The organism is Bradyrhizobium sp. Ken51, assembly GCF_055807435.1.
Genome location: NZ_JBVVPB010000009.1, coordinates 106286 through 160141, shown reverse-complemented (window position 1 = coordinate 160141; position 53856 = coordinate 106286). Strand labels below are relative to the sequence as shown.

The window sequence follows — 53856 nt, the reverse complement described above, 5'->3', positions numbered from 1 at the left end:
CGGCATCGAATGCCGCGCGCTTGGCCGCCGCGGCCGCGGTGACTTCGGCAAGCTGGCTGCGCAGCCCGTCGATTTGCTTGACCATGGCGTCGGACGCCATCTCACCGGCCTCGCGCAATTCGCTGTTGCGCGTGTTCTCTTCGTGCTCCCGGTGATAGAGGCGTTCCGCCGACATCGCCCGCTGCGCCAGCGACTCGATCAGCGCGGCCGCGCGCAGCAGCATCTCGCCGTTCCGCCCCGACACCATGCTGGCCATGCGCCGCAGGAAGTCGATGGTTTCGGACGATGGGTTCGGCGGCAGTGGAGCGACCGTCGCGGACATGGGGTGATGCTTGCAGCCGGAAATGATGACCGCCGCCGTACCGACTGAGCTCACGCAACATTCGGCGCCTGATCGCAAGCCTGGAGCAAGCCTGAATCGGCAGGCTCGGTCAACCGGGCCGAGCCAGATTTGCAACTGCGTCAGCGGTCCTTCTGCCGGCCGATCCGGCCGAGATGGGTGAAGCCGAACCCGGCCGAATATTTCAGGCCATAGCCCAGCGCCCGGTCGATGCCGATATGGGCGAGCCAGATCAAGGCGATGGACAGGGTGAGCGGCGAGGCGAGGCCGAAGCCGAGCGTCAGCAGCGCGACCGGCGCCATGTAGCTGTGGGCGGCGTTGTAGACCAGCGCGCCGAATTTGGCGTCCGACAGATATGCCAGGAAGCTCAGGTCCGGGACGAAGAACAGCAGGGCGAACACGAGCCATGAGCCGTCCCAGGCCCAGTAGAGCATCACCATGCCCACGAAGAGGGTCAGTCCCTCCAGCCGCAGCAGGATGTTGACGCCGCCCGTCGCCGCGCCGGCCTCGGCCGTTCCTTCGGTCATGCTCGTCTCCCAGGCAAAACTTTGAATTCCTTGCGCTTTCCCGCTGCGGCAAGGCAGCCCTGCGAGGTCGAAAGGCGCTTTCCGGCTCGCAAAATGCCGTGTTAGAACCCCGCATCACTTAAGAACTGGCGGGAGCAAATGAAACACATCCTGGACGCCCTTGAAGACCGTCGCGCCGGCGCAAAGCTCGGCGGCGGTGAGAAGCGCATCGAGGCGCAGCACGCCCGCGGCAAGCTGACCGCACGTGAGCGCATCGAGCTCTTGCTCGACAAGGGATCGTTCGAGGAATTCGACATGTTCGTCGAGCACCGCTCCACCGAATTCGGCATGGAGAAGAACAAGGTGCCCGGCGACGGCGTCGTCACCGGCTGGGGCACCGTCAACGGCCGCAAGACGTTTGTCTTTGCCAAGGACTTCACCGTGTTCGGCGGGTCGCTCTCGGAAACGCACGCGCTGAAAATCACGAAACTCCAGGACATGGCGATGAAGGCGAGGGCGCCCATCATCGGCCTGTATGACGCGGGCGGCGCCCGCATCCAGGAGGGCGTCGCAGCGCTCGCCGGCTATTCCTACGTGTTCCGCCGCAACGTGCTCGCCTCCGGCGTGATCCCGCAGATCTCCGTCATCATGGGCCCCTGCGCCGGCGGCGACGTCTATTCGCCCGCGATGACCGACTTCATCTTCATGGTGAAGAACACCAGCTACATGTTCGTCACCGGCCCCGACGTGGTGAAGACCGTCACCAACGAGGTCGTCACGGCTGAAGAGCTCGGCGGCGCCTCGGTGCATGCGACGCGCTCCTCGATCGCCGACGGCGCCTTCGAGAACGACGTCGAGACGCTGTTGCAGATGCGGCGCCTGATCGACTTCCTGCCGTCCAACAACACCGACGGCGTGCCGGAATGGCCGAGCTTCGACGACATCGGCCGCGTCGACATGTCCTTGGACACGCTGATCCCCGACAATCCGAACAAGCCCTACGACATGAAGGAGTTGATCCTGAAGGTCGTGGACGAGGGCGACTTCTTCGAGATCGCGGACGCTTTTGCCAAGAACATCGTCACCGGCTTCGGCCGCATCGCCGGCCGCACGGTGGGCTTCGTCGCCAACCAGCCGATGGTGCTAGCCGGCGTGCTCGACAGCGATGCCTCGCGCAAGGCGGCGCGCTTTGTTCGTTTTTGTGACGCCTTCAACATCCCGATCGTCACCTTCGTCGACGTGCCGGGCTTCCTGCCCGGCACCGCGCAGGAATATGGCGGCCTGATCAAGCACGGCGCCAAGCTGCTTTTTGCGTACTCGCAGTGCACCGTGCCGCTGGTCACCATCATCACCCGCAAGGCCTATGGCGGCGCCTTCGACGTCATGGCCTCCAAGGAGATCGGCGCCGACATGAACTACGCCTGGCCGACCGCCCAGATCGCGGTGATGGGCGCCAAGGGCGCGGTCGAGATCATCTTCCGCGCCGACATCGGCGACCCCGACAAGATCGCTGCGCGTACCAAGGAATACGAAGACCGCTTCCTGTCCCCCTTCATCGCCGCCGAGCGCGGCTACATCGACGATGTCATCATGCCGCATTCGACGCGGAAGCGCATCGCGCGGGCGTTGTCGATGCTGAAGGACAAGAAGGTGGAAACGCCGGCGAAGAAGCACGACAATTTGCCGTTGTGAGGGGACTTGTAGCCCGGATGAGCGTAGCGACATCCGGGTTTTCTATCTCAGTCCCGCATGTCGCTTCGCTCATGCGGGCTACTGATCTTGTTTCTGATTTGGCATCCTCGATCCGAATCCAATGACCGAAGACGATCCGACCGACGAGATTTCAGACATTGAAGACCGGATTGCGGCGCTGGCCGAGACTGCCGAGCGATGCCGGAAGTATATTTTGGCATCCAAGATCGCCATCGGTGGCGGGGCTGCACTGTTGCTGATCACGATCCTCGGTCTGCTCGGGACGGGGCAGACCGCCGCCCTCGGCTCAGTAGCTCTCGTGCTCGGCGGGATCGTCTCGCTCGGCTCGAACGTCAGTACACTGCGGCAGACTGACGAGGCCATCGGTGCGGCGGAGGCGCGCCGCTCAGCGTTGATTGGGAGCTTCGACCTTCGCGTGGTCGCCGATACGCCGATGAAGCTCGTGTAACCGAGCAGCCTTACGCCGCAGCCCTGCGCGTCAGCACGGACAACTCCTCGCGGCATTCGGCTGCGAACGCCTGAAGCTGTTCCGCGGTTTGCCGGTCGAGGATCGCCTTTGCCAGCCGTTCGGCGCGGGCAAGCTGGTCTCTGAGATATGCGATGCGGGCCATGTGTCACCTTCCGCAGGGATGATTTGATGGCTGTGAGCCTATGGCGAACACCGGGCCAGTTATGTGAGGCACGTCACATCTGACGCGGGCGCGGCGTCAGCGGGTCGCATCCGCCGCAGCGAAATGTGCCATCTGGTCGGCGTGGGCCTTGGCGAAGGCCGGGCGGGCCGTGGCGCGTGCAACATAGGCGCGGCAGGCGGGACTGTCTGCGAGCCCATCGAACTGATCGACGACGCGCAGCACGTCGGACATCAGGATGTCGGCGACGGAGAACGTGCCTGCCAGCCATTCGCGGTTGGCCAGCACCGCCTCCATGTGCTTGAGGCGGAGTTTGAGGAAGTCGTCCACGAATTTCCATGCTGCCGTATCGGTCGGATGTCCCATGAACTTCGACATCCCCCAGGGCAGGCTTGCCATCTCCACCGAATTGAGTGCGGCGAACAGCCATTCCGTGGCTTCGTTGCGGCCGCGCGGATCTGATGGCATCAGCTTTGCGCTGAGGCCGCCGAGATGCAGCAGGATCGCGCCGCTCTCGAAGATCGAGAGGTCGCCATCGGTCAGCCACGGCACCTGGCCGAACGGCTGGTGCGCGAGATGTTGGGCGCCGCGCCCGTTGAAGGGCGCGCTCGCGACGCGATAGGGCAACGCGGCCTCTTCGAGTGCCCAGCGCACCCGGAGGTCGCGGACGAAACCGCGCGGGGGCGGGGGAACCCAGTCGAAGGTGGTCAGGGTGAGGTCGGCCATAGCTCGTCTCCGTGCTGTCTTGCGCATAGGACGGACGAGGGGCGCACGGTCCGACACCGTTGCCAACTCTTTTTGTCGTCGCCGACGTAACCGGCTAGTCTCACCCCAAACAACAGGAGGAAATCCGATGCCGTCAGCCTTCTTCGTCGTCCGCGCCGTCGTCACCGATGCCGGCAAGCGCGCCGCCTTCGACAGATGGTACGAGACGGAACATCTGCCCGACGCGGCGAAGGCGTTCGGTGTGGCTAAGGCCTGGCGGTTCTGGAGCCTCGACGATCCGTCACTGCATCAGGCGATGTATCAGTTCGAGAGCGAGGCTGCGCTGCACGCCATGCTGAAGGGCGATGCGCTGACGCAGCTGGTGGCTGATTTCAAGCGCGATTGGCCCGACGTGACGCGCACGCGCGAGTTGCTGGTGCTGGCGCGGGAGTTTGGCGAGTAGCGCCTGGGGCGGCGTGCCGTCACTGTCAGAGTCGCAACGAACCTGAACGCGCGATTCAGCTTCGGTTCATGTCGTCGCCGCGACACTCGCCTCTGCATCACTGGCACGACCATCCAAGAGGAAAGAAATTATGGAGCGCCGGAACTTTCTGAAATTTGCAATCGGTGTCGCGGCCGGAGCTGCCGCGTTCACGACCGCCGCGAAGGCTGCGCCGCTGGCGCCGCAGCCGCTCGGTGATCCCAGCATGCCGCAAGGCAATCCCGACGCTCATCCCGCAGTCACCAGCAGCGATGAGGCGGCGCAGTTGAAGCCGGAGCAGGTGCACTGGCACGGCCACCACCGTCATTGGGGTTGGCGCCGCCGTCACTGGGGCTGGCATCGCCGGCGATGGCACCGCCGCCATTGGTAAGCTTCGCGCAAGCCAGGCTCGAACGGGGACCGCGATCGCGGTCCCCGTTTTGATTCGAAACATCCCGGTGCGACGTCAGGTGCCCCAAAAAAAAGGCCGCGCAGGCTTTCGCCGCGCGGCCATTTAGCTATGCAAAAAACGAGATCAGAACGGGCGGCAGCGGCCGGCGTACCAGCGGAAACCGTAGGGGCACACGCGCGCGCGCGGCACGACGACGACAGGGGCCGGCGCAACCACGATCGGACCCGGGCGGACAACGACCGGACCGCGCATCGGGCGGCAGCCGCCATAGGCGCCGCGATACCAGCCGGGGCCGCAACCGCCGGCGGCGCTGGCCGCCTCGCTGAAACCAACGACCGCGCTGGCAAGCATCACGGCGGCAAACAGGTATTTCATTTGATCTTCCTTCTCGTCTTTGGGGGCAAGTTCTAGGAGGGCTTGGCGTTTTCGGCGCACCATGAATCAAAAGACACGATTCGACACGTTAAAATCGCAACATGCCGACACGACGCGAGCCAAATCTGCCAATCATGACCTGAATGCGGCATGAACATTCCCCGCATGCGGCTCCGGACGACAGCAATGTCGTTAGCGGCCGAGAAAGCCCAGGACCAGCTCCTTGTACTTCTCAGGCGCCTCCAGGAAGACGAGATGGCCGGTGTCCGGGATCACCTCGGCCCGCGCATTCGGCATCTTCGCCGCGAGTGCTTTTGCCAGCTCGGCGTTCTGCCCCATTTTCGCGCGCAGCGCCTCCGGCGCGCTCAGTCGGCCCGGTGCGTTGTGGTCGTCGGCGCCCATGATGAACAGCGTCGGCTCGGTGATCAGTGCGATCTCATGCGCCACCGGTTCGCGATAGATCATCTGGCCGGAACTGACGAAGGCGCGCAGCCAGCGCGGATAGTCCGGGCTGCCCTTGATATTGAAGCGGGCATCAATGAACGGCGTGATCGCCTCCGCCGGCAGCTTGATCGCATAATTGGTCTGAAGCTGCTTGCGATAGCCATCGGCCGTGAGCTTGTCCTCGGTCTCGATGATCTTCTCGGTCGGCGTCGGCGGCACATAGAGGCGATAGTCTTCCAGCCCGATCGGGGCCGTCAGAACAAGATGAGCGACGCGGTCGGGATAGGCGCGGGCGATGCGGACGCCCAGCATGCCGCCGAGCGAATGGGCGACGATCTCGGCCTTGTCGATCTTGAGGTGATCGAGCAGCGCGATGGTGTTGCGCGCCAGCGTGTCGAAGTGCAGCTCGCCCGCCGGTTTGGAGGATTTGCCGAAGCCGATCTGGTCCGGCACCACGACGCGATAACCTGCTTCGCCCAGCATCTTGATGACGGGCGCCCAGTAGCTCGACGGGAAATTGCGCCCGTGCAGCAGCACGACGGTGCGGCCGTTCGGCTGCGCAGGCGGCACATCCATATAGGCCATGCTGAGCTGCTCGCTGTCATTGACAACAGGCAGCAGGTGCACGGGGTAAGGATAGGCAAAGCCTTCGAGCGCGATGCCGTAGGGCTCGCGCGGGGCGGTGTCGGCGGCTTGGGATGTAAGAGGAGCGGCGAGAAGAGCCGTGCAAAGCACGGTCGAGAGGAGGCGGATCATTGAGGTCTCTGGTTGGGACTGAGGTGCTCGACACAATCTCCGTCATGCCCGGGCTTGTCCGGGCATCCACGTGGCAGCCGCAGTAAAGACGTGGATGGCCGGGTCAAGCCCGGCCATGACGAGATCCTCAGTTCACACGGAGTTGTGTTTAGTCCCGCCCGTCACCGAACAACACGGCAAACTGCTTCTCGCCGGTGCGCGTAAAATTCACCACGCGGCTGCCGGGCGTGGCGTCGCGGGCGGCCCATTTCAGCTCGGCAAAACGCTGCATCATGGCGGCGCCGAGCGTGCCGGCGAGATGATGGCGCCGCTCGCTCCAGTCGAGACAGGCCTTGCAGACCGGCCGGCGCGGATGGGCGAGCATGTCGGGCGAGATCTGCAAATGCTTCGCCAGGAAGCGCTCGCCCTCGGCCGTCAGCTCGATCTCCTGCTTCTTCTGCCTGACCAGGTTTTTCGCACGCAGGGTGTCGAGCATCTGCACGCCGAGATCGCCGGCGAGATGGTCGTAGCAGATCCGCGCACGCCGCAGCGCCGGATCCTTCGGCCCGGTACGCACGCGCATATGGCCGGTCCGCGCGGCGAGGCCCGCAAGGCCCTCCAGCACACCGGCGACATCGTCGTCGGTGAGGCGGTAGTAGCGATGGCGGCCCTGCTTCTCCGGCTCGATCAGGCCACCGGCCTCGAGCTTGGATAGATGCGAGCTCGCGGTCTGCGGCGTGATGCCGGCCTCCTGCGCCAGCTCGCTCGCGGTGAGCGCGCGGCCGTTCATCAGCGCCGTGAGCATGTTGGCGCGTGCGGGATCGCCGACGAGCGAGGCGATCATGGCGATGTCTGGACCTGATTTCATGCTTCGATGGTAGCCGAAGCATTGCGGTGGGGCAAGCGCGTAGCGTGGTGTTGCTCGTCATTGCGAGGAGCCCGTGACAAAATTGCGAAGCAATTTTGCACTGGCGACGAAGCAATCCAGGCTGCCTCCGCAGAGGGATTCCTGGATTGCTTCGCTGCGCTCGCAATGACGGTGTGGAACCAGAGGAGCCCATCATGTCCATCACCGTCTTCATCCGCTATCAGCTCGATCCCTTCAAGCGCGCGCAGTTCGAGGAATATTCAAAGCGCTGGCTCACGATCATCCCGAAATGCGGCGGCGACCTGATCGGCTATTTCATGCCGCACGAGGGCACCAACAATATCGCGTTCGCGCTGATCACCTTCGAGAGTCTGGCTGCGTACGAGGCCTATCGCGCTCGGTTGCGTCAGGATACGGAAGGCATGGCGAACTTCCACTTCGCCGAGGAGCACAAATTCATCCTCGCGGAAGAGCGCACGTTTCTGCGCCAAGTGGTTTTGTAAGTGGTATTGTAGGCCATCAACGACAGGAGAGACGCCCATGATCGCCGTGATCTTTGAGGTCTGGCCGAAGCCGGAACACCGCCAGGATTATTTCGACCTCGCGGCCGACCTCAAGCCGATCCTGCAAACCATCGACGGCTTCATCTCGGTCGAGCGTTTCGAGAGCCTGACCGACAAGGGCAAGATTTTGTCGGTGTCTTTCTGGCGGGACGAGGCGGCCGTGCAAGCCTGGCGCAACACGATGGAGCACCGCCGCACCCAGGCGAACGGCCGCGCGAAGATCTTCGCCGACTATCATTTGCGTATCGCCAGCGTCGTCCGTGACTACAGCATGAATGATCGCGAGCAGGCGCCGAAGGACAGCCGCGCGGTGCACGACGCGCACTAGCGCGCGCGGCGGCACGTCCCCATGTCTGCGCGGCCAACAAGGGAGAGAAACATGCATGTGACAACTGCTGACAAGCGCGCGACCTTCAGGAAGATGCACGAGAGCGGCTGCTTCATCCTGCCCAATCCGGTCGACGTCGGCAGCGCGAAAGCGTTGCAGCATCTCGGTTTCAAGGCACTCGCGTCGTCGAGTGCGGGCTTTGCCTGGACCATCGGCAAGGCCGACAACCACGTCTCCGTCGAGGACGTCTGTCAGCATCTGGCGGCATTGAGCACGTCCGTCGATATCCCCGTAAACGCGGATTTCGAGGGCGGCTTTGCGGTCGAGCCGGACAAGGTCGTCGACAATGTCGAGCGCTGTGTGCGCACCGGCGTTGCCGGCCTGTCGATCGAGGATTCCACCGGCGACAAGGACAAGCCGATCTACGAGCGCGCGCTCGCAGTCGAGCGCATCAAGGCGTCACGCAAGGCGATCGGCGACAGCGGCGTGCTCTTGGTCGGCCGCTGCGAGGCGTATCTGTGGGGCGTGACCGACCTCAAGCTCGTCATCGACCGGCTCACCGCTTACGCCGATGCCGGCGCCGATTGCCTTTACGCTCCGGGCTTGAAGAGCCGCGAGGACATCGCCGCGGTGGTGAAGGCTGTCGCACCCAAACCATTCAACCTGCTGATCGGCGGCTCCGGGCTGTCATTGCAGGAAGCTGCCGATCTTGGCGTGCGCCGGATCAGCGTCGGCGGTTCGCTCGCTCGCGCCGCCTGGGGCGGCTTTATGCGGGCCGCGAAAGAAATGGCGGAGAAGGGCACCTTCGCGGAACTCGCGGGCGGCTATCCCGGCGGCGAGCTCAACAGGATGTTCAGCTAGAGACAAACGAAAGCGGCGGGATGAGAATCCCGCCGCTGTCGCATATTGTTGCAAATCGTTACTTCGCGCCCTCAGTGGGGGCCGGCGTATCCGGGGCCGGCTTGCTCGGCGCGGCGCCCGTGGTCACGCCCGGTCCGGTGTTGGTGCGCGGCGTCACGTCACGCATGCCGGGAGGTGCGGCCGGATTGGTAGCCGGCGCCTGCTGGGCGGTCTGCGTTGCCGGCGTGGTGCTCGCCTGGTTGCCGGTGTTCGTGTTGTTCAGGCCGTAGAACACGGCACCCAGCACCAAGGCAATTGCCACTGCGAACAGGGCTACCTTACCGCTGGAGGCGGGGCCTTCGCCAAGCTCAGGGTCGACCTGAAGCTGGGCATCCCGTCGCGCCGCATTGCGATACTCATCATCGGCGAGATTCGGGCGGTACGGATCGTTCGTAAAACGGTCGTCAGCCATCGATTGGTTCTCCTCGATTATTGCGGCGGGACAACCCGTGGATGCGAGATTCTGTTCCGCCCTCCTTAATGCTTTCGTCGCATGTTGCGCGCGCCGCCGGAATCGGGAACCTGTTCGCCGGGGAACCCAAAGCGTAAGCTCCGCTGACGGAAGGGGACAAAACGATGTGGAGCTTGCCGCCGAGCGATAGCGTGCTGCATCTGTTGTCGCTGGTTGCGGTCGCAGCGCAAGGCATGACCGCCGCGCTCGCTGCCGGCCGCCGCAGCATGGACTGGCTCGGCGTCTGCTTCCTCGGCTGCATCACGGCGCTCGGCGGCGGCACCTTGCGCGATCTTTTTCTCGGTCATTATCCGCTGGCCTGGGTGCAAAATCCCATCTACCTCGCATTGGCCGGCGGCGCCGCCTTCCTCACCATTCTGATGGCGCGGCTGGTGCACCGGCTGAAACTGGCCTTCATCGTGCTCGATGCCATCGGCCTCGTCGTCTTCACCATGACCGGCTGCGACATCGCCTGGCAGATGGATGCCACGCTGCCGATCGTCATCGTCTCCGGCATGGTGACCGGTTGCGCCGGCGGCGTGTTGCGGGACGTGCTCTGCAACGACGTGCCGCTGCTGTTTCGCTCCGAGCTCTATGCCAGCGTTTCGGTGGTGACGGGGCTGTTCTATGCCACCGCGTTCGGTCTCAAGCTGAACGCCGAGCTCTGGACCATTTTGACGTTCGCCATCGGCATCAGCTTCCGCCTGCTGGCAGTGCGCTACAAATGGGAGATGCCGAAATTCGTGTTCACGGAAGAGGAGGAGCGGGAGCCTTGAGTTACGGCTCCTGCTTCCGCGCCCTCGCCACCTGCGCCGGCGTCACCAGTGGCGCGGCGTTGCCCCAGGAATTGCGTATGTAGTTCGTCACTGCCGCGATCTCTGCATCGGACAGCTGGTTGGAATAGGCCGGCATCTCCCCGGTGTTGGGCGCGCGCGGCGTCATCACGGTGTGGGCGCCGTCAAGGATGATGCGCAAGGTCGAGGATGGATTGACCGATTGCAGCAGCGCGTTGGCAGGCAGCGGCGGATAGATCCGCGGTGCGCCGGATCCGTCGGCCTCATGGCAGGCGATGCAGAGCTTGGCGTAGATGGCCTTGCCGGCCTTCATCTCGGCATCGTCAGGCGGCGTCACGATCGTCTCACGCCGTGCCGGCGGCAGGTTCTTCAGGTAAACCGCGATCGCGCGCACGTCGGCGTCGCTCATCTTCGAGGTCGAGTTGACGACCACCTCCGCCATCAGCCCGCTGGCATGGCTCCTGGCGTTGCGCCCACTCTGCAGATATTCCGTGACGTCCTCGACGCTCCACGATTTCAGCCCGGTGCGGGCGGCGCCATCGAGCCGTGGCGCGTACCAGCCGCCGACCTCGTTGCCCGCGAGTGACTGCGCCTGCTTGTCCGCGCCAAAATAGTTCTTCGGCGTGTGGCAGGCGCCGCAATGACCGAGCCCGGTGACGAGATAGCCGCCCCGATTCCACGCCGCGCTCTGGCTCTGGTCCGGCTCGAACAGGCCGGGTTTGAAATAGACCATGTTCCAGATCCGCATCAGGCCGCGATAGCCAAACGGCCAGCGCAGTTCCGGCGGCTTGTTGCGGCTCGTGACGGCCGCGAGCGTTCCGAGATAGGCCCGGATCGCCAGCGTGTCGTCCTTCGTCATCCGCGTGAAATAGGGGTACGGGAACGCCGGGTAATAGTTGGAGCCGTCGGGCGCGACGCCGGTGCGCACGGCGCGGGTGAAATCGGCGTCGGTCCAGGCGCCGATCCCGGTGTCGCGGTCCGGCGTCAGGTTCGGGGCATAGATCGCGCCGAAGGGAGTGGCGATGCGCTTTCCACCCGCGAACGGTTTGGCGGGATCGGCGGTGTGGCAGCCAGCGCAGTCGCCGGCCTCCACCAGCGCCTTGCCGTAGGCGATCAGCTCCGGTGACGGCTCGGCAGCGACGGCCGCGCTCGCAACCGCACTGCACAACGCCAGACCCACGAGAGTCAGGCCAGCCAGAATCGTCCGCATCGAAAGCCTCTCCTGCGACCCATCGACGCCGTCCCGGACGACCGGGCGTCAATTCGTTGCGCGACGGCGGGGGTATGGTGACACAAAATGAAAATCGCGGATGCCAATGCAGCCACGAAATTGCGATTTTTACCCGGCGCTGCCTTTGGTCCAGAATTGTGATGCGGAGCGTGAAATATCCGACATAGAGTGGCGGAAATGGTCGGCGCGACCTAGCTAAAAACAACGGGCAGGCAACGGCTTAAGCAGCCAAGCGCTCAAAAGGGCGGAAGAGGACATAATGGGCATCAACCAGGGTCCGATCAGTCTCGATCAGAAATACACCCAGGACACCGGACATATTTTCACAACCGGCATTCAAGCCCTGGTCCGCCTGCCGATGGCCCAGATCCGGCGCGACCGTGCCGCGGGGCTGAACACCGCGGGCTTCATCTCCGGCTATCGCGGCTCGCCGCTCGGCGGCTATGACCAGCAGCTCTTCGCGGCGCGCAAGCATCTCGAGCAATACAACATCAAGTTTCAGCCCGGCGTGAACGAGGATCTGGCCGCCACCGCGGTCTGGGGCTCGCAGCAGCTCAACCTCTCGCCCGGCGCCAAGTACGACGGCGTGGTCGGCATCTGGTACGGCAAGGGCCCCGGCGTCGATCGCTGCGGCGACGTCTTCCGCCACGGCAATGCCGCGGGCTCCGCCAAGAACGGCGGCGTCTTGTGTCTCGCCGGCGACGACCACGGCGCAAAATCCTCGACCGTCCCGCATCAGTCCGACCACGCCTTCATGTCGGCGCTGATGCCCTATCTCTACCCGTCGAGCGTCCACGAGATGATCGAGATGGGCCTTCTCGGGATCGCCATGTCGCGCTACTCGGGGTGCTGGGTCGGCATGAAGGTGATCACGGAGACGGTGGAGACCACCGCCGAGATCGACCTCACCGACGAGATGACGCCGTTCGTGATCCCGACCGATTTCGAGATGCCCGAAGGTGGTCTCAATCTGCGCTGGCCCGACGACCGCTTCGCCCAGGACCGCCGCCTGCAGGACTACAAGGGCTTTGCCGCGATCGCCTTTGCGCGCGCCAACAAGGTCAATCGTGTCACGATGGATTCGCCGAACGCCCGCTACGGCATCATGGCGTCCGGCAAGAGCTACGAGGATATCCGGCAGGCGCTGCGCGAGCTCGGCATCACGCCCGAGGTCGCCGCCAAGATCGGGCTTCGATTGTACAAGATCGGCATGCCCTGGCCTCTGGAGCCGGAAGGCGTCAGGCAATTCGCCGTGGGCCTCGAGGAAATCTTCATCATCGAAGAGCGCCGCGAGATCGTCGAAAATCAAGTGAAACAGGAGCTGTTCAACTGGCGCGACGATGTCCGTCCCCGCATCATCGGCAAGATGGACGATCACGACAAGCGCTTCCTGCCCTTTGCCGAAGAACTCAGCGTCGCCTCACTGGCGAGCTCGCTGACCGAGCGCCTGCTTCGACTTGATCTCAATCCCGAAATTGCAACGATGCTGCGCGCCAAGGCCGATTGGTTCAACGGCCGCCAGGCGTCGCAAATGCAGGCGACCGCGCCTGTCGCCCGCACCCCGTATTTCTGCTCCGGCTGCCCGCACAACACATCGACCAAGGTGCCCGAAGGCAGTCGCGCCTTTGCCGGCATCGGTTGCCACTTCATGGCACTGTGGATGGATCGCTCCACCGAGACCTTCACGCACATGGGCGGCGAGGGTGTGCCGTGGGTCGGCGTTGCCCCCTTCACCAAGGAAGAGCACGTGTTCGCCAATCTCGGCGACGGCACGTATTTCCACTCCGGCAGCCTCGCGATCCGCCAGGCGATCGCCTCCGGCGCCAACATCACCTACAAGATCCTCTATAACGACGCGACCGCGATGACCGGCGGCCAGCATGTCGACGGTGAATTGTCGCCGCAGCAGATCACCTTCCAGCTTCACAGCGAAGGCATCCGCGAGATCTATCTCGTCTCGGAAAATCCCGACGCCTATCCGGCGAACGAGATCGCGCCCGGCGTCAAGACCGCGCATCGTGACGAGCTCGATGCGGTCCAGAAAACGCTGCGCAAGGTCAAGGGCGCGTCCGCCATCGTCTTCGTGCAGACTTGCGCCGCCGAGAAGCGCCGCCGCCGCAAGCGCGGCACGATGGAGGATCCGGCGCGCCGTGTGCTCATCAATCCGGCGGTGTGTGAAGGCTGCGGCGATTGTTCGGTGCAATCCAACTGCATTTCGGTCGAGCCGCTGGAGACCGAGTTCGGTCGCAAGCGCGCCATCAACCAGTCGACCTGCAACAAGGATTATTCCTGCGTCAAAGGCTTTTGCCCGTCCTTCGTCACGGTCGACGGCGGCAAGATGCGCAAGCGCGCGCCTGCGGGCGTCGGCGATATCGGCGATCTGCCTGAGCCGGCATCGCGCCCCAACCTGGACAAGCCCTACAACATCGCGGTCGGCGGCGTCGGTGGGACCGGCGTGCTGACGATCGGCGCGCTGCTCGGCATGGCCGCCCATATCGAGGGCAAGGCCTCGATGATCCTCGATATGTCGGGCCTGGCGCAAAAGGGTGGGGCGGTGCTGAGCCACGTCCGCCTATCCGATCATCCGGCCGAGGTGACCTGCTCGCGCATCGTCACCGGCACGGCCGATGTCGTGCTCGCCGCCGATGAGGTGGTCGCGGTTGCCAAGGACACCATCTCGCTCTGCGATAGCAGCCGCACCCGCGGCATCATCAACAGCCACGTCATTCCCACCGCCGACTTCGTTCTCAACCGCGACTTCAACTTCCAGACCCGCAAGCTGAACGGATTGCTGGAGACCGCGCTACATGAGGACTCGGTGTTTTTCGACTTCACCAAGCCGGCCGAGCAGCTGCTCGGCGACAGCATCGCCACCAACATGATGATGATGGGCTACGCCTATCAGAAGGGCCTCTTGCCGCTGTCGGCGGAGTCGATCGAGCAGGCGATCGAGGTCAATGGCGTCTCGATCAAGATGAACAAGGAAGCCTTCCGCCTCGGCCGCCTCGCGGTCGCCGATCCCCAGCGCCTCGCCGGCATGCTGAAGGGGACTGACGAAGTCGTCGCACCGAAGACGCTGGACGCCATGACGCTCGACGAACTCGTCGAGCACCGCGCAAAACACCTCACCGCCTATCAGAACGGCCGCTTGGCCAAGCGCTACCGCAAGCTGGTGGACCAGGTCAGCGACGCCGCCAGACAGGGCGGCTATGACGAGGCGCTGACGCGCGCCGTTGCGGTCAATTACGCAAAACTGCTGGCCTACAAGGACGAATACGAGGTTGCGCGCCTCTACACCGACGGCGCGTTCGAAAAGCAGCTCCGAGACCAGTTCGAAGGCGACTTCAAGTTCAATTTCAACCTGGCCCCGCCTATTCTCAGCAGGGGCGTCGATGCGCTCGGCCGCCCGAAGAAGCGCGCCTTCGGCCCGTGGATGCTTCCGGTGTTTCGTATGCTGGCAAAATTCAAGTTCCTGCGCGGCACGCCGCTCGACATCTTCGGTCGCAGTGCGGACCGCAAGCTCGAACGCGATCTCATCGCCGGCTACGAGAAGGACGTCGCCACCGTGCTCGGCTTGCTGTCGCCGCTCACGATCGACACCGCGGTGGAGCTGCTGTCGTTGCCCGACCGCATTCGCGGCTACGGCCCGGTCAAGGAGAAGGCCGTCGCAGACGCCAAGGCCCGCTACGCCCAGCTCGCCGCCGATTTGGCCAACCCGCCGCCGGCACCAAGGCAGATCGCAGCGGAGTAGAATTTGTGGGGTGGGCTCGCTAATCCACCCCACAAATTCCTGTATGAAATCAACCACCATTCTACTGTGCATGGGGTTGTTTTCGCGGAAAAGGGTTTTTCGATAAAACGAAACCGCTTGTGCCGTCGGGCAAAACACCTTTAGGGTTCTGCCCGTCGTTCCCGTCATTGCGAGCGCAGCGAAGCAATCCAGAAAGCGTCCGCGGAAAGATTCTTGGATTGCTTCGCTGCGCTCGCAAGGACGATCCGGCAGCAGAGGCCCTCCCACCGCACCTCGGCGATTTGCGCCAACGCGCTGCCCTCTCGCCCGGCGGAATATTTCCGCGCTTGCCAACAGGGCAGCAGCGGTTCAGAAAAAACCGGAAGTGAGAAACGCCAGCGGAGACCTTATTTGACCATCAAGGGCAAGGCCTACATTGCCGGGATCTACGAACACCCGACCCGGCATGCGCCGGACAAATCCACCGCGCAGCTCCATGCCGAAGTCGCCAAGGGCGCGATCGAGGATGCCGGGCTCAGCAAGGACGATGTCGACGGCTATTTCTGCGCGGGCGATGCCCCGGGCGGCGCCTGGCCGATGGTCGATTATCTCGGGCTGAACACCAAAAAGCTCCGTCATGTCGATTCCACCGAGACCGGCGGCTGTTCTTACATCATCCATCTCGGCCACGCCGCTGAAGCCATCGCCGCGGGCAAGTGCTCGATCGCGCTGATCACGCTGGCCGGCAAGCCGCGCACCGGCGCGATGCCGCCGCGCGCGGCCGGCGCGGAAGCCGATTTCGAGACGGCTTACGGCGCGACTACGCACAATGCCTACGGCATGTGTGCCATGCGCCACATGCACGACTATGGCACCACCAGCGAGCAGCTCGCCTGGATCAAGGTCGCGGCCTCGCACCACGCGCAATACAATCCGCACGCGATGCTCAAGGACGTCGTCACCGTCGAGGACGTTCTGAACTCCCCGATGATCTCCGATCCCTTGCATCGCATGGATTGCTGCGTCGTCTCCGACGGCGGCGGCGCGCTGATCGTGACGACGCCCGAGATCGCAAAAAGCCTGAAGAAGCCGCTGGTCAAACTGATCGGACATGGCGAGGCGATGAAGGGGCCACGCGGCGGCAAGGATCTCGACCTCACGTACTCCGCCGGCATCTGGTCGGGCCCGCGTGCGTTCGAGGAGGCCGGCATCACGCCGAAGGACATCAAATACGCCTCGATCTACGACAGCTTCACCATCACCGTCCTGATGCAGCTCGAAGACCTCGGCTTCTGCAAGAAGGGCGAGGGCGGCAAGTTCGTCGCCGACGGCAATTTGATCTCGGGCGTCGGCAAGCTGCCGTTCAACACCGATGGCGGTGGCCTCTGCAGCAACCATCCCGTCAACCGCGGCGGCATGACCAAGATTCTCGAGGCCGTGCGGCAACTGCGCGGCGAGGCGCATCCGAAGGTGCAGGTCAAGAATTGCGATCTCGCCATCGCCCACGGCACCGGCGGCCTGCTCGGCGTCCGCCACGCCGCCTCAACGGCCATTCTGGAGCGCGTGTGATGAGCGAAGCCAAGAAATATCCGGCGCCCGTGACCAACCCCGAGACCGCCGCGTTCTGGGACGCGGCCAAGCAGGGCAAGTTCATGATCAAGCGCTGCACCGCCTGCGGCGAAGCGCATTACTTCCCGCGCTCGATCTGCCCGTTCTGCTACTCCGACAAGACGGTGTGGGAGGAGTCTTCGGGCGAGGGCACGATCTACACTTACAGCCTGATGCGAAAGTCGCCGACCGGCCCCTACGCGATCGGCTACGTCACGCTGAAGGAGGGGCCGTCGCTCCAGACCAATTTCGTCGACTGCGATCTGACGACGTTGAAGATCGGCCAGAAGGTGAAGGTGGTGTTCAAGCCGACCGACGGCGCGCCGCTGCCGTTCTTCACGCCGGCGTAGTAGGCGCGGTGAGTTCTTCCCTTCCCCCCTTGTGGGGGAAGGTGGCGCGAAGCGCCGGATGAGGGGTATCTCTCCACAGAGAGATTGTTCGATGAGGAGCGAACCCCTCACCCAAACGAGTTTGTTGCGGGCACCTTGTAGCCCTCTCCCATAAGGGGAGAGGGCGCAACAATAGGCGCCGCTCAGCTGAAGCTGCCGGGAGGAAACAACAAAAATGTCCGCCAGATACGACGAACTCAAAGGCCTCAAGAACCTCGGCCAGAAATATGCCTACACCGATCGCGAAGTGATGCTCTATGCCTATGGCATCGGGCTCGGCGCCGATCCGATGGACGAGAACGAGCTCGCTTTCGTCAACGAGGGCACGCTGACGCCGCGGCCGCTCAAGGTGGTGCCGACTTTTGCATCCGTCGCGGCGTGGGGCGCGGGTCCCGGCGAGATGAACCTCAACCGTGTGATGGTGGTCGACGGCGAGCGCGACATCACCTTCCACCAGCCGCTGCCGGTGGCCGCGCAGATCACCGCCGATTCCTCCGTGGTCGAAGTCTACGACAAGGGCAAGGACAAGGGCGTCGTCATCAGCCACCAGACCGTGCTCAAGAACGAGAAGGGCGAGAAGCTGGCTACTTTGGTCGCCTCGCGCTTCGCCCGCGGCGACGGCGGCTTTGGCGGGCCGAACCTGACCCAGCCGGATCCGCACAAGATCCCGTCGCGCGCACCCGACACGACCATCGACATCGTGACGCGCCCGGACCAGGCGCTTGTCTATCGTCTCTGCGGCGACCGTAACCCGCTGCACTCCGATCCCGAATTCGCGAAGAAGGCCGGCTTCCCGCGCCCGATCCTGCACGGCATGTGCACCTACGGCATCACCTGCCGCGGCGTACTCCAGACCTATGCCGACTACGACGCCTCCGCCTTCCGCCAGCACGTCGCGCGCTTCTCCTCGCCGGTCTATCCCGGCGAGACCGTGACCATGGATCTCTGGAAGGACGGCAGCACGATCTCGTTCGAAGCCAAGGTGAAGTCTCGCGGCGTCACCGTGATCAAGAACGGCAAGACGGTGCTGGGTTGATGATGCCGCTCGACGCGCTCTGAGTTATCTCGTCATGCCCGGGCTTGTCCCGGGCATCCACGTTCTTCCGCGCGGTTGGCGACCAAGTTCGTGGATGGCCGGGACAAGCCCGGCCATGACGGAGCAAAACAACAAAGGGAGACGCCACCATGGGACTACTCGACGGCAAGGTTGCGCTGATCACCGGCGCGGGCGGGGGGCTCGGTGAGGCCTACGCAAAGCTGTTCGCGCGGGAAGGGGCCTCCGTCGTCGTCAACGACCTCGGCGGTCCCCGTGACGGCTCCGGCGCCGACACATCGATGGCGCAGCTCGTGGTGGATGCGATCAAGTCCGAAGGCGGCAAAGCGGTCGCCAACGGCGCCGACATCTCCACCATGGAAGGCGGCCAGTCGGTGTTCGACGACGCCATCAAGCATTTCGGCCGCGCCGACATCCTCGTCAACAATGCCGGCATTCTGCGGGACCAGACCTTCGCCAAGGCCTCTGAGTCTGACTGGGACAAGGTCATCAAGGTGCATCTGAAGGGCACCTTTTGTTGCACCATGCCGGTGTTTCGCTGGATGCGGGAAAACGGCGGCGGGGTCATCGTCAACACCTCCTCGACCTCGGGCTTGATCGGCAATTTCGGCCAGAGCAATTACGGCGCGGCCAAGGGCGGCATCTGGGGCCTGTCCAACGTGCTGGCGATCGAGGGCCGCAAATACAACATCCGGATCTGGACGCTCGCGCCGGGCGCGCTGACCCGCATGACCGCAGACCTGCCCCGCTATAAGGAGAACCCCGGTGCCGCGCTGGGGCCGGACGGCATCGCGCCGGCCGTGCTATACATGGTCAGCGACTTGTCCGGCGACCAGACCGGCAAGGTGCTGGGCGTGTCCGGGCCCCGCGGCGTGCGCGAAATGCGGATGATGGAAATGGACGGCTGGAAGCCGCCGCACACGGGCTGGAAGGCCCAGGACATCGCCGATCATGCCAAGGAGATCTTCTTCTCCGAAGAGCAGATCAAGATGGGGGCGCGGCGGTTTTAGGCCATGGTCGTCCCGGGGCGCGCAGCGCGCGAACCCGGGACCTCGAGATTCCGGGTTCGATGCTAACGCATCGTCCCGGAATGACGAACAAGAGGATAGAGGACTAGATGAAACTCACCCCCGACGCCAAGGGCACCTTCGCAATCGCGCCGACGCCGTTCCACGATGACGGCCGGATTGACGAGCGCTCGATCGACCGCCTGACCGATTTCTACGAGGAGGTCGGCTGCGACGGCGTCACGGTGCTGGGCATTCTTGGCGAGGCGCCGAAGCTCGATGCCGCCGAGGCCGAACAGGTGGCGGTACGCTTCGTCAAGCGCGCCAAGAAGATGCAGGTGATCGTCGGCGTCTCGGCGCCGGGTTTTGCCACCATGCGCTCGCTGGCGAAGGCCTCGATGGAGGCCGGTGCGGCCGGTGTGATGATCGCGCCGCCGCCGTCGTTGCGGACCGACGACCAGATCATCGGCTATTACAAGCAGGCGGCCGAGGCGATCGGCCCCGACCTGCCCTGGGTGCTCCAGGACTATCCACTGACCTTGTCGGTGGTGTTCACCCCCGCTGTGATCCGCAAGATCGTCACCGACAATCCGAACTGCGTGATGCTCAAGCACGAGGACTGGCCGGGGCTGGAAAAGATCTCGACGCTGCGCAGTTTCCAGAAGGACGGCTCGCTGCGGCCGCTCTCGATCCTCTGCGGGAATGGCGGGCTCTTTCTGGACTTCGAGATGGAGCGCGGCGCCGACGGCGCCATGACCGGCTATGCCTTCCCCGAGCTTCTGATCGACGTCGTGCGACTTTCGAAGGAAGGCAAGCGCGACGCCGCCCATGATCTGTTCGACGCGCATCTGCCGCTGATCCGCTACGAGCAGCAGCCTGGTGCTGGCCTCGCCGTGCGCAAATACGTGCTGCAGAAGCGCGGCATCATCGCCTCCAGCGCCCAGCGCAAGCCCGGCGCCACTATCACGCCGGCGGCGAAGGCAGAGGTCGAGTACCTGCTGTCGCGGGTCGCCCGCGTCGACAAGCGCGCCAATCTCGGCCCGCAATCCAGCGCGGCAGGTTAGTCGAATGGCCGAGACGACAGCATCACGCCCTGCGTCGACGATCCTCCTGCTGCGCGACGGCGCAGCAGCGAAGGAAATTGAAGTCTTCATGATGGTCCGCCATCATCAGATCGAGTTCAATTCGGGCGCGCTGGTGTTTCCCGGCGGCAGCGTCGATGCCGGCGATCAGGAGATCGTCAAGCGCTCCGACCTGTATTCGGGCGGCGAGGGCCTGAGTGAAGCGGACCGCGGTTTTCGGATCGCCGCGATCCGCGAGACCTTTGAGGAAAGCGGCATCCTGCTGGCGCGCTCGAAGGACTCGGGCACGCCGGTCGATGCCAGGCGCGCCGGCGAGATCGCCGATGCGCATCGCCTCGCGCTCAACGAGCACAAGATCAGCTTCCTAAGCATTCTGGCCGATAACGGCCTCCAGCTCGCGCTCGATACGCTGGTGCCTTACGCGCACTGGATCACGCCCGAGGGAATGCCAAAACGTTTCGACACCTGGTTCTTCCTTGCGGCGGCACCGCCCGACCAGCTCGGCGCACATGATGGCCGGGAGTCGACCGACTCGATCTGGATCTCGCCGCGCGAGGCGGTGGAGGGCGGCGAGAGCGGCCGCTTCAAGCTGCCGTTCCCGACCACGCGCAATTTGATCCGGCTCGCCAAGCAGTCGAGCGTGAGCGCCGCGCTCGAGCACGCCCGCGGCATGTCTGTCGTGACGGTGATGCCTGTCATGACCAAGACCGATACCGGCCGCCAGCTCCGCATTCCCCGCGAGGCCGGCTATGACGGCGAAGTGTTCGAGGTCGGGGCGCTCGGCTAGGACAGTTCGATACAAAGCGAAGTATCTGCGAGGGCAGACGCGCTAGGTTCCGTCCCGGACAACGGGGCGGAGCACGCGACATGGACGACCGGCAGGACAACAACATCGCCGTCGAGCTGGCGCTGCTGCTCGCGCTCGCGACGCTCTGGGGTGGTTCCTACACCTTCATCAAGCTCGGCGTCGCCACGATCCCACCGATCACGCTGATCGCGGCGCGCACCACGATTGCCGGCCTGCTGCTGCTCGCGATTATGTGGGCGCGGGGCATCAGGATGCCGACGGATGCCGCGACCTGGCAACGCTTCGCCTTCCAGGCCGTGCTCAACAGCGTGATCCCCTGGACATTGATCGCCTGGGGCGAGCGCCACGTCGATGCCGCGCTCGCGACCATCCTCAACTCGGCCGGCCCGATCTTCACCTTCCTGCTCACGGCCGTTGTGACGCGTCACGAGGCGACGACACCGCGAAAGCTGGTCGGCGTGGTCGCCGGCATGGCCGGCATCCTGCTGATCGTCGGCGTCGATGCCGTCCATGATGTCGGAAGCGGCCTCGTCGCGGAGGCCGCCATCGTTGCCGCCACTATCTGCTACGCCTGCGCCGCGATCTTCGGTCGCAGCTTCAAGGGCCTCGATCCCATGGCGCCTGCGGCCGGCTCGCTGCTGGCGGGGGCTGCGGCGCTGATCCCGGCCTCGCTCATCGTCGAGCAGCCCTGGACGCTGTCGCCCTCGCTGAGTTCCGTGCTGGCGCTGCTCGCGCTGGCGACCTTCTCGACCGCCGCGGCCTTCGTGATCTATTTCCGCCTGATCCAGAGCCTGGGCTCGGTCGGCACCACCGCGCAGGCCTATCTCCGCGTGCCGATCGGAGTTGCCATCAGCGTCGCCTTTCTCGGCGAGAGCCTGAGCCGGACCGCCTGGATCGGCCTTGCCTGCGTCGTCCTCGGCGTCGCCGCCATGACTATCCCGGCGCGGCGGCCGGCCGGCGTCAAAACGTCATAATGCGGGGCCAAGGAGGACGGCAGGGCTGCAATATTAAGGATATTCGGCGGCCAGAGGCATGTTCCCCCCGGACCGCAATACGTCGTATATTGGAGCTCCAATAGCCCGGTCCTCACATCACCAATGTCCGCCGAATTGACGCCGACCCCTGAGAAAAAGCGAACATTCTCGCTCTCCATCGGCCAGCTCACGTTCGGCAGCTTCCTTCTGGTGCTGGCGGTGATCATCGTCACCTCGACCGCGAGCGTGATCGCGATCCGGCACATCGACAGGACCTTTGCCGAGCTGCAGCGGCTGCAGAGCGTCGGCGATCTCGCCGAGGACATCGACCGCCGCATGAACGAGCTGCGGCTCGCCGCGCGCGACTTCGTCACCGATCCCGGCGCCGGCATCCAGTTCAAGCAGGTGGGCGAGGCGGCCTCGACGCTCAGTGACATCCTGAAGAAGACCCGCATCGAGCTCGTGCCCGAGCAGCAGGATATGATCGACGGGGTCAGCGAGCGGCTTGCGACCTATCGCAGCGGCCTGGAGCGCATCTCGACCTTGATCGACCGCCGCGCACAGCTGCTCGCCGGCCTGCCGCCGCTCCGCGACCAGTTCGACGCGGCTGTCTCCGGCACCGGGGACCGAGAACTGGCGTCCCGCCTGTCGGAAGCGCAGAGCCGGATCGCGCTCGGTTTGCTTGCGCGCAACCCGTCCGCGGCCGAGCAGGCGGCGCAGAGCATGCGGGCGATGGGGATCGCTGATCCGAAGCTCAGATCGGCCGTCAACGATTACGCCGAGGCGATCATCGCGGTCGCGGTCCGTGAACGGCAGATCGCCGACATCGACCGCGAGGTGCTGGGAACCGAGGGCCGGCTGATCGGCCGCGTCACCGAATTGCTGCGCGAGGTCAGCGCCCGGCGCGGTCACGTGCTGTCGCGCGACTTTGCCCGCACGCTGACGGAGGCGCGCTGGCAGAGCATCGTGCTCGGTACCATCGGCGTGCTGATCGGCATTCTCGCGGCCGGTTTCGTGGTGCGGCGGACGGTCCGTCCGCTCGCCCAGATCGCGCGGTCGATCCGCGCGCTCGCAGCCGGCGAGAAGAACACCTCGATCCCGTCCGCCGACCTCGACAATGAGATCGGCGACATTGCGCGGGCGGCCGAAGTGTTCCGCCGCGCGCTGGAAGAGGCCGACACGGCGCGCGAGGCGGCGGTGCGCGCACTGACCGAGCAGCGCCTCGCCGAAGAGAGCTACCGGAAACTGTTCGAGGGCTCGGTCGATGGCATCTATGTCACGACGCCGGCCGGCGACCTCCTCAACGCCAATCCGGCGCTGGCACGGATGATGGGTTACGATAGCCCGCAGCAGCTGATCGACAGCATCAACGACATCGCCCACACCATCTACGTCAATCCCGAGGCACGCGTCGAATATCAGCGGCTGATGGCCCGCGACGGCATGGTGCGCGAGTTCGAATACCAGGTGCGCCAGCGCGGCGGCGACATCCTGTGGCTGTCCGACAGTGCCACCGGCGTCCGCGACGAGGCCGGCAACATCGTCCGCTACGAGGGCACGCTGCGCGACATCACCGACCAGAAGCGCGCCGAAGACGCCATCGCCGAAGGACGGCGCCTGCTTCAGCAGGTCATCGATACCGTGCCCGCGGTGATCAACGTCAAGGACCGCGACCTGCGCTACGTGCTGATGAACCGCTACATGGCCGGCATCTTCGGAATCGAGCCCGGCGATGCGCTCGGCCGCACAACGGCCGACCTGATGTCGCGCTACGGCGCGGCCAAGTCCGACGAGAGCGACAAGCGCGTACTGACGCTGCGAAAAGGTCTCGGCTTCTACGAAGAAGAGTACATTGATTCTTCCGGCCACATGCGGCAATGGCTCGTCAACAAGCTGCCGCTGCTCGATGCAGAAGGCGAGATCGAGCGGATCGTCACCGTGGCGCTCGACATCGGCGAGCGCAAGCGCGGCGAGCAGGAGATGCGGAAAGCCAAGGAATCCGCCGAGACCGCGCTGCGCAATCTGCGCGAGACCCAGGCCTCGTTGATCGAGGCGGAGAAGCTGGCGGCGCTCGGGCGCCTCGTCGCCGGCGTCGCGCACGAAGTCAACAATCCGGTCGGCATCAGCCTCACGGTCGCCTCCGCGCTGGAGCGCAAGACCGCGATGTTCACCGCCGAGGTCGAGCGGGGCGAGTTGCGCCGCTCCACGCTCAACGACTTTCTCCATACCAGCCGCGACGCGTCCTCGCAGCTCGTCTCCAATCTCAATCGCGCCGCCGAGCTGATCCAATCGTTCAAGCAAGTCGCCGCCGACCGCAACTATTCGGACCAGCGCAGCTTCGATCTCGGTGACCTCACCGAGCAGGTGGTGATGAGTCTGCGGCCCGGCCTTCGCAAGCACAATCTGACGCTCAATGTCGAGTGCCAGCCTGATCTGACCATGAACAGCTATCCCGGACCGTACGGCCAGGTGCTGACCAATCTGTTTCTCAACGCGGTGGCGCACGCCTTCCCGGACGGCCGGCCGGGCACCATCGACATCCAGGTGCGCGAGTCCGGCAAGGACAATGTCGAGATCATCTTCTCCGACAATGGCTGCGGCATGTCGCTCGACGTCCGCCGTCGTGCCTTCGATCCGTTCTTCACGACGCGCCGCGACCAGGGCGGCACCGGCCTCGGGCTGCACATCGTCTACAGCATCGTCACGAACAGGCTTGGCGGACGGCTCGATCTGGATTCCGAACCGGGCGGCGGCACACGTATCCAGATCATCCTGCCGCGAGTCGCGCCACTCGAGCAGGCCGCGGAATAGCTCGAGCGTTTTCGAGCGAAGTAGATTGCCCGGTTCGCGTGAAGAAAACGTGGAAACAACAACAATTGAGATCTGAGATTCTGATTCAATCAGAACCGAAGCTTCAGTCGGCCTCTGCAAGCTTGTGCAGCGTTGCGCCGAAAATCTGGCTGGCCTTGCCGACCAGCGCGGTCCCCGTCATGTCCCCGCGCGTCTCCGTGAAGGTGCCGCTGACGCCGATGCCGACCGCGGCAGGGCCGCCGAACAGCGGATTGTCGTCACCCCGCGGCGAGGTGTGACGCTGGACCAGCACCTCGCCCTTGAAGGTATTGTCCTTCACCGTGTAGCTGCCGGTGTAATACAGGTAGGCATCGCCGCCAAGAATCTTGCCGTCGCGAAAAAGAATCACGCCGCTGCCCTTGCCGACCCGACCATCGAGCAGGTTCACGTGAATCGAATAGAGGCCGTTCTTCATAACGTCCCGAGGCCGGCCGCCATCGCCCAATGGCGTAACCGGTAGGGCATTTATGCCAAAGGGCATGCGCCCACGCAACGCGGGAGTTTGGCCGCCGGCCTTGCGCACCTGCACGTGAGCCGTAGTGTCCCGGCTTGTCTATGACACCGCCATGACGGTCTGATCATGAAGCGAGGCCAGTCGTTGCGAATCAAGTTGGCCCGCGAAATGCATAACCATTGTTGCACTGGCCGCGGGGTGCTGGAGCAAGACAAACGTGAGCAACTGGATCGATTCCGGCGGCGAGAAGCCGCGTCTGTACAGTGTGCGTCCCACGATTTGCGAAACACGACAACGGCGGATTGGCGGCGCGGCACGCTGGCGAAGCGTGACGAGCCTCGCTTGTGCCCTGGCTCTGATCGCACTCGCAGCCCCGATCGGGCACGCGCGCGACCGCGGCCAGTTCGTCAACACCAATGCCGAATTGAAGGCCTGGTTCGACGGCCTGCGAAGCGGCAAGGGGCCTTGCTGCTCCGATGCAGACGGCTCGGCGCTCTCGGACACCGACTGGGACAGCAAGGACGGGCACTATCGGGTCCGTGTCCCACGGTATGGCTACGTGATCGACGGCCGACCGCAGGAGCTCGTCTGGGTCGAGGTGCCCGAGGAGGCCGTGATCTCGGAGCCGAACCGGGCGGGGCGCACCATGGTCTGGCCGATCTACGGCTATATGGGCGTCGCCATCCGCTGCTTCATGCCCGGCAGCATGACTTAGGCGCACCGGGCGGCACGTCGCCCGGTGGGCCGATGCGGCGCGCGCCGTGTCAGGTATATTTCTTGTCGCGCTCGAGCAGCTCGATGGAGATGCCTTCGGGGCCGCGGATGAAGCAGATGCGCACGCCGGGGCGGATCGTGGTCGGTTCGCGCGTGAAGGTGACGCCCTTGGCCTTGATCTCGGCGGCGACGGCGTCGATGTCCTTCACCGTGAGACCGAAATGGTCGAGGCCCTGATGCGGGTGCGACGGCGGCGGGTTGACCGCGTTGTCGCCTTCGAGAGGCGCAATGAAAATCCTTGCGCCTCCAAGATTCACGTCGATCCGTCCGGGCGCTTGCACGATCTCGCCACCGAGGATGTCCCGCAACCATGCCGCCGTGGCCTCCGGATCAGGGCTGCGCAGATGGACGTGATCCCAAGTGACGACTGGCATTTCATGTTCTCCCGACGGGTCTTGATGTTGCAGCGCATGTTAGCGGCCTCGGCCGGTGACCGCCACCGCTCTTGCCGACTCGACAGCTGCGCGGGAACCTTAGTTCGTCTTCCGGATTAAGGTAAACAGTGGCCGAATCCGTTGTCGAACGTGCTTCCGCCGCGATCGGTGAGGCAACCATGAACGCTCGGTTTGACCGCATCGGGTTAGGGCGTTTCGCCGTGACCGGCGAACGACTGGCGCGGGCGGTGACGATCGCGAGCGTTTCATTTGGGCGAGGCCTGCTGTGGCTGTTGGCGGCCATCATCGTCGGTTGCGGCGTCTGGATGCTGCTCCCTCTCTCCAGAGGCAACAGTGCCGAACCGGTGAGGTCTGACGTGGCAGCGGTCGAGACGGCGCCTTCGGGCAACGAGGCCGTCGTGTCGTCGCCATCCGAAGCTCAGATTCCGACAATGGCGGAACTCGGTCGGATCAGGATTTCATCGCAGACCTGGCGCCGCGGCGGCCTTGGCTCGAAGGCGCTGGTGACGTTCACGCTGCGCAACGACAACGACTATGCCGTAAAGGATGTCGAGATCGCCTGTGCTTTTGCGCGGCGCGATGGCAGTCATCTCACTGACCGCAGCCGCGTTCTGGCGGATACGGTTAACATGAAGAGCCGCAAGACTTTTGCGCGCATTCCTGTCGGCTTCGTCAATGTGAATGCCGATCAGGCGAAGTGTTCGCTTGTGGCAGCACGTCGGACCTAAGGCCGGCATTTTTCGGTAGCGGAAAAGTTACTGTCCTGGGGCCTTGGCCAAAAAACTTGCCGTCGCCATTTGAACCGAATGGCTGGGGCAGGAACCAATTAAATGATCGCCTGTTGAGGCGGAGAGCCCACGCGGGGATGCGGCGGGCGGAGCGCGGCCAATGCCTATCCTTCGGTATTTCATTTTTGTCGGTGGAGCCTTGCTCGCACTGCTGCTCGCGGCGAACCACGTTCTGCCGACTTCGCCTGTGACGCAGGCGGTTGCAACCGCAAGCAACGAACAGCCGTTGATCCGGATCCGGTCCGATCGCCACCTGCCGGAGCGCGTCGTGCTCGACACCACTCAGCCGCCGCTTGCCGCCCCTGCGGTGAAGATCGCCGCCGCCGCGGCTCCCCAGCCGCCCGTGGAGGGTATGTCGCCGGCCTTGGCCGAGATTACAGCCAAGGCGCGGGTCCGCGAGACTTTCGCTCAATTCACGCCGGCCGCGAAGGCTGATGCCGCTGCGGTCAAGAAGGCCGAAGCCAAGACGCAAGTTCAGGCGCAGGCCCAGGCCCAGACTCCTCAGGCCCAGCCACTTCAGACCCCAGCGCAGCAGCCCAAGCGCAAGGTCGCCAGAGCGCATCCGGTGCCGCAGCAAGGGCGGCCGATGATGGTGATGGCGCAGCAGCCGCATTTCGGCTTCTTCGATAGCACCTGGTAAGAGCGGGTCTGCCCCGTCTCGAATCGGGGCGGGAAGGGCTTTTTATTGGCGGGCCTCTCTGCTAATTCGAACCCATCCGAACGTCATCCGGCCTGCTGCCCGCCAGCAGCGAACTGGGGCGTCTCGGCTGCGGCCCAATGTCGGGCCCAGGGCGCTCGTAGCTCAGCTGGATAGAGCATCGGATTTCGATTCCGAGGGTCGGGAGTTCGAATCTCTCCGAGCGCGCCAACAAAATCAACGGCTTAGCGCGAAACAGATTGAGAACGGAAAGACCGGTTTGCAGATCGGTTTGCAATTCCTGTCGCCTTTTCGTTCACTCCGGCGGCGGAAAAATCTTTGACCAGAAGCGCACTGCTGTCTCGTATCGCTGGGGCGCAAACACCATCGGCACGACGGAGACCACATCCGTCATCGTGCTGGACGCTCCGACCGGGCCGCCGCCGGAGCCGCGCCGATCCGCTCGCGCTCGCCGCTCTTTGCGTCGCCAGGAGATGCCGGGGTCAGGCTCAAAAATGAAGGTGAACCCCTTACTTTCGTAGAACTCGCGTAGGCGCACCAGAAGGTCTAGAGTCACGGTTTCCGGAACGCCGATCTCAGATTCGATTCGTCGAATCGAGCTGTCGCTGATGCCGCTCGTCTTAGCGACCTGTCGCACGGACCAAGCGAGTGCTCCCCTGGCCATCCGAGCATGGATGCCTGTCAATTTTTGCATGCGTAAATTTTGCCCCGATTTATGTAATCTCTTTAGCATGTGCAAACGCCTCCTTCTCAAATGTGAACACCGTATTTGTACCGACTGAGTAAAATGAGTTCTTTCTTGACCAAAATTCGTTCAGGGTATTAACTTACTATTAGGAACTGAAAAGTTCCTGATTTGCAACCCAAAATGAAAGTTATTGGAATGACCAGCGGGCGGGCGGTTAAAACTGAGAGGGACGAAGGGTTTACGGTGCGTACGGTAATGGTGATGGCGACCGAAATGGTGGAAGCTCGAGCCAGGATGAACAGGGTGTGCGTTCAGTTCGAGGCGCTGGCGACGGCGCATGGTGTCAAAGTCGATTGGACCGATACGATCGCGTAACGAAATCAGGCCGCGCGAATGCGGCCTTTTTCTTTATTGACTCTTCGTATTTTCGGAAGCATAGTTCGGGAGAACAGAAGGAGAACGAACATGCGCAAAGTCGATTTCGAAACGCGGTCGCTGATGGTGCTGCAAGAGGAAGCAGCGAGGGTCGCGGCCGCTGCCGAGCGTGTGCGGTTGGTCGTGCAGGCGATGGCGCAGCGGCGCGGGCTGGCCGTGCCGGAGCTGGTCAGGGATCAGGCGTTCGACTTTGGGGCTTAGCGATCCGCCCACGACAGGTCGCGCAACATGACGTCGACCTGTTCGCGCAAATTCCGTTCGTCGAGGGTGTTGTGCAGGATCCGGGCCGCGTCGATTTGATGTTGCTCGGACTCATGCACTGATGCGGTACCGGCGCCGGGACGGTCGACGCGGACAATCAGCCCGCCCGCCGCGCGCACCGCCGCCGCCTCGTTGGGAAAGCGGCAGTCGTCCACGGCAACGGGCACACCGGGCGGGAGCCGATCCACGGCCGCTTGCCAGGCCCGAATCCACAGGTCGTCGCCGATCAGTTGGCGGCCCCATTCCGTTCCGAGCGTCTGCATGGCCCAACGCGGCGTCTTACCGCCGAGCAGATCGCAGGGCGTTTCCTTACGATCGCCGTCGATCTCGGCGGTGGTGCAGCCAAGCGCCGCCATCATGGCCTTGAGCGGGCCAGCGAAGCGCACGCGCTCGAAGCCACGCGATTTGGTGAGGTGCGCGGCGGCGGTGCTCTTGCCAGCTCCGGCGAGGCCGGTGAACGCCACGATGGTGCGCGGGGCGGAATAGCGCATGTCCGGCGCCAGGGGCGGGCTCGATACCACGGGGAGGTTGTCAATGCACTCGCCCGTGGCTTGGCATTTGCCATTGGGACACGCGGTAACGTTGCAGCCGATGCGCTGATCAAGGAATTGCGCCGCCCACTCGCGATCGCTGCGGGGCCAGTCGTTTGCCATGGTCACGTCCTCAATTTGAAGTGCAGCCGCCGCCGAGGCCGGCGCACGTTGGGAAGGGCGGGAGGTCTATGATGGATCCGAGCGCGAGGGCGCCGGCGATCGCCACGCCGGCCAGGATCAGGGCGAGGGCGCGCATCATGTGCTCACCATTTCGGGGGTCAGGGTGATGCGGCCGACTTCGCCGAACTGCTTCGAATACGTGATGACCTTCGCCGATCGGCCGGAGAGCCAGCCGCCGTTCGCCGCGTAGGCATCGGGGCCGGCGAGCGTTTCGTGCCGTTCAACCTTCATTGTGGTGGGGGCCGACTTCAATTCGTCCGAGTGCAGATGGCCCATGTGGGCATAGCTGAATTTGGTCCGGCCAAAAATCTCGCGGAACTTGCCGACGAAAACGCCATCGATCGAACTGATTTTGCGCTTGTGGCCGTGGTGATAGAACAGCGACGTGTTGCCGAATTCGAACACATTGTAGGTGCTCGGACTGGTGTCGACTGTCACGCGCGGTTCGTTCTCAAAGAACGCCGCGAACATCTCGCGCAACCAGGCGCCGCCGGCCGGGTCGTGGTTGGCGTCGGCCATGATGATATGAACTTGCTCGTGCTTCTCGAGCAGCATGGTCACGATGCGGCGCATGGTCCGGATCACCACCCGGATCATTTTTTGCAGGCGGGAATCGGCGTCGAGGACGTTCCGGTGCGCCGGCGTGACGCTTTCGTGCGCATCATGGTGCAAGAGGTCGCCGAGTTGGCAGAGCACCGCAGTGCCGGCGTCCGGCGACATGCGGATCGCCGCGGCGAACCAGTCGAGCAGGAGCTTTTCGGCGATCTTCAAATCGTAGTCGGCGCCGGTTTCCTCGCGCCAGGCCAGCATGCCGAAATGCAGATCGGTCACGGTGTATTGGTTCAGGAGTTCGCCATTGGTGCGCGGAACGGGCAAGGCGGGCTCGGTGCGCGGCAAATCTTCCTTGAAGCCCTCGACCACGGCGCGCATCGCTGCGTCGCGCTGCTCGGCGTCCTGGCTGGTCTTGATCCATTTGACGATTTCTTGGCCGTCGGGATTGACCAGGGCTGAAACACCCTTGATCAGATGGCCCTCGGGGACAGCGAACACCTCGCCGTGTTCGGGCTTTTGCTGAATGGACTTGCCGGCGGGGCCGTCCGAAACCTGGCTGATGCGGTAGCCGGGCATTGCCGGCGGGTGGTCGAGCAGCATTCCGCGCTGTGACGCGTCCTTTAGCGTGTCGCGAAACGTCTTTTGGTCCCATCCAAGTGTCGCCGCTGCATGCTGCTTGACACGATCAGCGGCCAAATAGGCGTCGACGGCTTGGCGGCACTTTTCATCCGAGCGCGGCGGTGTCGGCAATGTTCAATGCCCCTTGGTGGTGAAATAGAAGCCGACAACGGCAATCACGCCGGTCATGGCGCTACCGGTCAAAACCGAAACGACTTTGGTTCCGATTTCCTTGCGTACGGCGCCCATCGTGAGGCGCGAATGCCGGACGTGGTGAAAATCCTTCTGCAATTCGATGACCGCAGCCGGCGAACCGACGTCGACACCGAGCGCAAGCAGGAATTCGCTTACGGCTTCCTTGACCAAGGATTTCGTGTCGTGATCGGTCATTTCGTCCAACACCGTTTGTTCACGCCGGTCTGATTGTGCCGGCGAATGTCGTTGATGGTCTCCGGCGTGTCATTCCACGCGTCGAAATGGATTGATCGCCAGCCAGCGCACCGGGCCTTTGTGGTCATCGCTCGGTCGGTCCCGATGATTGCGGTTGAACCGGTCGTCGTTAAACACCCAGCGGTCGGAAGTGTCAGGCAAAGCACGCTCAGCAGAAGCACGAGCCTTTTCGCCGACGTCGAATTCGCGAACCAACGCCGCATCCCACTGGCGCTGTTTTTCGTCTGAGCCGCTTTTGTAGCCATAGGCGATTAATCCCATGCAGGTGAATGCGATCACGGCGCCGGCGATGGCCCATTTGCGCAAATCCGGAATAAGCGCGGCGACGATTGGCGGCTCGAGCACGGCGACCGTGACGCACGCGAAGCCGACCAGCATGTCGACACCGGCCCATCCGAACAGGTAGTGCCAGGCGAGTTGCAGCCAGGACCACAGCATGTCAGCGAGCCCACGCAGCCCAAACGACGACGATCAGGAAGGCGGCACCGATCGCATACAGTCCCCACGGCTGACCAAGTGGCGTATCGGCGAGCAAGGTCATCAAACGCCCTCCGCTGCGTGCTGGCTGCGCCAATACCAGGCAGCGCCCGCGGCCACGACGATTGCCACGGCGATCCAGAACGTCGGCATGGTCAGAAGGTGGGACAGGACGTCGCCCATTCCCAAATCTTCGGCTCCCTGCTTGACCGTTTTGGCTTGGTCGAGTGCATCGGAAACCTTGCCGGCGACTTCAGCCGCGCCGGCCGCGCCGATGGCGATTTGCGTATTGCCGATTTTCGATCCTGACATCGGCCGCGCCGTGCCGTCCGGAGCGTCAACGCCCTGCGGCATTGGTTCGGGCTGCGGATCCTGACGCACTTCGGCGCGGTAGCTCGCGCGAACATCCTCGTGGGCTCCGTCGCGGAACAGGGCGGCTTCCGCCGCGCGCCGCCGCGTCAGGCCGCGCAACACCTTGCCGCCGCCGCGATTCCATTTGGCGAATTCGTCCGCCGCGCCGTCGAAATCCTTTTCGTTGACCTTTCGGAGCAAACCGGAACGGGCCAGATTGCCTTCGCCGCAGTTGTAGGTGAACGACACCAACGCATCGAACTGCGATTGGGTCAGCGCCACCTTGACGCGGCGCTTAACGGCCTTCTCGAACCGGCGCATATCGGCGCGGAATTCAGCGTCGCATTCGCCCTTTGTCCAAACGTCGCCCTCTTTGAACTTGCGGCCGTTGTCGTTGGTGTGACCCCACCCGATCGTCAGAACGCCGGCCGGGCAATAATACGGCTTGAATTCGGTCTTGGCTGCGTTCACCGCGGTCAGGCAGTTCTCAAACGACTGCACCAGGGCAGCGCCGCGCGGGCTGATTTGCAGGCCGTCGTTCACAGCGACAGCCCCCACCAGAGCAGGAGGCCCGCAGACAGCCACAAGGCCGCCTTCACCGGGTTTTCCTCGCACCATTTGACAATCGCGGCCATTTCGGCACCGTGGCACGATTTATGTAAATTGTCAACATAAAAGGGGCTTGCACGGGGCGGTTGTGGCGGGTACGCTGGCGAACATGATGTCAATCGACACACTCACCGGTCTTGTAATCGCTGGACTCATCCTGGCGTGCGGCACGTTGCTACGCCTCAAGGACCGTGATCGCCGATCGGCGATGACCGCACGCGAGCGCAGGGCGGAGGACGCCGCCAACGACTCCGATCAAATCTGGTGATCAGAGCGCAGCGATGAGTGGCTGCAACGCGTTGAAGATTGTCGGCGTCGTCACGGTCACGGTGTCAGCCTGCCGCGGATGTGTGCCGTCCGACGTGTAGGTCGCAACCGAGCCGTAGGCCTGCCACACCGGCTGATTGTCAATCAGGCCGACGCCTTGGCTCACCGCCAAAGTCCTGTAATCGGCATAGTAATCACCGAGCGTTGTGCGGGTCGGATCAGTGCTGTCGTTCATCGTCATCAGGAATAGACGGCTGGCGGGCATCACGGTCTTGAGCGCATCGAGCATTGCGACATGGTTTGCGATCGCCTGCGCCCTGGTCAGGAAGGCGCAATCGTTCATCGAATATTCGATCAGCGCGAAATCGGGATGATCGGCAACGACCTGGCCGATGCGCGATAGGCCGCCGTCGGTCCCGTTGCTGTTCGAGCCGTTGAACCCATAGCCGAATTCGCGAATGAACTTGCCGGTCGCCGCCTGCAGCCGCGCTATCAGCGGCGGTTGGTAATAATTGTACCACGACAGCGACGTACCGCAGAACGCGATCGAGACATCAGATTGCATGACGGCGCACCCGCGGATCGAACCAACCCTTAGTCACCATCAGCAGCGTCGACGTTCCCGAGGCGGCGTTGTCGTTGGTATAGATCTGACCGGCGGCACTGGTCAGGACGTCGGCGACAACGCCAGCGAACTGCGCCCCGGAATGGCGCACCACGGCCGCATATAGCGCGCCGGTCGTGGTGACGCTGACGCCAAGATCCGCGTCCCATGCGTTGACGTAACCGCCTTGGCTGGTGGAGTTGGAGCCCTCGATGTAGAGCTTGGCGAACATCTTGACGCCGTGCGGCATGCCGGCGAGCGTCCGCAGGTTCGCGGTGGTGCCGTTGGCAAATCCATTCGCCTCGAGTTCCGGCACCAGCAACTCGAAATAATCACCTGCCTGGATGAACTGGCGGATGTTGCCGGAACCATTGGTCGTGACGGCGCCAAGCACGCGCACCTTGGTCCAGCCGCTCGGAATGGTCGGCGCGGTCGCCGAAGCGCTGAATAGCGCATCCTGCACGCTATCCGAATTTCGGCGGATCAAGTAGAGGTGATAACTGCTGTTGATCGCCTTGGAGCCGGCATCGAGCCCGCCCTGATTTGTGCCGACCGCCCACGCCGCATCGAGCCGCTTGGTGACGACAGCCGCGCCGTCGAGCAGCACGTCGATATCGTTGTTGGTGTCCGAGACATTATTCTGGATCAGGCTGTCGGCGACTTTGGTCAGAATATCCGGAATCGAGGCCGCCGATGCTGCAGCCGCCGCAGCGGACGCCGCCGCCGCGTCGCGCGCGGTGAGAGTGTCGGCGAGCACGCCGCTAGCGTCGACCGGCTGGGAGAGCAACAACTGATAATGATCGACCGAATAGCCGAGCACATACGACGCGCCCGAAAGAATAGCCCCCGTGACCAGTGCCGAGCCGAACGCGTCCTTGATTGCGGTCGCCGTACCACCGTTGAGCGCGAGCGTCACTGCGCCCGTGTTGTTGGCGGTTGCGACGAAAATATAGAGCTTGTTACCGGGGGTCGTTGGGGTCATCGAGGCCGAAGCCTGAATGGCGTTTCCGGTGCCTCCCGTGACTGTCAAGCGCAGCACTTCGATGGGCAGATCGGCGACGCGCGACCACGAGCCTGCCCCCGAAGCACCGGACTTCTGGTAAATTCCCACGTTTGCAGGCGTTGAGTCACCATAGACGTAGGCAAGCGAATTGGCGGCGTGAGCCAAATCGGCGTTGATATTTGCCAGGGTGGCGTAACCGAGCCCAATCTGACCAAGGACGGATTCGACCTGCGTTCCCCAATCGCGGAATTCGCGCTTCACCGTCTGATGAATACCGCTCGCCGGCACTCCGTCAGTATTGTAGTCGCGGAGGATCTGAGCCGCAGTGAGCGTCATTTTCCCTTACTCCAGACACCTTGAGGGCGGCGCATCGTACTTGTTCGAGTGTAAATTGTCAACATTAAGAGGTTTCTGCGTAGCCGGTCGGATCGATCAGTTTCCATTCGAAGGTGATCTGACCGGCAAGCAGATTGGTCTTGATGGTCTGGATTTCGACCACGCAATCCTCAAGACCAGCGATCGGGTATTGCAGTTTCATCCATCGTTTTCCAAAATAGCGAAATCCGTACAACGTGGTAACGATCGAACCCGACATCGCCGAATTGAGACGCTGCATTGCGCGCTCGGCCAACCGATTCGCCTGCGCTGCTACCTGCACCCATGTCAGATCGAGCGTCTGACTGCGCAGTCCGAACGTGGAAATCGATCCTTCGTCGCGAACCGGGTCAAGCTGCACCGACACATATTTTTGATTCGGGTCGGTGATGGTGACGTCGAGTTGGTTGACCTTGCTTTCGTCGGGAGTGCCGTAATCAACGGAGATTCCGAGAATGTGTTCCGACGTCAACGCTGGTTCGGTTGGCTCACGATAATAGCCAACGGTGATAGACAACGTGCCATCGCCGTTTTCGGCCAAATAGCCATCGCACGTCGACAGGATCTTGCCGATCACGTCTTCCGGCTTGTTGTCGAAGGTGTACCATCCGGCAGATCGATACCGGTTGAGGCTGCTGACAATGTCATCGCACAAATCAGCCTCGACGTGCCATTGATCAATGACAGGCGCGATCGTGGTTTCATAGTCCAGCCCTGGACCGCCCGTGACGTCCGGATCACCGGTGAGGTAGTCGATCAACTGCACAACGGGGTTCGGGCTCGCCGCTGTAATGCCCGTTCGTCTGTCCAAATGCATTGCGCATTTTGCGACGACAGACGGCTCGGGTTTCTGATGCGGAAATACCGTCGAATATATCTTTGCGTCGTTCGGGCCGCCGCACTTCATCACCATGTAGGCGATACCGTGCCCGTAAAACGAAGATGTCCAGATTGAGTTGATCTGCGCGTCGCCGTACAGATACGACGACGCCAACTGTGTCGGTGTGCCCTTGTGCATCTGCACCTCGACCGTGCCCGTGGTGCCGTGATAATACCCCTCGGCAGTGCCGTTGATGGTCAGGATTGCTTCGAAATTATTGAAATCCATGTTCGCGTTGACAGGATCGTCATGCAAATAGACTTCAACAATCGAGTCAATTTCGCCGTGATGAAACGCGATCACGTCATACGAAATGTTCGGAGCAGCGCCGGCCGCTTCATAGAGGACATAAACGCCCGCCATGCGGTTGACCCAATACCCACGCATTCGGGGCGGGATCGACTGCCTGATCGCCTGCGAACCTGCTTCCGGACTCGGGACGCTCGGCGAGGATGCCAGCGCGTAGGAGAGACCAATCGAGGCGGCCGTGATGGCGGCGGCACCCACTGCCGCATTGACCGTCAATGTGCCTACGAGGACGGTCGAGCCGAAAGCCGCTGCACCGCTCGCGCCGGCGGCTTCGATTGAGGAAAGAATGAGAATGCCGACTGTTTCAGCCACGAGTGATCCTCCACGCCGCGACGGTGGCAAGTGGGGCGTTCACCAGGGCAGTCGACGTGGCGACCATCCGCATTCGCGCGTCAGTGCAAATCGCCCCGGTCGGAGCGGTGACAATGCGACCATCGAAACGTCGGCCGATTGCGGCCTGTACCAAGGCGACGTCTCCGGCCGCGGGAGCGCTCGTTTCCTCCAAGCCAATCGCCGCGAATCGCGCGCGACATGACACCAGCATCCCGCCTTCGCTCTTTATCGCGACCTTGTATTCGTGCCGGGTCGCGTAGGTGCCGCGACGATCAGCCATAGCATCGGGGAGCCCGAGGCGCATCAGCCAATCGGCCATGAACGTGCAGCAATCCAACCGGCCATATTGCCACCGATCGCGAGTCACATCGCCGCAATATTCTGACAATCGGTTCATGATACTAATTTCGGCCATGGCTTGCTAAATCCGTGGGCGTATTTGGTCGTCAGGCTGCAGAACAGATCGCCGGGGTGACGCGCTTGTTGGTCAACGTTGGAGAAATACGAGCGCGCAGGCCGGCGGCGCATGGTCATCAGTGAGCCGCACGACAGGGTGATGCTTCGCAAAATGGGCTGTTCGGGATCGCCGGTCGGCTGCTGATTTATAGACATGACGTCGGCGCGATAGTGCGCGAACCATTTCGGGGCGCCGAGCAACTGCCACGCGGCGTCGAAGATGCCGAACCCGATCGATACGCGTTTGCCTTGAACACTGGTGGCATCGCCGGCCGCGGCAATGGCGAGAACAGGCCCCGATACGCCGCTGACCGTGAAGTCGACGCGCTCAGCGGCGCCATTGATCATTTGGCTGAATTCAGGGAGGCCGTTGATTTCGCCGAACCCGGTATATTCTGCACCGTCGGGATCAAGCACGTTCGACGTCGCCGCGATGTTGCCGAAGCCCAACCAAAGGCGCACGACCGGGTCGGTCTCCAGGCGAAAGAACGCCGCCAGGTTGATGACGTCACCGGACAGGGCCGCAAGTTCTGCGTCGGTCAAAATCATGTGGCATACTTCGTTTCGACGAAGACGACGGACGCCATGCTGAACGGATAGGTCGTATTATTCAGGTCCATGGCGGACGAGTTGGCGAGCTTCATCAAGCAGCGCGGGCGATCGAATTCGAGATTGTCACCATCGGCGACGGCTTCGCGAAGCGGGGGATTAAATGTAATCGTCGTGGTGCCGTCCCCGTTGTCGATGGCCGTGGCGATCTCGTAGAGCCGCCAACCATAGGTCCCATGTTCGATGGAGAAGCACTCACCGCCCTGCAGGGGCGCGCAGTAGTTGAGGCGTATCACCATAGACGTTGCACGCAGAGCCGCTCCGACAGCGCATGAGACATCAATCACCGGAGTATAGTAGCCGGTGCCGTCACTGAAATAGGAACCATCGCTATAGGGCAAGATCGCATAGGGGTCGGCCGGGAAAGGTGCCCACGTTGTATCGCGGCGATAGACGATAATCGGTGTGACACCGCCATTCGCGATCTGACGCAACGCTCGCCAAAGCTGCGTGTCCGATCGATCGCGAAACCGGATGTTATTAAGGCTCGCTTGCCAGAAGCCGCCGCCGTCCGAGCGCACGTCCACCGACATGCCCGCGGTTTGACCGGCGATGGCGACCGTTCCGAGCAAATTCCAGTCGTGGCTGTTCTCGACCAGCCGATCCCACGGGATTTCGACGCTCATCCGACACCTGTTTGCGCAAAGCGTTCAGATCGGCGACCGCGACCGGCGATGCCGGCGAGTGCCTGGCGGTGCGCAGCCAATTCCTTGCGAACCTGGGACAGGCCGTATTCGTCAGTATTGCCATTCAATTGGATGACAGTATCGCCGAACGACACGCCGCCCGTACCACCGAGCATGCCCCGCGTTTGGCGGTTGTTGAACACCTGCGCGCCACGCGGAAGGTTGACCAGCTCGGGGCCTTTTTCGCCGACCAGGGCCATGCCGCCAGGCGCGGAATTAGTACCACTGGCGAAGGCACCCACGAGTGGAGCACCGCCGACGGATGTCGGTCCAATCGCCCCTGCAATACTGCCGGACGACGTCAGCGCGCCCGTGGGCAGACCGAACATTCCACCTAAACCCTGCAGTGCGCCCGCGATAGGCCCGACGATGGCTTGTTTTATGGCAATTTTAGCAAGATCGTTGATGATCGACTTGGCCATGTCGCTGAACGCGTCTTTGACGCTCTTGGCCCCTGTCACAATGCTGGTCAGGCCGTCGGCGAATGTGTCGAGCGAGCGCACCGAGAAGCCATCGAACAGGGTGCGCGTATTTGATGCGTCGAGCTGGTAGCGCTTCAACTGCTCGAAGTTCGAGCCAGCAACCGCCGCCTGGTCCGAAAGCTGTTCCATCGACTTGCGCAGCGATATAACAGCCGCCTCATACTGCTTTGGATTGTTCGGGTCGAGCAGACCTTGCGCGACCAAAGCCTTAAGATTGTCGTTCGCGGCTTGCTGCGCCTTGGCGAAATCATAGATGCCAATCGATGCCTGCTGCGAGACGCGCGACATTTCCGCCTGCGCTCGCGTGACAGCGACCAACGCGTCGGCTTCGTCCTTGGTGATCTTGACGCCGTTCATGCGCGCGGCGGCGATTTCCAATTCCTTGCCGCGAACGGCGTCCTCGACGCGCCCGAGCTGCGACAAAATGCCGATGCGCTGTTGCTCGAGCGCGAGGGCGTTCCTTGCCGCATTGGGATCGACGGTCACTCGAATGCGGTTTGCTGCCGCGGCGCGGTTATCTAGCCCTTGTTGCAGGCCGCCCGCGTTTCCGGTGGATGCGAAGCCGCCAAACCGATCGTTGAAATTGGCGTCGTTGCCCTTGGATGCACCGTAGAGACCGCCCGCCACAGCGCCCGGAATGCCGCCATACTTCGCACCGGTAAACGCACCTGACGCGGCATTTTTGAGCCACTGCGGAATTTCGACGCCAGCCATCGCGCCGGCGACATTAATCATCGCGGCTTTGAAGTTCTGCACGAGTTTGGTCGTGGCGGTGTTCCACGCTTCGTCGAACTTGCGCGCGGACGCGATCAGTTTGCCTTCGGCACTGTCGTTGAATTTAGCAGCTTCCGCAGTCGCGGCTTTGATCCCGGCCGCGCCTTGCGACAGAAACCGCACCCAATCCATGGTGGCGGGCAAGCCCATCTGTTGCAGCAACTGCAAACGCGCCTGATCGCTCGCGGCGTTCTTGATCAGGTCGGCCGCTTTTTCCAGATAGTCGTTAAAATCCTTCGCCGACTTGCCGTTGTTGCGCATGACATCGGCGAGGCCGCCCATATTGTGCTGCGCTTCGTAAACAGCGCCACCGAACTGCTGCATCGTCTTCAGGAACTCGTCCTGGCCGATGCCCTTGAACGAAGCGGCTTGCTGCAAGCCGTGCAATTGACCCGTGGTGGTCCCGATCGATCGTGAAACGTCGTCGAAGGCCTTAGCGGTTTGCGTGATGCTCACTAGGGAGTAAGCGAACGCCGCACCAATGCCGACGACACCCGTCGCCAGAAGGCGCGCCGGGGTGATGACACTGGTGATTTGGCGCGCGAACCCGCCGATGGTGCCCTGCGTATTGGCGAATACGTCACCGACCTGCGTACCTTGCTGAACCAAAACGGTCAGGGGCGATTGTCCGGAGAACAGCGAAACGCCAATGTCCTGCGCCTGGCGGGACAGGTTGATCAGTTCGTGGCGGGCGAGGCCGGCGGATTTGGTCAGGTTGTCATTGGCAACGGCCGCCTTGCCGGCGGCCACGGCGAGCGCATTGTGCCCCTGCGTCGCGCCGGCGGCAGCGTCCTTGACTGTCTTACCCGCTACATTGCTCTTGGTGCTCGATGCAGCGAGCTTATCCGTGGCCGCGGCTGCTTGATTGGCCGACGCCTGAAAGCGATCAAGATCCGTCGCAGCGGATTTCGCCTGACTGGAATCGATTGCTAGACCAAGGCGGGCAATGTCGCTCAAGACCGTTCACCCATGATCGCGGCTTTGAATAGGGCGGGGGTCAGCGGGCGGCTGGAAACCTGCGGCGCTTCCTCCGCTTCGTCCGGCGTGCCAAACACGGCGGCGAGGATGTCGCCGACAAACTTTTTGCGGGCGACGATAGCGCGGGCGACAGCATCCATGGGCATCGATTGAACCTGTTCGTAGGTAAAGCCCACGATGCCCATCCCCTCGTTTTCCAGCCACTCCCAATAGTCGGAGTGGCTTACGCTTCCCCCGACCCGGTCGAGTCCTCATCCTTCGGAGGCTTGCCGCCGTTGGCCAGGTAGGTGACGAATGCGGAGACCGGGCCGGAAAGTGCCGGCATACCTGCCTCGAAAACCGCCTGCTCGACGTCGGCGGGCTTCTTGCCGAGACCGGCCGCGATGATGTGCAGGATGGTGTCGAACTCGAAGGCTGCGACACGCGCCGACGCGCCGATGAACCCGCCACCGACCTGGCTCGCGACGCGCGCGGCCGCGATAGAGCACTTGAGCGTCCCGAGCGGCGAGTCCACCTCGCCGATTGCAGCGTTCGCCATTACAGGGTGACTCCGGTGTTCCAGAGTTTGAGCACCATCGTGCTCGTGGTCTTGCCGATGCCGACCAAGGCGATCTGCTCGCCAGCGCCGAGATCGGCCACCGGCTGGATCCCGCCGGGCGTCTCGGACAGCCAATAGGTCGTGCCGACAACGACGGTCGCGCCGGGCGTGAAGCTCGGATCGTCCTTGACCACCGTGAGCGGCTGACCGATGGCGGCGGCGTGAAGCGCGACGCCATAGACCGCCTTTTGTTCGACGGTGGCGCTGTTGCTGTCGGCGAGCTTGAACAGGCTCGTGCTCGCTTCCTTGTAGACCGTCTGACCGGCGGTGACCGCGACGCCAGCGATTCCGGTCTCTTTGAGCGCCTGACCGCTTGCCAGTACGTTGGCCGCGGTAACGACAATATCGGTCATGGGTTCAGCTCCGAAACGTTGAAAGGGGCGGGTGTGGGCCGCGCGTTAGGACGCGGCGACTTCCACGACGTTGGAATTAATTTCGAGGGTGGCGTTCAGTTTGCGGATGGTGTTCGCGCTGCCGCCCGCCGCTTCGCCCGTCATCGTCAGGGCAACGAAATAGTGCTTCGTCGGCGTGGTGGTGATGGCATCGTTGTAGTCGATGCGGAATGCGTAGTTGTTTTTGGTGATTTGCGCGGCGAGCAAGGCGATCTGGCCGGCATCGGTCTTGATCTCGGCGAACACGTTCTGCATCGAGCCCGCGTTGCTGGTGCCCTTCTGCTTGATGTCGCGACCACGATTGATCAGGCTGGTGGTGATGACCTGCGCGGTGTCGCCATGGGCGCCCATGGTCTCCCAACCGTCGATTTCGGTCCACGACTGGCCGTTGAAATCGGAGGCAACGAAATCGGTCGACTTGTCGGACAGAACGCCGCCAATGTAGATGTGGCAACCGGCAACGGGATAGAGGGCCATTTTGACTCCTACTGAACAAAGGTCCGGTAACGCACCGAAACCGGGAATTTCATGTAACCGTCGCCGTTGGGAATCGACGACGCGATCGAAGGCGTTTCGTAGACCGACACCGTCACAGCGCCGTTGACCATGCGCGTCCCGCGCCCGAACCATGCCGCGACTTGCGCGGCGATATTGAGCGGCTTGATATCGCCGTCCTGCGCCTTGTAGAGAACGTCTACCTGCAAAATGCCGGCGTGCTCATCCCAAGCCGCGATCCCGATCCCCTGCGTCTGCGCGCGAAGCACCGACGCCTGCAAATACGTGTCCGGCTTGTCAGTGGCGGGCGGCGCCGGGAAAGGCACGTTCGGCCAGGCGACTTGCAAAGCGGGCGATGCGGTAAAGGCAGCGAGGCGATTCAGCAATGCCTCGGCAATCAGCGCATCAGTACCCACAGCGGACATTAAGTAGGCGTACCACGTCGTATGTAAAATGTCAACATTAGATCATTTCGGGACGGATTGCGCGGCGCGATCGACCACCGCATTGAATTCGGAGATGGTCAGCCTCACAACTCCGCTCGGTGCCTGCTTGCTGTGGCCGTACTCAAGTGCCTGCGCGTATTCTAAATTGTTGACCAAATAGATGACCTGGCCGGCTTCGAGGTTCAGCGTCGCGGCCGTGACCTTGGCGATGGTCGCCGTGCCGGCCTTGTCGTCAATTTTCAGCGTCCCGGCCGGAATGGATCCGATGGCGACCTGCCAATTTCCCTTGAACCGGCCGGTGTCCACGGGGCTTTTGATGACCACCCGCGTGAACATTTCAAGTGCGATTTTGCGCACGACCAGATCGGCGTTGCCCTTTGCTTTTTCGACGAAAGCGGCAATTTGCGCCGTGAATAGCGACCCGCTGCTCACTTCTGCGCCTGGCAGTCGAACGCGCAGACGATGCCGGCCGGCGCGATCGGCTTGGACAGCGGCCCGACCGAGTGTTCGACCCCGCCGACGACGATATGGTCGGACGGCAGGATGTCGGTAATCCCGAGGGCGGCGAGGGGACCGGCGGCAATCATCCACCGTTCGTCGGTGGCCAGGACGCTGCCGCTTTGCGTCTGCCTGTAGGTGAATTCGATCTTGGCCCCGAGCGTGGCGTAATCGGTCGGGGTCAGGGTGGGGTCGAACGGCGACCCGCTGGCGACCTGGCGCCGGATCGTGACGGCCGTTCCGAACTCTCGAATGAGGTCGTCGGCGTCGTCCCGGGTCTCGAGATAGTCGAATACCTCAGCCATCACGCCCGCACCAATTGCACATTGTTGTTCGACTGCACGAGCCCGCGCAGATAGCCGTCGATCGCCGTATAGGTGTCACGCGCCGACGCGCCGTCCTCGTAGGTGATCGACTTGGACAGCGGCCCGACCACCTTTGCGATGCTCTTGATCCGGCCGCCGCGCTCGAGGGTCGGTTCGAGCTTGGTCCCGCCAAGCGCGAGCAGGGCAGCTTCCATCGCGGCATATTTGACCTGTGCCGGAATGGTGGTCGAATCGATTTGCCAGCCGTTGATATCGTAGAGCGGGAACGTGTAGCCGTAGCCGAAGGAACGGCCCTGGCCGCCCCGGGAGCCGTCCACGCGCGGCCAGGAAAGCGCCTGCGCCTGCGTCGCGGTGAGCCCGACCCATTTCCCGCGATAGGTGTTTTCGAGGTACTGCGTCCCGAGCCGCGCGGCCTGTTCCTTGGCCGCAGTCGACCCGGCCGCCCACGCGGTCACGCCGCGGTTGCTGAAATAGGTGTCCGCCTCGGTGACGGAAAATAATGATTCGGCTGCGGCGCCGCCGGCGGTGCTGTCGAGGCTCATTGTTTTACCATCCCGACGATTGTTCCCGCGAATGCGCCGGCTGCGGCCGGCAGGAGCATCCACGGATCGTTGACGTAATTGATCGCGGCGAAGCCGCTCAAGGCAATGACCATGCTGGCGTAGGTGCCTGCGCGCATCGGACGATCATTGGTCAGGGAAATGGTGTAGCGCGCCCAAACGATGTCGAGGGCGAACACAGCGGCGAATGTCAGAAGCCAGTTCATCAATAGAACGCCTTCGAGTCGAAGCCGTGAACCCGGCAGACCTGTGCTGCAAACTTCCGAAACCAGACGCCGTGCGTGTTATTCGTGCCGCGGCTTTCCATCTCGCTATCTTCGAGATGCAGATGGATCATTTCGTGGGCCATTTTCTCGATCAGGGTGACGGTCTGACCGACGGCATTTGACGAAACTGAAATGGTGTGCTGCTTCCCATTCCAGCGGTATTGCGCGAAGTCGTCTCGAAATTTGGCCACGATGAATTTGACGTCGTCCGACTCGGGCATGTTCCAGCCCTTGAACGGCGGGGTCGCCTTCAGATAGTCGTATGCCGCTGCCAACATCTCGGGAGTTAGTGGCAGCGGCATTCGGTGTTCCTTACTGCGGACGAGCCGCCAATGCCGCTTCGATGACTTCGATCGCCTGCGCCTTGTTCTCGACGCTGCGACCGGAAACGGCCAGTGCAATCGATTTCAGGCGGGCGCCGTGATCCTCGCGCCAGTTCTCGGCGAGACCGTCGAGCGGATCCGCAGAACCGGGAGGCGGGGGCGGTGCGCCAGGCGGCGGCGGCAATTCAGGGGACAAGATCGTGCGGCCTTCGAACAATGAATGCTGTTCGGGGTCGAAATCCCATTTGGCGATCAGGAAATAACCCTGCACGTGGTCAGGGTGATCGGACTTGACGGCCAGGAGATTGGCGAAATCAGTCACGCGATAGCTCCGTTGACGTGGACTCTATGAAGCGGCACCCCGAAGGATGCCGCTCTTAGAAGCCGCGGCCGGATTAGCCGAGGACGAGGGCCGAAAACTCGCCGTTGATCGACTTGAAGCCCCAGGCCAGATGCAATTCCCAAGAAATCTGACCGTACTGCGCGATCTGCAGCATCAGGTAGGTCATGCCCTTGTCGTCCGAAACGAGCATCTGCTCGATAGTCGGGTTCGGCGGCATGATCGGCGGGCGAAGCACACCCACAACTGCGTTCCGCTCGAAAGCGAGGTTGGCGGTGTAGTTGTTGCCGACGGTGACGGCGGTGGCCGACGCCGGCACGGCGACCTTAAGGCCGGGTGCCGCGATCGTGATGGTGCCGGGCGCCGCGATGCCCGAGGTCACGACGTACTTGTTCGTGTCCGAACCGATCGTGATCACGTCACCGGGCAGAACGGTGCCGGTGCCGGTGATCAGCGGGATCGAGGTGGTACCGATCGCAAAGCCCGCCGTGGTGGTCGTGTACGACGCGCCCGTGCCCTTGGTGTGCAGGCCAATGCCGGCCGACTCCGACAGGCGGAAGCCCATCTGCGGCAGGAACTCGCCCGTCCGGCGCTCCTGATCGCCACCGGCCTGGTAGGCATTCTGCAGAACGCCGAGGTTGCGGAGGTTCAGGCCGGCGTTCGTGTCGAACACCATCTGCAGGGCGGCCTTGGGCGCGCCGTTGTCCACGAGGATCTTGCGTGCGTTGGTGAGCGCGGTGAGATCGGACGCGAACGGGGTCGTGCCGGCGGTGCCGAACGCGCGGGACGCGCCGACCTTGACCGCAATCGCGGCGTCGACTTCGCACTCGTTGCGGAGGGTACGCATACCCTGCGACACGAGCTGCTTGACCCAATCCTGATTGATCGTGGCGTTCTGCAGCGACTTGATCTGCTCGCCGGTCAAATGCCAGTCGACCTTACGGGACTTGGTGATCGTGACGTCGATCTTGGAGCCGGTCGAGTCGGTGCCGGTCGAAGCGACGTTGTTGGGGGTGAAGTCGGACGCGGCGCGGGTCGGCGCGACGTCGACGGACACGTTATCGCCCTTGGCGACGCCCTTGTCGTCGAACGACGTGTTGACAGCGCCGACGACGCCGAACGGCTCCGCGGCAACTTCCTTGGCCGCCGAAAACAGGGTCGGGGCCAGAACGGTCAAGCTATTGGACATGAAGTCTCCGTGACGCGAAACGCGCGTTGATCGGGTGTGCTTGGTGAGAGCGCCACCGCGTCTCGCGGAGAGCAGCTACAGAGAGGCGTCACGCCTCAGACCGCCGCATAGGACGGATGAACGCGGGCACGGTATCAGCAATTATGTAAATTGTCAACATAACAAAGGACCGCCCCCGAAAGGGCGGCCCTGGTCGTCTCGTCTCGTAGGAATTAACCGACGATCGAATAGCCGTCGGTCATCTTGGCGGCACGGTCCTTGGGCGAGGCGGCGTTGAATTCCGCCTGCGTCCACGTCTTGTTACCGCCGCCACCGCCGGACTTGTGCGGAGCACCGCCGCCGCCAGCGCCGGAGCCTTCGAACAAATCGGGGAACGACTTAACCACGTCTTTCATCAGGTCGTCGAGGGTGGCGAAACCATCGGAACCGGTGCCGATCATTTGAGTCTTGCCGTCGGCGTTGAAGATGCGACGCACCGGTTCGCCGTTCTCGAAAGTGAGTTCGATGCGATCGCCGAGAATTTTCGGCAGCATCGCCAGGCCGGTCTTGGTCGCTTTTGCGCCAGCCAAGGCGCCTTTCAGATCACCATCAACCAGATGTTTGCGCGCGACACCGAGCGCTGCTTCGCGTTCGTCATTCGCCGCCTTGATCTTCGTGTCAGTGGCCGTCTTGTGCGCGAGCAGGGCGGCGTCGAATTCTTCCTTGGTCTTGCCCTTGTTGAACTTGCCGGCGTCGTAATCGGCGACGAGCGTCTGCACGTCCTCGACGGTGCGGCCGGCAACGGCGGTTTCCCATGCAGTCAGGGCGTGGCGGCGTTCGGCCGCTTCCCGGTTCGCCTTGGTCAGCGCGTCGCGCGGAACATAGGTGGCTTCCAACCCGGTCACGGACAGGGTGAACTTGCCGTCTTTTTCAGCGTATTCGCCCCGAATCGCCTCGGGGATGGTGGTGATGTCGTCGACAATCAGTGGCAAAGCCATGTCAGCTTCTCGCTGTTAGAACCGGCGTCCCGCCGGCGGGGTTATTTCCGCGCTGCCTTCTCGCGAAGTTGCTCGGTCGTTAGCGGCCGGCCCGACTGGTCGAGCAGATCGCGGAAATTCAGTTTGCCGCGGCGCCACAGGTCGGCGACCGTCGCGCCCAACACCGTGTCTTGCCTTGCAGCGGATTGCTTCGATAACCAGCCCTCGAACGTGGTTTTGGCCGCGACCTGGCCGTCCATGCTGGCCCGGGTCGTCTGCGGGATTTCGTCCATATCGATGCCGAGGGCGCGCCACGATTTCATTTTCGGAACGCTGGTGGATCGGCAGCACCAATGGATTTTCCCCGGGCCTTGCAGCCACGGCGGGCCGCCGTCCTTGGGCTTGTGCTCGTCGTCATTGCTGTAATGGTGCCCGTCGCGTGTGATGCACCAAATCGACGTCCGGGTGTCGAGGGTGGCATGCCAGGCGAGGGATTCGATAATGTCTGCGTTCTTTTCGTACATGGCTTCCCGACCGGCGTTGGCGGCCGCCTGCACCGACGTCCGGACAAGCCGGGTCGCCGAGTTTTCGGAAATGTCCATGATGCCGGATTGACCGGCCTTGCCGCGCACCCGGGCGATCAGGTCGGCGTTCGTCTCGCCGGCGGCGATCCCGATCCGCATTTGATCGGTGAACCGATTCTGCAAGTCCTGCGCCTGGCGCGACCACCAATCCGACGATGCCGCGCCTTGGATCAGGACGTCGGAGGCGATCGTTTCCAGCCCCGCGCGCGTGAGCCCGCCCGTGACGAATTCGAAATCAATCGACGTATTGATCGCGTGCCCGGTCCAAACCGCTTCCTGATCAACGATCTCGCGGATTTCGTTCGCCATCAATTTGGACGCGTCGCGGTAGCCGGCGCGGATCGCCGCGCGCGTGGCTTCCAAGAGTTTGGCCAGCCGCTTTCGCTGCGCGGAGATGCTGCCGACGCCGGTCGGGTCGACCTTGGCAAGCGCCCCGACCAACTCGCCTTCGAGGTCAGCCAGGATCGCGAGCACCTTGTTTCGGGTGCCCGCCTCGAGGCGCAGGAGGTCGACCGCCCGTTCGATGTAGAGATCGACGAGCGTATCGTTCGCGCTGGTGGTGGTCTTAGTTGCCATTGCCACCCGCGCCTAAGTCCATTCCCTGGCCGGGTGGCGGCATGGATGCGGCAACCTGTGCGTCGACTCGCACGCGCTCAACTGCCGGGTCGAAGCCGTCCCCGAGCGTACCGCGCCGCTGCAATTCCGCCCAATAGGTTTCCTCCGACAGCTTGTTGGCGATTGTCGCTTGTGTCAGGAACTGCAGGTCGGCCTTGTTACCGTTGACGCCAAAATCCTTGTTCACGACGATTTCGCCGGCTGCAGGTGGGGTCTTGCCGGCGAACCGCGCCATTGACTGCGCGGCCTGCGTGAGCGCGTCTTGCAGTGCGCCTGCCATCATGGCGAGCGATGCGGTCTCTTTAGCCTCGTCCCGGCCTTCGCCGGTCGCGGTCTGCTGTGTTTGACCGTCGACCAAGAGCTGCAACCCCATGGATTGCATCCCGAGAACCAAGTTCTCCAAGTCCTTGTCGCCGGCGTTGATCGCGGCGCCGCTATGCTCAACATAACCCAATTTGGCGTCCGACTTCGACGACTGCACCATTTCGGCCGCGCCGATGACAATCGTATCGTCGGTGTCGAAACCCGCACCGAACAAGAACGGAACACGCGCGACGTGCAGAATGTTGCGCTGGTCGCTGGACGATTGCCAATGCGCGATATTCAATTCCGCCAATTCTGTAAGCGGCGGGCAAGCTTTCATGAAGTCGTCGCGGTTGATGTAGACGGGGAAAAGCTGGATCTCGACTTGGCTAATCGTGCCGTTCGCGTTCTGGACCCACGTCGATTTGCCGTCGGTGCCCTTCTGCTCCCGGAACGTCTGCCATCCCCCGCCGCGATTCACGACCCGGATTTGATCGACGCTCTTGTCCTGAAAGGGATTTTCCGGGTCGGGCTCAGTGACGCATTCCTTGATGCGAATTTGCGTCAACACTTCGACGCCCGCGACGGTCGCCGTTTTCCAGCCGATCAGGCTTTCGAGCGGGATCCATTTCATATATGGCCGAATACCGGCCTTCTGTTCGTCGGCCAGCGTCGCGGGTTGGCCGTCCTCGCGCTGCACGGCGGGCGGCATGTCCACGTAGATGAACCCAATGCCCGGCTGCATTGCGTCGAAAAAGCAATCGCGCGCGAACACATTCAGATGCCGGCCGGCATTGTCCACATTTTCAAACCACGTTTTCAGATCGGCGTCGGCGATCTTGTCGTAAACGATCGGCTTGGTGAACACCTTACCGGTCATGTCCTTGACCGTTTTTTTGGTGGCGTTGTAGAGGAATGACCGCTTTTTGCGCGCCTCATAGTTGGCAACGCTTTCGGCCGTCTGCCGCGGCAAGAATTCCTCGCCCGCTGCGCGCATTGCCTTGGTGCCGCCCATGAGCACGCGGATCGGACGAGCCTCCGCCACCATTTCGGCCTGTTCGGGGGAGGGCGTCGACACATCGTTGGCCATCAGAATCTAAGCTCCTGGCGTTTGGTGGTGGTCGCGCGGCGCACCGTCTCGAGGGCGTAGCGCAGCGCGTCAATGACGTGATTGTCCTTGTCGTCGAGTTCGGGCAGCACCGCGCCGGTTTTCTTGTCGGTCTTGTAGGCGTAGAGGCGCAGTTCCTTTTCAGCGTGCTTGCAATCGGGATGCACGACGATGTCGTATCCCTGCAGGAACGAAACGCCTTCCTCGACGCTGTTCGGCCCTTTGACGGCCGGCTGCATCCGCGAGAAGCCGTTGCGCTGCAGGAAATCGATCGTTTGCGGCTCGGCGCTGTCGGCGGTGATTGGATAGCGGCGCGCGAGCGATTTCCAATTCGGATCCTTCGCGCGCGCGATATTCCAATCCGGGTCGATCTTGTCGAACAACGCGCCGCGGCGATCGATACCGACGCCGAGTTCCCAAACCTCGCGCCAGATATAGAGCTTGCGGCCGACGATGTAGCAGCACACCAAAACACTCGGATCGATGGTGAAGCCCCAATCGGCGCCGAGATACAGCGGCGTGCCGGCGGGCGGCGGGTCGAACCGTTCGACTTTCCAGTTGCGGAAAACCTGCGCGTCCGAATTGCGCCGATAGCCGCCGCACCAGACATGCTGATATTTCTCGGGGTCGCGGGCCTTGTCGCGCTCCATCTGCTTGCGCAGGACGTCGGGAAACCAAGGGTTATCCCAATAGTTGACCTCGACACAAACGAAGTCGGGATCGTTCGCGTTGTCGCGAAACAACGTGTCGACCGGGTCGGTGTCGAGATCGGGGTTCCACGTAAACCGCTGGATCGTGCCAGGCTTGCGGAACGTGGGAATGGCCAACTCGAGCGAGCGTTTGGAAAGTGACTGCGCTTCCTCGTACCAAGGACGGTTAAACCCTTCGAGCGACTTGATGGTCGTCGCTGTGTGGTTCTGCAAGCCCCGGAAAATCATCAGGCTATCCGTCGCCGGACAGGTGATTTCGCGTTCTGTGATCTTGAATTGTTCGCGGACGTCGTACGAGCCGATATAGTCCTCGACGAGCTGCTTGACCGAGTCCTTAATCGAGTTCTGCACCTCGCGCACGCACGCGACGCGCGTATGCTGTGAAAGCATTTCCTCGACGAGCAGGCCGGCGACCAGATGCGACTTGCCGCCGCCGCGGCCGCCCTTAGCGCCCTGAAATTCCTGTTTGCCAAGGAACGGCAGGAACGCGCGGGGCGTGGGAATGTCCAATGTGCGGCCAGCGGCGATCATGCGGCGGGCGCCTCGGGCGGGGTCGGGTCCACAACGGTGCGGGTGATGGCGACCAGTTTCTTAGCGTCCTCTGCGGGCACCGCCGCCTTACCTGCGCCCTTGGTTCCGATCGCGCCCAATTCCTCGGCGATCTGGCGCATCACGGCGCGCGATTCGGGAAGCTGGTTATTGCCGCGGTAAAACATCGCGTCCTTGCTGAGCGCGATCAGGCGCGCTTGCTGCGCGGCGAACGGTGCCGAATTGGGATCGATCAGGACGGCTTCGCGGGTCGTTTTGAACAGATTGAACAGATCGAATGGCAATTGCCCATTGGCGGGATCTAGCCGGCGCACGTCGTTCTCGTCGCATCGGGTGTCTGAAAACACGGCTGCGAAATCCAACACGATGTTACGTGGCGGCTCAAAAGCAGCGAGCTTGCGAACGATGAACTCTTGCTGCACTCTCGTGTGGTTGTTGGCCATGCCTCCCGCACGTACCGGTATGGGACGCCATCCCGGCGCCAATGTGAGGCGTATTTACATCATCCAATGTAAATTGTCAACACTACCGGCGGGTACTCGGCAATCCCTCGGTCAGATTCGACCGGACGCCATACATATCGAAGCCGGGGATTTTGAACGGCTCCGCGCGGACGCCCCGGAAGCCGCGGGCGTGCCAGAATTGAATGATGCGGTCGGCCAGGGCGCGGGCGCCGGTCTTGGTGTAGTGGTCGTCTTGCTGCTTTGCCATGGGCGCAGGATGGCAAACGGAATGTTGAAAGTCAACATAAAAATCACTCGTGGCGCACATTGCCATTGACGTTCGAAATCAATTCCGCCACGGCGCCTTCGGGGGTCGTGCCTTCGCCACGAAATTCACCTTCCGATTCGCCGAGCATCACATGCGAACAAGTGTTCCCAATTTCCGCGCGCCACGTTCCGTCATGCAGACTGAACAGAGCGAATTCCTTGTCGCCCTTCTTTATGTCGATGCACAGTTGTATTAATTCTGAAAGGTTCATATCCGACCCGCCTTTTTCAACTCGCTGTAGGTATACGCCCGTGACACGCCGAGCACCACAGCGATCCGCGCCGGTTTGATTTTCTGCTTGTGCAGCCCGACGATCATGCGCGGTTTGTCCGAACGCGTCTTGTGCGCCTTCCTTGCGCGATCGGGTCGCTCGCTCCGCAAGACCGAATAGACGTAGCCGGCGGAGACCTCGAGCGCGGTCGCGATATCGGCAACGGCCTGGCCCTTGTCGGCGCGGGCGAGGATTTTGGAAACGGTGGGGTTCATTTGCGCCAGTCCACTTCCTCTCCGTCTCCGGTCTGAGTATCGATCACATCGACGTTCAGACCCTTCTTGTCCTGTTCCCTTGCAATCGACTTCGCCTCGTCGAGCGAATCGACTTGCATGTGCAAATCACCCCACCCACCGGAAGGGTAATACGTGTCATAGACGAAAATCAGAAAGCGTTTCATGTTTGAAACCTTATCCAGTCAATGCACATTGTCAACATAAAGTTTATATCGCCGGCGGCATCGGCACCGGTAACACCGCGCCTTCCGCCGTAATCTGCAAAACGGTAGTTCGCGACGCGCCGTTCGGCTTCAACAGTCCGGCGACCGCGCCAGCCTCGCCACGGACCCACCGCGCGTCGACAGCGTGGGCCGCCAGCGCTTCCGGCAGTTCCCATCGGTCGCCGTTCTGATCCGCGACGATCGCGCGCCCGTCCTGTTCCCAACTCTTGCGAATAGGGATCCAGCCGCCGGCCTTCTCCGAGACAGGGCGGAACGCCGCGATCAGCGCCGCGCCAGATGGCGTTTCGAAAAGTTTCGCAGCCTTGGGCGCCGCGCCCTCGAGGCCGCCAATCCGCATGTCATGTCCGCACTCAGGGCAATCGAGCGTGCCCTTGGGAATGTTGACCAGGCAGGCCGGGCAGAGTTTGTGGATTGGCTCGTCGCAGTTCCAGCATTTGACCGCGGCCGACCCGTTGCGCTTGCCGCATGCTTCGCAGGAGACGAGCCTCGCAATGGTCATTTTGGGGCGCAGAAAGTCTAACGGTCCCAAATCATCCACGTTGCCACCCCAATCAAACAGGAGGCCGTCAGCCTTGCCGGCAGCGATGCTTGATTCGATATTGCCGCCAATTGTACGCAACAGACGGCCGATGACCTGCACATATTTGCCGAGAGACTTCGTCTTAAACCTCATTGCCAAGAGGTCGACGTGCTGAACATCGAACCCCACAGTGCAGACGTCCTTGTTGACGAGGGCCTGCAATTGACCGTTACGAAAAGCCTGAATGTTACGCGTCCGCTCCGCGTCGGACATCTCGCCAATGACCAAGCCGGCGCGAATGCCCCACTGGTTCAGGCGTTCAGTCATCAGCCTAGCGGCCTTCACGGAAGCCTCGAAAATCAACCATCCGCGCCGAGTGTCACGGTGCTGGATCAGTTGACAGATATGGTTATCAATTTGCGCAATCATCTGCGCGTCCTGCGATTCGCCGGTATACTCGCCTTGGCGAACGCGCAGTTTAGAAACGTCGATTTTGTCGTCGGCTGGTGCGGTGAAGGCGGGAACGAGATAGCCATCACGGATGCCGTCAACAATGGAATAGGTGTAAACGACCTTTTCAAATTGTGCGGCTTCGCCCTCGACCAGCGAACCACCTTGTA

67 protein-coding genes and 1 tRNA gene (2 of these 68 only partly in view) are annotated in these 53856 nt (G+C 62.8%); 22 read left to right on the top strand and 46 right to left on the bottom strand.

The features are described from left to right. On the bottom strand, positions 1-322 hold the 5' portion of the coding sequence (locus AC0L27_RS17640) for a hypothetical protein (protein ID WP_354209283.1). It extends 272 nt beyond the left edge of the window; the window shows 322 of its 594 coding nt (coding positions 1-322); its start codon is at positions 320-322; its stop codon lies off the left edge, out of view. Positions 323-462: 140 nt separating this feature from the next. Beyond that, on the bottom strand, positions 463-867 hold the full coding sequence (locus tag AC0L27_RS17635) for a DUF4260 domain-containing protein (protein WP_354209285.1): 405 nt from the start codon (positions 865-867) through the stop codon (positions 463-465). A gap of 138 nt (positions 868-1005) precedes the next feature. Here AC0L27_RS17635 and AC0L27_RS17630 point away from each other — a divergent pair, with 138 nt between their 5' ends. After that, positions 1006-2538, top strand: a complete 1533-nt coding sequence (locus AC0L27_RS17630; protein ID WP_211399411.1) for an acyl-CoA carboxylase subunit beta — start codon at positions 1006-1008, stop codon at positions 2536-2538. Positions 2539-2659: 121 nt separating this feature from the next. After that, the gene (locus AC0L27_RS17625) at positions 2660-3007 is read left to right on the top strand and encodes a hypothetical protein (RefSeq protein ID WP_354209286.1); all 348 of its coding nucleotides are present in this window, start codon (positions 2660-2662) and stop codon (positions 3005-3007) included. 10 nt (positions 3008-3017) lie between these two features. On the opposite strand, the gene AC0L27_RS17620 is transcribed toward AC0L27_RS17625, so the two are convergent. Together AC0L27_RS17620 and AC0L27_RS17615 are read right to left on the bottom strand one after the other, a co-directional pair. Next, on the bottom strand, positions 3018-3170 hold the full coding sequence (locus AC0L27_RS17620; RefSeq protein ID WP_354209287.1) for a hypothetical protein: 153 nt from the start codon (positions 3168-3170) through the stop codon (positions 3018-3020). A gap of 96 nt (positions 3171-3266) precedes the next feature. Continuing rightward, a complete protein-coding gene (locus AC0L27_RS17615; RefSeq protein ID WP_354209288.1) occupies positions 3267-3914 on the bottom strand; it encodes a glutathione S-transferase family protein in 648 nt (215 codons plus the stop codon). Between the two features lie 127 nt (positions 3915-4041). Here AC0L27_RS17615 and AC0L27_RS17610 point away from each other — a divergent pair, with 127 nt between their 5' ends. Both AC0L27_RS17610 and AC0L27_RS17605 read left to right on the top strand, forming a co-directional pair. Next, positions 4042-4356, top strand: a complete 315-nt coding sequence (locus AC0L27_RS17610; protein WP_354209289.1) for a hypothetical protein — start codon at positions 4042-4044, stop codon at positions 4354-4356. Positions 4357-4486: 130 nt separating this feature from the next. Beyond that, a complete protein-coding gene (locus AC0L27_RS17605) occupies positions 4487-4765 on the top strand; it encodes a twin-arginine translocation signal domain-containing protein (RefSeq protein WP_354209291.1) in 279 nt (92 codons plus the stop codon). A gap of 144 nt (positions 4766-4909) precedes the next feature. Here AC0L27_RS17605 and AC0L27_RS17600 read toward each other — a convergent pair whose 3' ends face one another. The 3 genes from AC0L27_RS17600 to AC0L27_RS17590 form a co-directional block, all read right to left on the bottom strand. Then, on the bottom strand, positions 4910-5161 hold the full coding sequence (locus AC0L27_RS17600; RefSeq protein ID WP_007603074.1) for a GCG_CRPN prefix-to-repeats domain-containing protein: 252 nt from the start codon (positions 5159-5161) through the stop codon (positions 4910-4912). 192 nt (positions 5162-5353) lie between these two features. Beyond that, positions 5354-6361, bottom strand: coding sequence for an alpha/beta fold hydrolase (locus AC0L27_RS17595; protein ID WP_354209292.1), 1008 nt, complete (start codon positions 6359-6361; stop codon positions 5354-5356). A 148-nt stretch (positions 6362-6509) separates the two neighbouring features. Further along, a complete protein-coding gene (locus AC0L27_RS17590; protein ID WP_354058737.1) occupies positions 6510-7208 on the bottom strand; it encodes an ArsR family transcriptional regulator in 699 nt (232 codons plus the stop codon). 194 nt (positions 7209-7402) lie between these two features. Between AC0L27_RS17590 and AC0L27_RS17585 the strand changes: the two genes are divergently transcribed. Genes AC0L27_RS17585 through AC0L27_RS17575 form a run of 3 tightly spaced genes read left to right on the top strand, consistent with a single transcriptional unit; the run spans position 7403 to position 8960 of the window. After that, positions 7403-7711: an NIPSNAP family protein gene (locus tag AC0L27_RS17585; protein ID WP_063995954.1), complete on the top strand. Its 309-nt coding sequence runs from the start codon at positions 7403-7405 to the stop codon at positions 7709-7711. A 37-nt stretch (positions 7712-7748) separates the two neighbouring features. Continuing rightward, entirely contained in the window at positions 7749-8099 is a 351-nt protein-coding gene (locus AC0L27_RS17580) for an antibiotic biosynthesis monooxygenase family protein (RefSeq protein ID WP_354209293.1), read from the top strand. A 51-nt stretch (positions 8100-8150) separates the two neighbouring features. Continuing rightward, on the top strand, positions 8151-8960 hold the full coding sequence (locus AC0L27_RS17575) for an isocitrate lyase/PEP mutase family protein (RefSeq protein ID WP_354209294.1): 810 nt from the start codon (positions 8151-8153) through the stop codon (positions 8958-8960). A gap of 58 nt (positions 8961-9018) precedes the next feature. Here AC0L27_RS17575 and AC0L27_RS17570 read toward each other — a convergent pair whose 3' ends face one another. Next, the gene (locus AC0L27_RS17570) at positions 9019-9411 is read right to left on the bottom strand and encodes a hypothetical protein (RefSeq protein WP_354058739.1); all 393 of its coding nucleotides are present in this window, start codon (positions 9409-9411) and stop codon (positions 9019-9021) included. A gap of 164 nt (positions 9412-9575) precedes the next feature. Here AC0L27_RS17570 and AC0L27_RS17565 point away from each other — a divergent pair, with 164 nt between their 5' ends. Then, positions 9576-10226, top strand: a complete 651-nt coding sequence (locus AC0L27_RS17565) for a trimeric intracellular cation channel family protein (protein WP_354209295.1) — start codon at positions 9576-9578, stop codon at positions 10224-10226. Between the two features lies 1 nt (position 10227). Here the strand turns inward: AC0L27_RS17565 and AC0L27_RS17560 are convergent, their stop codons facing one another. Beyond that, positions 10228-11454 carry a c-type cytochrome gene (locus tag AC0L27_RS17560; RefSeq protein ID WP_354209296.1) on the bottom strand — a complete coding sequence of 409 codons (1227 nt, stop codon included), beginning with the start codon at positions 11452-11454 and terminating at the stop codon, positions 10228-10230. 280 nt (positions 11455-11734) lie between these two features. Here AC0L27_RS17560 and AC0L27_RS17555 point away from each other — a divergent pair, with 280 nt between their 5' ends. From AC0L27_RS17555 to AC0L27_RS17515, 9 genes are all read left to right on the top strand, one after another. Further along, the gene (locus AC0L27_RS17555; RefSeq protein WP_354209297.1) at positions 11735-15226 is read left to right on the top strand and encodes an indolepyruvate ferredoxin oxidoreductase family protein; all 3492 of its coding nucleotides are present in this window, start codon (positions 11735-11737) and stop codon (positions 15224-15226) included. A 390-nt stretch (positions 15227-15616) separates the two neighbouring features. Further along, a complete protein-coding gene (locus AC0L27_RS17550) occupies positions 15617-16774 on the top strand; it encodes a thiolase domain-containing protein (RefSeq protein WP_085360843.1) in 1158 nt (385 codons plus the stop codon). After that, positions 16774-17163: a Zn-ribbon domain-containing OB-fold protein gene (locus AC0L27_RS17545; protein WP_354209298.1), complete on the top strand. Its 390-nt coding sequence runs from the start codon at positions 16774-16776 to the stop codon at positions 17161-17163. Before AC0L27_RS17550 ends, AC0L27_RS17545 begins: the two co-directional genes overlap by 1 nt. Positions 17164-17377: 214 nt before the next feature. Then, the gene (locus tag AC0L27_RS17540) at positions 17378-18238 is read left to right on the top strand and encodes a MaoC family dehydratase (protein ID WP_354209299.1); all 861 of its coding nucleotides are present in this window, start codon (positions 17378-17380) and stop codon (positions 18236-18238) included. 149 nt (positions 18239-18387) lie between these two features. Then, positions 18388-19266, top strand: coding sequence for an SDR family oxidoreductase (locus AC0L27_RS17535; RefSeq protein WP_275168068.1), 879 nt, complete (start codon positions 18388-18390; stop codon positions 19264-19266). 107 nt (positions 19267-19373) lie between these two features. Next, positions 19374-20327 carry a dihydrodipicolinate synthase family protein gene (locus AC0L27_RS17530; RefSeq protein WP_354209301.1) on the top strand — a complete coding sequence of 318 codons (954 nt, stop codon included), beginning with the start codon at positions 19374-19376 and terminating at the stop codon, positions 20325-20327. A gap of 4 nt (positions 20328-20331) precedes the next feature. Further along, positions 20332-21132: an NUDIX hydrolase gene (locus tag AC0L27_RS17525; protein WP_354209302.1), complete on the top strand. Its 801-nt coding sequence runs from the start codon at positions 20332-20334 to the stop codon at positions 21130-21132. Positions 21133-21212: 80 nt separating this feature from the next. Beyond that, positions 21213-22127: a DMT family transporter gene (locus tag AC0L27_RS17520; protein WP_354209303.1), complete on the top strand. Its 915-nt coding sequence runs from the start codon at positions 21213-21215 to the stop codon at positions 22125-22127. Between the two features lie 123 nt (positions 22128-22250). Then, positions 22251-24938, top strand: coding sequence for a PAS domain S-box protein (locus AC0L27_RS17515; RefSeq protein ID WP_354209304.1), 2688 nt, complete (start codon positions 22251-22253; stop codon positions 24936-24938). Between the two features lie 103 nt (positions 24939-25041). Here the strand turns inward: AC0L27_RS17515 and AC0L27_RS17510 are convergent, their stop codons facing one another. After that, positions 25042-25392 (bottom strand): GrlR family regulatory protein, encoded by a 351-nt coding sequence (locus AC0L27_RS17510; protein WP_007603093.1) that lies wholly within the window; start codon positions 25390-25392, stop codon positions 25042-25044. 256 nt (positions 25393-25648) lie between these two features. On the opposite strand from AC0L27_RS17510, the gene AC0L27_RS17505 reads away from it, so the two are divergent. Next, positions 25649-26146 (top strand): hypothetical protein, encoded by a 498-nt coding sequence (locus AC0L27_RS17505; protein ID WP_354209305.1) that lies wholly within the window; start codon positions 25649-25651, stop codon positions 26144-26146. Positions 26147-26195: 49 nt separating this feature from the next. Here the strand turns inward: AC0L27_RS17505 and AC0L27_RS17500 are convergent, their stop codons facing one another. Beyond that, positions 26196-26579: a VOC family protein gene (locus AC0L27_RS17500; protein WP_275168059.1), complete on the bottom strand. Its 384-nt coding sequence runs from the start codon at positions 26577-26579 to the stop codon at positions 26196-26198. A 179-nt stretch (positions 26580-26758) separates the two neighbouring features. Between AC0L27_RS17500 and AC0L27_RS17495 the strand changes: the two genes are divergently transcribed. The 3 genes from AC0L27_RS17495 (at position 26759) to AC0L27_RS17485 (ending at position 28256) form a co-directional block, all read left to right on the top strand. Further along, positions 26759-27328 carry a hypothetical protein gene (locus tag AC0L27_RS17495; protein WP_354209306.1) on the top strand — a complete coding sequence of 190 codons (570 nt, stop codon included), beginning with the start codon at positions 26759-26761 and terminating at the stop codon, positions 27326-27328. Between the two features lie 160 nt (positions 27329-27488). Beyond that, complete coding sequence (locus tag AC0L27_RS17490; RefSeq protein ID WP_275168058.1) at positions 27489-28028, top strand: hypothetical protein; 540 nt, start codon at positions 27489-27491, stop codon at positions 28026-28028. 151 nt (positions 28029-28179) lie between these two features. After that, positions 28180-28256, top strand: a tRNA-Arg gene (locus tag AC0L27_RS17485). Between the two features lie 85 nt (positions 28257-28341). Here AC0L27_RS17485 and AC0L27_RS17480 read toward each other — a convergent pair. Beyond that, on the bottom strand, positions 28342-28779 hold the full coding sequence (locus tag AC0L27_RS17480; RefSeq protein ID WP_473319851.1) for a helix-turn-helix domain-containing protein: 438 nt from the start codon (positions 28777-28779) through the stop codon (positions 28342-28344). Positions 28780-29199: 420 nt separating this feature from the next. On the opposite strand from AC0L27_RS17480, the gene AC0L27_RS17475 reads away from it, so the two are divergent. Beyond that, positions 29200-29370: a hypothetical protein gene (locus AC0L27_RS17475; protein ID WP_473319849.1), complete on the top strand. Its 171-nt coding sequence runs from the start codon at positions 29200-29202 to the stop codon at positions 29368-29370. Here AC0L27_RS17475 and AC0L27_RS17470 read toward each other — a convergent pair. The 34 genes from AC0L27_RS17470 to AC0L27_RS17305 all read right to left on the bottom strand — a co-directional run. Beyond that, a complete protein-coding gene (locus AC0L27_RS17470) occupies positions 29367-30083 on the bottom strand; it encodes a nucleoside/nucleotide kinase family protein (RefSeq protein ID WP_473319848.1) in 717 nt (238 codons plus the stop codon). The two genes, AC0L27_RS17475 and AC0L27_RS17470, sit on opposite strands and share 4 nt — an antisense overlap. Before the next feature lie 135 nt (positions 30084-30218). Next, positions 30219-31295, bottom strand: coding sequence for an oxidoreductase (locus AC0L27_RS17465; RefSeq protein WP_473319846.1), 1077 nt, complete (start codon positions 31293-31295; stop codon positions 30219-30221). Positions 31296-31448: 153 nt separating this feature from the next. Continuing rightward, the gene (locus AC0L27_RS17460) at positions 31449-31703 is read right to left on the bottom strand and encodes a hypothetical protein (protein ID WP_473319845.1); all 255 of its coding nucleotides are present in this window, start codon (positions 31701-31703) and stop codon (positions 31449-31451) included. Positions 31704-31772: 69 nt separating this feature from the next. After that, positions 31773-32201 (bottom strand): hypothetical protein, encoded by a 429-nt coding sequence (locus AC0L27_RS17455; protein ID WP_473319843.1) that lies wholly within the window; start codon positions 32199-32201, stop codon positions 31773-31775. A 102-nt stretch (positions 32202-32303) separates the two neighbouring features. Then, positions 32304-33134: a lysozyme gene (locus AC0L27_RS17450; protein ID WP_473319842.1), complete on the bottom strand. Its 831-nt coding sequence runs from the start codon at positions 33132-33134 to the stop codon at positions 32304-32306. A gap of 334 nt (positions 33135-33468) precedes the next feature. Further along, positions 33469-34032 (bottom strand): SGNH/GDSL hydrolase family protein, encoded by a 564-nt coding sequence (locus AC0L27_RS17445; RefSeq protein WP_473319841.1) that lies wholly within the window; start codon positions 34030-34032, stop codon positions 33469-33471. Continuing rightward, positions 34022-35410 (bottom strand): hypothetical protein, encoded by a 1389-nt coding sequence (locus tag AC0L27_RS17440; protein ID WP_473319839.1) that lies wholly within the window; start codon positions 35408-35410, stop codon positions 34022-34024. Before AC0L27_RS17440 ends, AC0L27_RS17445 begins: the two co-directional genes overlap by 11 nt. 64 nt (positions 35411-35474) lie before the next feature. Continuing rightward, a complete protein-coding gene (locus AC0L27_RS17435) occupies positions 35475-36950 on the bottom strand; it encodes a phage tail protein (RefSeq protein WP_473319838.1) in 1476 nt (491 codons plus the stop codon). After that, positions 36943-37368: a DUF6950 family protein gene (locus tag AC0L27_RS17430; RefSeq protein ID WP_473319836.1), complete on the bottom strand. Its 426-nt coding sequence runs from the start codon at positions 37366-37368 to the stop codon at positions 36943-36945. The genes AC0L27_RS17435 and AC0L27_RS17430 overlap by 8 nt, the downstream gene beginning before the upstream one ends. After that, entirely contained in the window at positions 37365-37976 is a 612-nt protein-coding gene (locus AC0L27_RS17425; protein ID WP_473319834.1) for a hypothetical protein, read from the bottom strand. Before AC0L27_RS17425 ends, AC0L27_RS17430 begins: the two co-directional genes overlap by 4 nt. Next, a complete protein-coding gene (locus AC0L27_RS17420) occupies positions 37973-38662 on the bottom strand; it encodes a hypothetical protein (RefSeq protein WP_473319833.1) in 690 nt (229 codons plus the stop codon). Before AC0L27_RS17420 ends, AC0L27_RS17425 begins: the two co-directional genes overlap by 4 nt. Beyond that, entirely contained in the window at positions 38659-40935 is a 2277-nt protein-coding gene (locus tag AC0L27_RS17415) for a phage tail length tape measure family protein (protein ID WP_473319832.1), read from the bottom strand. The genes AC0L27_RS17420 and AC0L27_RS17415 overlap by 4 nt, the downstream gene beginning before the upstream one ends. Then, entirely contained in the window at positions 40932-41141 is a 210-nt protein-coding gene (locus AC0L27_RS17410; protein ID WP_473319831.1) for a hypothetical protein, read from the bottom strand. The genes AC0L27_RS17415 and AC0L27_RS17410 overlap by 4 nt, the downstream gene beginning before the upstream one ends. A 38-nt stretch (positions 41142-41179) precedes the next feature. Continuing rightward, positions 41180-41494: a hypothetical protein gene (locus AC0L27_RS17405; RefSeq protein WP_473319830.1), complete on the bottom strand. Its 315-nt coding sequence runs from the start codon at positions 41492-41494 to the stop codon at positions 41180-41182. Further along, positions 41494-41907 (bottom strand): hypothetical protein, encoded by a 414-nt coding sequence (locus AC0L27_RS17400; RefSeq protein WP_473319829.1) that lies wholly within the window; start codon positions 41905-41907, stop codon positions 41494-41496. The genes AC0L27_RS17405 and AC0L27_RS17400 overlap by 1 nt, the downstream gene beginning before the upstream one ends. A 45-nt stretch (positions 41908-41952) precedes the next feature. Further along, the gene (locus tag AC0L27_RS17395; RefSeq protein WP_473319828.1) at positions 41953-42423 is read right to left on the bottom strand and encodes a hypothetical protein; all 471 of its coding nucleotides are present in this window, start codon (positions 42421-42423) and stop codon (positions 41953-41955) included. A gap of 8 nt (positions 42424-42431) precedes the next feature. Beyond that, entirely contained in the window at positions 42432-42866 is a 435-nt protein-coding gene (locus AC0L27_RS17390; protein WP_473319827.1) for a phage tail terminator-like protein, read from the bottom strand. Positions 42867-42908: 42 nt separating this feature from the next. Then, positions 42909-43319: an HK97 gp10 family phage protein gene (locus tag AC0L27_RS17385; protein WP_473319826.1), complete on the bottom strand. Its 411-nt coding sequence runs from the start codon at positions 43317-43319 to the stop codon at positions 42909-42911. Beyond that, positions 43316-43690, bottom strand: coding sequence for a hypothetical protein (locus AC0L27_RS17380; RefSeq protein WP_473319825.1), 375 nt, complete (start codon positions 43688-43690; stop codon positions 43316-43318). Before AC0L27_RS17380 ends, AC0L27_RS17385 begins: the two co-directional genes overlap by 4 nt. Beyond that, positions 43690-44253, bottom strand: a complete 564-nt coding sequence (locus AC0L27_RS17375) for a DnaT-like ssDNA-binding protein (protein WP_473319823.1) — start codon at positions 44251-44253, stop codon at positions 43690-43692. The genes AC0L27_RS17380 and AC0L27_RS17375 overlap by 1 nt, the downstream gene beginning before the upstream one ends. Then, a complete protein-coding gene (locus AC0L27_RS17370; RefSeq protein WP_473319821.1) occupies positions 44250-44477 on the bottom strand; it encodes a hypothetical protein in 228 nt (75 codons plus the stop codon). Before AC0L27_RS17370 ends, AC0L27_RS17375 begins: the two co-directional genes overlap by 4 nt. After that, positions 44477-44839, bottom strand: coding sequence for a SprT-like domain-containing protein (locus tag AC0L27_RS17365; RefSeq protein WP_473319820.1), 363 nt, complete (start codon positions 44837-44839; stop codon positions 44477-44479). The genes AC0L27_RS17370 and AC0L27_RS17365 overlap by 1 nt, the downstream gene beginning before the upstream one ends. Before the next feature lie 10 nt (positions 44840-44849). Continuing rightward, positions 44850-45182 carry a hypothetical protein gene (locus tag AC0L27_RS17360; RefSeq protein WP_473319819.1) on the bottom strand — a complete coding sequence of 111 codons (333 nt, stop codon included), beginning with the start codon at positions 45180-45182 and terminating at the stop codon, positions 44850-44852. A gap of 73 nt (positions 45183-45255) precedes the next feature. Next, the gene (locus tag AC0L27_RS17355; RefSeq protein ID WP_473319817.1) at positions 45256-46389 is read right to left on the bottom strand and encodes a major capsid protein; all 1134 of its coding nucleotides are present in this window, start codon (positions 46387-46389) and stop codon (positions 45256-45258) included. 212 nt (positions 46390-46601) lie between these two features. Further along, positions 46602-47366 carry a hypothetical protein gene (locus tag AC0L27_RS17350; protein WP_473319816.1) on the bottom strand — a complete coding sequence of 255 codons (765 nt, stop codon included), beginning with the start codon at positions 47364-47366 and terminating at the stop codon, positions 46602-46604. Positions 47367-47407: 41 nt separating this feature from the next. Beyond that, the gene (locus tag AC0L27_RS17345) at positions 47408-48505 is read right to left on the bottom strand and encodes a phage minor head protein (protein ID WP_473319815.1); all 1098 of its coding nucleotides are present in this window, start codon (positions 48503-48505) and stop codon (positions 47408-47410) included. Next, positions 48495-49937: a DUF4055 domain-containing protein gene (locus tag AC0L27_RS17340; protein ID WP_473319814.1), complete on the bottom strand. Its 1443-nt coding sequence runs from the start codon at positions 49935-49937 to the stop codon at positions 48495-48497. The genes AC0L27_RS17345 and AC0L27_RS17340 overlap by 11 nt, the downstream gene beginning before the upstream one ends. Next, positions 49937-51196 carry a PBSX family phage terminase large subunit gene (locus tag AC0L27_RS17335; RefSeq protein ID WP_473319813.1) on the bottom strand — a complete coding sequence of 420 codons (1260 nt, stop codon included), beginning with the start codon at positions 51194-51196 and terminating at the stop codon, positions 49937-49939. The genes AC0L27_RS17340 and AC0L27_RS17335 overlap by 1 nt, the downstream gene beginning before the upstream one ends. Beyond that, on the bottom strand, positions 51193-51657 hold the full coding sequence (locus tag AC0L27_RS17330) for a hypothetical protein (protein WP_473319812.1): 465 nt from the start codon (positions 51655-51657) through the stop codon (positions 51193-51195). Before AC0L27_RS17330 ends, AC0L27_RS17335 begins: the two co-directional genes overlap by 4 nt. 82 nt (positions 51658-51739) lie before the next feature. Further along, positions 51740-51925, bottom strand: coding sequence for a hypothetical protein (locus AC0L27_RS17325; protein WP_473319811.1), 186 nt, complete (start codon positions 51923-51925; stop codon positions 51740-51742). Positions 51926-51968: 43 nt separating this feature from the next. After that, on the bottom strand, positions 51969-52196 hold the full coding sequence (locus AC0L27_RS17320; protein WP_473319810.1) for a hypothetical protein: 228 nt from the start codon (positions 52194-52196) through the stop codon (positions 51969-51971). After that, complete coding sequence (locus AC0L27_RS17315) at positions 52193-52471, bottom strand: hypothetical protein (RefSeq protein ID WP_473319809.1); 279 nt, start codon at positions 52469-52471, stop codon at positions 52193-52195. Before AC0L27_RS17315 ends, AC0L27_RS17320 begins: the two co-directional genes overlap by 4 nt. Beyond that, positions 52468-52656, bottom strand: a complete 189-nt coding sequence (locus AC0L27_RS17310) for a hypothetical protein (RefSeq protein ID WP_473319807.1) — start codon at positions 52654-52656, stop codon at positions 52468-52470. Before AC0L27_RS17310 ends, AC0L27_RS17315 begins: the two co-directional genes overlap by 4 nt. A 43-nt stretch (positions 52657-52699) precedes the next feature. Continuing rightward, positions 52700-53856, bottom strand: the 3' portion of a protein-coding gene (locus AC0L27_RS17305; protein ID WP_473319806.1) for a helicase-related protein. The gene runs 457 nt beyond the window's last position; only the last 1157 of its 1614 coding nucleotides appear in the window; its start codon lies beyond the right edge, outside the window — the gene reads right to left on this strand; its stop codon occupies positions 52700-52702.

Coding starts and splice junctions, on each gene's coding strand:
- AC0L27_RS17560 (WP_354209296.1), bottom strand. CDS start 11,454: ATGCGGACGATTCTGGCTGGCCTGACTCTCGTGGGTCTGGCGTTGTGC.
- AC0L27_RS17495 (WP_354209306.1), top strand. CDS start 26,759: ATGAACGCTCGGTTTGACCGCATCGGGTTAGGGCGTTTCGCCGTGACC.
- AC0L27_RS17540 (WP_354209299.1), top strand. CDS start 17,378: ATGTCCGCCAGATACGACGAACTCAAAGGCCTCAAGAACCTCGGCCAG.
- AC0L27_RS17370 (WP_473319821.1), bottom strand. CDS start 44,477: ATGAACTGGCTTCTGACATTCGCCGCTGTGTTCGCCCTCGACATCGTT.
- AC0L27_RS17470 (WP_473319848.1), bottom strand. CDS start 30,083: ATGGCAAACGACTGGCCCCGCAGCGATCGCGAGTGGGCGGCGCAATTC.
- AC0L27_RS17460 (WP_473319845.1), bottom strand. CDS start 31,703: ATGACCGATCACGACACGAAATCCTTGGTCAAGGAAGCCGTAAGCGAA.
- AC0L27_RS17455 (WP_473319843.1), bottom strand. CDS start 32,201: ATGCTGTGGTCCTGGCTGCAACTCGCCTGGCACTACCTGTTCGGATGG.
- AC0L27_RS17575 (WP_354209294.1), top strand. CDS start 8,151: ATGCATGTGACAACTGCTGACAAGCGCGCGACCTTCAGGAAGATGCAC.
- AC0L27_RS17510 (WP_007603093.1), bottom strand. CDS start 25,392: ATGAAGAACGGCCTCTATTCGATTCACGTGAACCTGCTCGATGGTCGG.
- AC0L27_RS17350 (WP_473319816.1), bottom strand. CDS start 47,366: ATGGCTTTGCCACTGATTGTCGACGACATCACCACCATCCCCGAGGCG.
- AC0L27_RS17610 (WP_354209289.1), top strand. CDS start 4,042: ATGCCGTCAGCCTTCTTCGTCGTCCGCGCCGTCGTCACCGATGCCGGC.
- AC0L27_RS17490 (WP_275168058.1), top strand. CDS start 27,489: ATGCCTATCCTTCGGTATTTCATTTTTGTCGGTGGAGCCTTGCTCGCA.
- AC0L27_RS17375 (WP_473319823.1), bottom strand. CDS start 44,253: ATGAGCCTCGACAGCACCGCCGGCGGCGCCGCAGCCGAATCATTATTT.
- AC0L27_RS17465 (WP_473319846.1), bottom strand. CDS start 31,295: ATGCTGCTCGACCACCCGCCGGCAATGCCCGGCTACCGCATCAGCCAG.
- AC0L27_RS17620 (WP_354209287.1), bottom strand. CDS start 3,170: ATGGCCCGCATCGCATATCTCAGAGACCAGCTTGCCCGCGCCGAACGG.
- AC0L27_RS17590 (WP_354058737.1), bottom strand. CDS start 7,208: ATGAAATCAGGTCCAGACATCGCCATGATCGCCTCGCTCGTCGGCGAT.
- AC0L27_RS17605 (WP_354209291.1), top strand. CDS start 4,487: ATGGAGCGCCGGAACTTTCTGAAATTTGCAATCGGTGTCGCGGCCGGA.
- AC0L27_RS17580 (WP_354209293.1), top strand. CDS start 7,749: ATGATCGCCGTGATCTTTGAGGTCTGGCCGAAGCCGGAACACCGCCAG.
- AC0L27_RS17525 (WP_354209302.1), top strand. CDS start 20,332: ATGGCCGAGACGACAGCATCACGCCCTGCGTCGACGATCCTCCTGCTG.
- AC0L27_RS17535 (WP_275168068.1), top strand. CDS start 18,388: ATGGGACTACTCGACGGCAAGGTTGCGCTGATCACCGGCGCGGGCGGG.
- AC0L27_RS17440 (WP_473319839.1), bottom strand. CDS start 35,410: ATGACGCTCACTGCGGCTCAGATCCTCCGCGACTACAATACTGACGGA.
- AC0L27_RS17320 (WP_473319810.1), bottom strand. CDS start 52,196: ATGAACCTTTCAGAATTAATACAACTGTGCATCGACATAAAGAAGGGC.
- AC0L27_RS17380 (WP_473319825.1), bottom strand. CDS start 43,690: ATGGCTGAGGTATTCGACTATCTCGAGACCCGGGACGACGCCGACGAC.
- AC0L27_RS17515 (WP_354209304.1), top strand. CDS start 22,251: ATGTCCGCCGAATTGACGCCGACCCCTGAGAAAAAGCGAACATTCTCG.
- AC0L27_RS17390 (WP_473319827.1), bottom strand. CDS start 42,866: ATGTCCGCTGTGGGTACTGATGCGCTGATTGCCGAGGCATTGCTGAAT.
- AC0L27_RS17530 (WP_354209301.1), top strand. CDS start 19,374: ATGAAACTCACCCCCGACGCCAAGGGCACCTTCGCAATCGCGCCGACG.
- AC0L27_RS17595 (WP_354209292.1), bottom strand. CDS start 6,361: ATGATCCGCCTCCTCTCGACCGTGCTTTGCACGGCTCTTCTCGCCGCT.
- AC0L27_RS17400 (WP_473319829.1), bottom strand. CDS start 41,907: ATGACCGATATTGTCGTTACCGCGGCCAACGTACTGGCAAGCGGTCAG.
- AC0L27_RS17600 (WP_007603074.1), bottom strand. CDS start 5,161: ATGAAATACCTGTTTGCCGCCGTGATGCTTGCCAGCGCGGTCGTTGGT.
- AC0L27_RS17330 (WP_473319812.1), bottom strand. CDS start 51,657: ATGGCCAACAACCACACGAGAGTGCAGCAAGAGTTCATCGTTCGCAAG.
- AC0L27_RS17420 (WP_473319833.1), bottom strand. CDS start 38,662: ATGAGCGTCGAAATCCCGTGGGATCGGCTGGTCGAGAACAGCCACGAC.
- AC0L27_RS17410 (WP_473319831.1), bottom strand. CDS start 41,141: ATGGGCATCGTGGGCTTTACCTACGAACAGGTTCAATCGATGCCCATG.
- AC0L27_RS17425 (WP_473319834.1), bottom strand. CDS start 37,976: ATGATTTTGACCGACGCAGAACTTGCGGCCCTGTCCGGTGACGTCATC.
- AC0L27_RS17405 (WP_473319830.1), bottom strand. CDS start 41,494: ATGGCGAACGCTGCAATCGGCGAGGTGGACTCGCCGCTCGGGACGCTC.
- AC0L27_RS17545 (WP_354209298.1), top strand. CDS start 16,774: ATGAGCGAAGCCAAGAAATATCCGGCGCCCGTGACCAACCCCGAGACC.
- AC0L27_RS17520 (WP_354209303.1), top strand. CDS start 21,213: ATGGACGACCGGCAGGACAACAACATCGCCGTCGAGCTGGCGCTGCTG.
- AC0L27_RS17555 (WP_354209297.1), top strand. CDS start 11,735: ATGGGCATCAACCAGGGTCCGATCAGTCTCGATCAGAAATACACCCAG.
- AC0L27_RS17565 (WP_354209295.1), top strand. CDS start 9,576: ATGTGGAGCTTGCCGCCGAGCGATAGCGTGCTGCATCTGTTGTCGCTG.
- AC0L27_RS17365 (WP_473319820.1), bottom strand. CDS start 44,839: ATGCCGCTGCCACTAACTCCCGAGATGTTGGCAGCGGCATACGACTAT.
- AC0L27_RS17615 (WP_354209288.1), bottom strand. CDS start 3,914: ATGGCCGACCTCACCCTGACCACCTTCGACTGGGTTCCCCCGCCCCCG.
- AC0L27_RS17585 (WP_063995954.1), top strand. CDS start 7,403: ATGTCCATCACCGTCTTCATCCGCTATCAGCTCGATCCCTTCAAGCGC.
- AC0L27_RS17570 (WP_354058739.1), bottom strand. CDS start 9,411: ATGGCTGACGACCGTTTTACGAACGATCCGTACCGCCCGAATCTCGCC.
- AC0L27_RS17430 (WP_473319836.1), bottom strand. CDS start 37,368: ATGAACCGATTGTCAGAATATTGCGGCGATGTGACTCGCGATCGGTGG.
- AC0L27_RS17355 (WP_473319817.1), bottom strand. CDS start 46,389: ATGTCCAATAGCTTGACCGTTCTGGCCCCGACCCTGTTTTCGGCGGCC.
- AC0L27_RS17395 (WP_473319828.1), bottom strand. CDS start 42,423: ATGGCCCTCTATCCCGTTGCCGGTTGCCACATCTACATTGGCGGCGTT.
- AC0L27_RS17335 (WP_473319813.1), bottom strand. CDS start 51,196: ATGATCGCCGCTGGCCGCACATTGGACATTCCCACGCCCCGCGCGTTC.
- AC0L27_RS17630 (WP_211399411.1), top strand. CDS start 1,006: ATGAAACACATCCTGGACGCCCTTGAAGACCGTCGCGCCGGCGCAAAG.
- AC0L27_RS17635 (WP_354209285.1), bottom strand. CDS start 867: ATGACCGAAGGAACGGCCGAGGCCGGCGCGGCGACGGGCGGCGTCAAC.
- AC0L27_RS17325 (WP_473319811.1), bottom strand. CDS start 51,925: ATGGCAAAGCAGCAAGACGACCACTACACCAAGACCGGCGCCCGCGCC.
- AC0L27_RS17500 (WP_275168059.1), bottom strand. CDS start 26,579: ATGCCAGTCGTCACTTGGGATCACGTCCATCTGCGCAGCCCTGATCCG.
- AC0L27_RS17475 (WP_473319849.1), top strand. CDS start 29,200: ATGCGCAAAGTCGATTTCGAAACGCGGTCGCTGATGGTGCTGCAAGAG.
- AC0L27_RS17310 (WP_473319807.1), bottom strand. CDS start 52,656: ATGAAACGCTTTCTGATTTTCGTCTATGACACGTATTACCCTTCCGGT.
- AC0L27_RS17625 (WP_354209286.1), top strand. CDS start 2,660: ATGACCGAAGACGATCCGACCGACGAGATTTCAGACATTGAAGACCGG.
- AC0L27_RS17345 (WP_473319815.1), bottom strand. CDS start 48,505: ATGGCAACTAAGACCACCACCAGCGCGAACGATACGCTCGTCGATCTC.
- AC0L27_RS17340 (WP_473319814.1), bottom strand. CDS start 49,937: ATGGCCAACGATGTGTCGACGCCCTCCCCCGAACAGGCCGAAATGGTG.
- AC0L27_RS17480 (WP_473319851.1), bottom strand. CDS start 28,779: ATGCTAAAGAGATTACATAAATCGGGGCAAAATTTACGCATGCAAAAA.
- AC0L27_RS17315 (WP_473319809.1), bottom strand. CDS start 52,471: ATGAACCCCACCGTTTCCAAAATCCTCGCCCGCGCCGACAAGGGCCAG.
- AC0L27_RS17445 (WP_473319841.1), bottom strand. CDS start 34,032: ATGCAATCTGATGTCTCGATCGCGTTCTGCGGTACGTCGCTGTCGTGG.